A 57,671-nucleotide genomic window follows, 5' to 3' on the forward strand; every position below is an offset into this window, starting at 1 on the left:
GCGTCGCCGCAGACGACTACGGAGTCATCGGGCTGATGGCATCGGATTCATTGCAGCAGCGGCTCCGGGTCGACGCGTTGGCCGTTGTGCAGCATCTCGACGTGGACGTGCGGGCCGGTGACCTTGCCGGTGATGCCGACGCGGCCGATGCGCTCTCCGCTCACGACTTGCTGGCCGACCTGGACGTCGTAAGCCTCGAGATGGGCGTACAGCGACTGCCAGCCGCCGCCGTGATCGAGCACGACCACGGTGCCGTAGTTCGGCGCGTTGTCGTAGCGTTCGGTGGCCGCGACCACGACGCCGGCGGCCGGCGCGTGCACCGGCGTGCCGCGTGCCGCGGTGAAGTCGAGGCCGCGATGCGGGTTGCTGCGCGGCGGGCCGATTTCGCCGAAGTGGCCGCTGATCTTCGGCTTGCGCATCGGCGAGGAGAAGTCGATCTCCACACTGGCCGCGGTCGCGGCTGCGGTCGCGGCGACGGCCGGGCCGGGTGCCGGCTTGGCCACTGCTTTGGCCGCAGCGCTCGTCGGACTGATCGTGGCGGCTGGCGCGGTCGTTGCCGGCGTCGCGGCGATCTGCACCGAGGCGATCGCGGCGCCTGCGACCAGCGCCGTCGCCGCCAGCACCCAGCGCAAAGCCGGGGGCACGCGGCGACGCCGGTCGCCCTCGATCATGTGGGCGATGCGCAGCCGGTGATGGCCAGGGTCCTTGCGCGAGAACGCTGCGGCCGAGGCCGGCAAGGGCACGCCGGCGGACAGGCGCAAGGTCTGCAGATAGGCCTGGGCATAGCTGCGGCGGCAGTCGGCGCGGTCGGCGATGGCCGCGGCGTCGCAGCGCAGCTCGGCGGCGATCTGCACGCGTTGGGCGATCAGGCGCAGGAAGGGATCGAACCACAGCAGCACCTGGACCAGGCGCATCCCGGCGGCCCGCTGCGGGTCGCGGCGGGCGAGATGGGCGGCCTCGTGGCGCAGCACCATGCGCAGTTGTTCATCGCTCATCTGCGCGCTCAACGCGGCCGGGACCAGGATGGTCGGCCGCGGCAGGCGGACCGCGAACGGGCTCGTCGCATCGTCGATGCTGCGCACCTCGATGCCGGCCTCGGCCAGGCGCCGGCATTCGACGGCGATCGAAGTGTCGTTGAGCGCGCCGCCGGGCGTGCCGTCGAAGGGACGCGAAGCTGCGACGATGCGGCGCACCGCACGCAGCCCCGAGCACCAGCGCAGCGCGGCGACGATCGCGCCGCTGAGATACAAGGCGGCCAGCAACGGTTCGAGCCAATCGCGCAGCGCGGTCGTCGCGGCCGCCGTGACCGGCGACGACGCGCCGGCCACGCCCGACCAGGCGCCGCCATCGCTCAACATCGGCAGCGGCAGGGTGGGCGTTATCGGCCAGGACGAGGTCTCCGGCCCGAGCCAACGCAAGGTGAGTGCCGCGGCGGTCGGCAACGCCGCCAGCGTCCATACCCCGAGCCAGTAAGCGCGCGATGCATGCGACAGACGCAGGGCGCGATGCAGGCCGAGCCCCAGGCCCCAGGCCAGTGCGCCGGTCGCCAGACAGGCGCCCAGGTGCAGCGACCAGAATTCGAGGTTGGGCAAGGTCATGCCTGCGACTCCGGTTCGCCGTCGCGCAGCATCGCTTCGAGCTGGTCGATCTCGTCTTCGTTGAGCAGACGGCTGTCGGCGAAGGCCTGGGTCGGCAGCGGCCCGTCGATTTCGAGCACGCGCTTGGCGAAGTCGCTGCTCAGCGCGGCGAGCACCGCGACCTTGCCGACCGCGGCCCGGTAGACGTTGAGCCCGTGCTCGCCGATTTCCTCGACCAGGCCCTTGTCGACCATGCGTTCGAGGGTCTTGCGCGTCGACGAATACGACCAGTCCAGCAGCGGCGCGACGCGCTCGTGCAACTCGCGTGCGCTGCAGGCGTTTTCGCGCCACAGGCACTTCAGCAATTCCAGTTCGGCATTCGACGGGCGGATCATCGCAGGGCTCCCAGCGTCAGATGTCGTAAACATGCGACAAGTGTCGTATGGTGTCAAGCCGAGCGAATCACGGCAGCGATCGAGGGGCTCGGTAGCCAATGCTGGGCTGCTGGCGCGGCGACGCAGCGTTCGCGGGGCCGCCAAGCGTGGCTTCCGTAAACGGCCGGTCGCAACTGTGCCGGCATCGAATCGGCGACGGCATCGGCGCGAGCGAATGCGCCGGCGAGCGACCTCGTTGTGTATCTCGATTCGAAGCCGTCACTGCATCGCGCATCGACGCGGCAGTCGCGATGCGCGTCGTACGCGCAGCGCGTCGCAGATTCGTCGAACGACCGTGTCGAGACGCACGCATGCCTGCGCGCGTTCAGCATCGCGACGTTAGCCTTGCGAACATGCGCGGCAGCGGCGTTGCGACTGGGTTGACGCAGTCGTGACGGATGCTGGCGCATCGTGCATCCCGTCCATATTCCTATCGGTGAGTCCATGAACTCCAAGCTCAAATCCACGATCGCCGTCGCCCTGATGTCCTGCGTCATGGTGACCGGCGCGGCTACCGCGCAGACCAAGTCCAAGTCCAAGGCGCACCAGCCGCGTTGCTACGACGTCGAAGTGCAGCGTCCGAAGCAGATCAAGGATCAACACAAGATCGCCGGCACCGCCATCGGTGCGGTCGCGGGCGGCCTGCTGGGCAACCAGGTCGGCGGCGGCAGCGGCAAGAAGCTGGCGACTGCGGCCGGTGCGGTCGGCGGCGCCTTCGCCGGTCGCAAGATCCAGGAAAACCAGCAGAACAAGATGGAAACCGTGATCGAGCGCCGCTGCGACTGAGCCGCGTCGGCCCCGAACCGATCGGTTTCGACCCGATCGGTCCGTCCTGACCGGTCCGACTCGATCGGTCTCGACCCAAAGCCGCGCAGGGTTCGCCCCGCGCGGTTTTTTCTCGGGCGAGGTTTTGCCGCTCGCGTCGGTTGCGCGGGATCGTTGCGGCGACTCGCATGCGAGCGTTCTGGCGCGCATCGGCGCCCGCTAGAATAGGCGCATGGCACGACCGACTTCCGCAAGCATCCACACCGACGCGCTGCGTCATAACCTCGCCCAGGCGCGCAGCATGGCGCCGCACAGCCGGGTCATGGCGGTGGTCAAGGCCGACGGCTACGGCCATGGTCTGGAGCGCGTGGCGCGGGCGCTCGAAGGCGCCGATGCGTTCGGCGTGGCGGCCTTGTCCGACGCCGACCGCCTGCGCGCGGCCGGTCTGTCGCAGCCGATCGTGTTGCTGTCGGGCTTCGACGAAGCCGACGACCTGCCGCAGCTGCGCCGGCTCGGCGTCGAGACCGTGGTCCATCACATCAGTCAGGTCGAGATGCTCGAACAGGCCGCTGCCGGCGAGCCGATCCGTTGCTGGCTCAAGGTCGACAGCGGCATGCACCGGCTCGGCTTCGCTCCGCAGGACGTGCGCGAGGCGCATGCGCGCCTGGCCGCGGCGTCGAGCGTGGCCGAGGGCATCGTGCTGATGAATCACTTCGCCAGCTCCGACGAATTCGACAAGCCGCAGACGCGCCAGCAATTGCAGGCCTTCGCCGCGGCCACTACCGACCTGCCGGGTTCGCGTTCGCTGGCCAATTCCGCGGCCGTGCTCGGCTGGCCCGATGCCCACGCCGATTGGATCCGGCCGGGCGGCCTGCTGTACGGCATCAGCGCGGTGGAAGGGCGCACCGGCGCCGACTTCGGCCTGCGACCGGCGATGACCCTGTCGACGCGCCTGATCGCGGTCAACCGGGTCGGCAAGGGCGAACGCATCGGCTACGCCGCGACCTGGGAATGCCCCGAAGACATGCTGGTCGGCGTAGCTGCGATCGGCTACGGCGACGGTTACCCGCGTGCGGCGCCCTCGGGCACGCCGGTGCGGGTTGCCGGCCACGACACCCAGGTCATCGGCCGGGTCTCGATGGACCTGATGACGATCGACCTGCGCGGTGTCCCCGAGGCCAAGGTCGGCGACCCGGTGGTGTTGTGGGGGCCGGAACTGCCGGTCGAACGCATCGCCGAGGCCAGCGGCACCATCGGTTATGAGTTGACTTGCTCGATCACCCGGCGGGTACGCTTCGTCGAAGCCTGAGCGCCTCGGCGGCTGCGACCCTGATCCAGGGCAGGGCAGGACCGCCTCGCAGGTGCCCGCTCGCGGGCGCTGGTCGTCCCGGTCTCGGCTGGCGTCGCGAGGCCGCGAATCGGCCGCCGAGCCCTCTCCCGCGGGGGGCTCCGAAAGGCGCAACGCATAAACGGGATGACCTCCCTACAGGCCGCAAAAAGCGGCATTCATCAGCATAAATTTGTGATGTACATCACAAATTTATGATTCATCTGGGCGATTCCTCCCATTCCCAGCCGATCCCCGAGCGCGCTAGCGTCGCTGGAGCGTCGCGGCCAAGACCGCACGCGGCTAACCGGCCCGGACCGCGTCCGGGCCGCAATCTATCTCGGGGAGTCACGAATGAAGCAACGCAATTTGGTGAGCGCACTGGGTCTGGGCCTGGCGATGATGGTCGCTTCGAGCATGGCCAATGCCGAAGGTCCGAACCCGAACCGGGTCTGGGTCAAGTTCAAGTCCGGTGCCGGCGCGGGCGCCGCCAACCGCGGCCTGGTCCAGGCCAACGTGCAGCAGAAGGTGCAGGCGTTGCGTACCCGGCTGGCCGCCGCCCACGGCGGCGACGCCACGGTCAACTTCCAGTTCGACAAGCTCAATGCCGCGGTGCTGACCCTGCCGTCGGCCGATGCGGTCAAGGCCCTGCGCGACAACCCCGACGTCGAATCGGTCGAGATCGACCAGCCGCGCTATCCGATGGCGCAGAGCGTTCCCTACGGTATCGACCAGGTCCAGGCCCGCGACGTATGGGACGCCAATCGCGACGGCGTCATCGACACCGGCGCGGCCACCGGCGAAGGCATCAAGGTTTGCGTGATCGACTCGGGCATCAATTCGGGCCACGAGGATTTCGCCGGCATCGCCATCACGGGTTATCCGACCGGCTGGAACACCGACACCTGCGGGCACGGCACCCACGTCGCCGGCACCATCGCCGCGGCCAACAACAGCACCGGCGTGGTCGGCGTCAGCCCGGGCAAGGTCTCGCTGCACATCGTCAAGATCTTCGGCAGCAACGGCTACAACGGCAGCAGCCACGGCCAGTGCTCGTGGACCTACAGCTCGACCCTGGTCGACGCGGCCAACCGCTGCGCCGCGGCCGGCGCCAAGATCATCAACATGAGCCTGGGCGGCGGCGGCAGCTCCACCACCGAGAGCAACGCCTTCCAGACCTTGGCCAACAACGGCGTGCTGAGCATCGCCGCGGCCGGCAACGACGGCAACGCGACCCTGAGCTACCCGGCTTCGTACCCGAGCGTGGTGTCGGTGGCGGCGATCGACCAGAACAACGCCAAGGCCGATTTCTCGCAGTTCAACAGCGAAGTCGAACTCGCCGCGCCGGGCGTGGACACCTACAGCACCACGCCGCTGGCCAACGACCCGCTGGTGGTCGGCAACAGCCAGTTCGCCGCCAACCCGATCAGCGGTTCGAAGCAGACCACCGCCAGCGCCGGTTGGGTCAACGGCGGCCAGTGCACGGCCTCGTCGAACACCTGGCGCAACAAAGTCGTGCTGTGCCAGCGCGGCACCAACACCTTCACCGACAAGGCGACCAAGGTGAAGACCGGCCGCGGCCTGGCCATGGTGGTCTACAACAACGTCGACGGCCCGCTGCAGGCCGGTCTGTACAGCTCGGCCACGCCGCCGCAGCCGGTGACCAGCACGCTGCCGGCGGTGGGCATCAGCAAGGCCGACGGCGAAACCATCATCGCCACCCTGGCCGGGCAGACCGCCACCGTCGATGCGACCCCGTCGGTCAGCAACGTCGCCTACGAGAACAAGAGCGGTACCTCGATGGCGACCCCGCACGTGTCCGGCGTGGCGGCGGTGGTGTGGAGCGCCAAGCCGACCGCGACCGCGCAACAGGTCCGCGACGCCCTGGCGACCACCGCGGTCGACCTGGACGCGGCCGGCCGCGACAACAACACCGGCTGGGGCCTGGTCCAGACCCAGGCCGCGATCACGGAACTGCAGTCCCAGTAAGCGGGGATCGCACGGACGGGGTTCGAGCATGAACCCCGTCCGTTCCGGACGCCGGGGGACGCGGCATACTGCCGCCTCCTCGACCTTGCGGCTGCCGCAATGCCCGACGCCAACGCGACCGCGCTGATCTGGTTCCGCAACGATTTGCGCCTGGCCGATCATCCTGCGTTGCGTGCCGCGCTGGAGGCCGGTTACACCCCGATCCCGATCTACATCCATGCCCCCGACGAGCACGCCAGTTGGCGTCCCGGTGCGGCGTCGGATGCCTGGCGGCAGCGCTCGCTCGCCGCGCTCGATCGCGACCTGCGTAAACGCGGCTCGCACCTGCGCCATTTCTTCGGTCCCAGCCTGGCCACGCTGCAGTCGCTGATTCTCGCCACCGACGCCCAGGCGGTGTTCTGGAACCGCCGCTACGAACCGCACATCGAACGTCGCGACACCAAGATCAAGCAGACCCTGCGCGGCATGGACCTGGAAGTCGAAAGCTTCAACAGCGCGCTGATGTTCGAGCCGTGGACCTTGCGGACCAAGCAAGGCGGGCCGTTCAAAGTGTTCACCCCGTACTGGCGCTCGGCCCTGGCGAACTGGAAGGAGGAGCCCTCGTGGGAGCCGCCGGCCTCGCTGCCGAGCACCCGCGAAGGGCCGGACGGCGTGCCGCTGGCCGCACTCAAGCTGGCGCCGGAGCGCGACTGGGCCGAACCGTTCTGGAACCATTGGACGCCGGGCGAGGCCGGCGCCCGGGCGGCGCTGGAGACCTTCGTTGACGGCGCTTTGCGCGGCTACACCGAACAACGCGACCGCCCCGACCGGGTCGGCACCTCGCGGCTGTCGCCGCATCTGCATTTCGGCGAGATCGCGCCGTGGCGAGTGGCCAGCGCGCTGCGCGAGCATCGCAACGCCGGCAATGCCCGCGACGTCGACTCGGCGGTGCGCGAGCTGGGTTGGCGCGAGTTCGCCCATCACCTGTTGCATCACTTTCCCGAAACGCCCGAACAGAACTTCAATCCGCGCTTCGCCGATTTCGACTGGGCGCGGGTGGCGCAGCCGCGCCTGGAAGCCTGGCAGCAGGGCCGCACCGGCATCCCGATCGTCGACGCCGGCATGCGCGAGCTGTGGGCCACCGGCTGGATGCACAACCGCGTGCGCATGATCGTGGCGAGCTATCTGACCAAACACCTGCGCTATCACTGGCGCCACGGTGCGCGCTGGTTTTGGGACACCCTGGTCGACGCCGACCTGGCCAACAACAGCCTCGGCTGGCAATGGGTCGCCGGCACCGGCGCCGATGCCGCGCCGTATTTCCGCGTGTTCAATCCCGTGACCCAGTCGGAGAAGTTCGATCCCGACGGCGATTACATCGCACGCTGGGTGCCCGAGCTCGCCGGCCTGCCGGTGCCGCTGCGCTTCGCGCCCTGGCACGATGCGGCCTTGCTGCGCAAACACGCGCCCGACTATCCGCCGCATCCGCTGGTCGACCTGGCGGCGGGCCGCGACGACGCGCTCGAGGCCTACCGCAAGTTGCGCGAGTAGGACGAAGGCGAGGGCGCTGCGGCGTGCGTGGCGTCGCAAGCCGCGCTCGGCGGGCGCGTCGAGCGCCCGCTTCGGCGCGGCTCGCGTTGACGCCGCTCGCGGCAGCGTGATTCACTCGACGCTGACGCTTGGGAGGGCGCATGGCCAAAGCAGAAGCGGGGGCAACATCGCGCAAACGCGCGCGTCGCGAGGCGATGTCGCGGGTCGACACGGCCTGGTTGCGAATGGAACGGCCGACCAATCCGATGATGATCACCGGCGTGCTGATGTTCGCCGAGCCGATGTCGCTGGACGCCCTCAAGCGCGTGGTGAAGCAGCGCTTCCTGGCCTATACGCGTTTCAGCCAGAAGGCCGTGGATACCGCTGCGGGCGCCTATTGGCAGACCGACGAAGACTTCGACCTGGACTGGCACGTCCAGCACACGGCCTTGCCGGGGCGCGGCGGCAAACGCGGCCTGGAGCGTTTCGTCAGCCAGCTGGCGTCGAGCCCGCTCGACGGCAGCCGGCCGCTTTGGCAGTTCCACTTGGTCGAGCGCTACAACGGCGGCTCGGCGCTGATCGCGCGCATCCACCACAGCTATGCCGACGGCATCGCCCTGGTCCAGGTGCTGCTGTCGTTGACCGACACCACCGCCGAGCCGGCCAAGGGCAGCGACCTCGCGCACGCCTGGCTCAAGCAGGACGGCGTTGAAGTCGCGCGCCGCGTCGGCGCGGTCGACCGCTACATGAAGCTCGGCAGCAAGGTGGTCGAGAAGAGCATGGAGATGTACCGCGACCCGACCCTCGCCGCGATGCTGGCGAAGGAGGGCGGCGAGATCGCCCGCGAATTGCTGCATGCCTTGTCGCTGCCGGACGACCCGCCGTCGCTGCTGCGCGGCAAGCTCGGCGTCAGCAAGCGCGTGGCCTGGGCCGAGCCGCTGGACCTGGAAGAGGTCAAGGCAGTCGGACGCGCCTGCGATTGCACGGTCAACGACGTGTTGATGGCGACCGCGGCCGGCGCGCTGCGCAGCTACATGATCGAGCGCGGCGACAACGTCGACGGGCTGACCCTACGCGCGACCGTGCCCGTCAACCTGCGTCCGCTCGAACACGCGCGCAAGCTCGGCAACCATTTCGGCCTGGTCTTCCTCGACCTGCCGGTCGGCGAGGACAACCCGATTCGGCGGGTCGAGCGTGTCGCCGAGTGCATGAATAACCTCAAGAATTCACGCCAAGCCATTGTTGCATTTGGTCTTTTGGCCGCGCTCGGAATGGCGCCGGCGCAAGTGCAGGGCTTGGCGCTGGAGCTTTTCAGCCGTAAGGCCACCGCGGTGGCGACCAATGTGCCGGGCCCGCAGCAACCGCTGTACCTGGCCGGCTGTCGTCTCGACGAGATGATGTTCTGGGTGCCGCAGACCGGCTCGATCGGCATCGGCATCTCGATCCTGAGCTACAACGGCCGCGTGCATTTCGGCCTGATCGCCGACGGCAAGCTGATCCCCGATCCGGATGCGGTGATCCAGCGTTTCGGCAGCGAATTCGACAAGCTGCTGTACCTGTCGCTGATGGGGAATTGGGACGTCACCCTCAATGCCGAGGCCGCCGACGCCCTGATGCCGGCGCTTTGACGGTCTAGCGACCGGCAGCGGTCTGCGGTGTGCGGACCGCTCTCCGACCGCGACCTGAATGTGGATCTCCCTCGTCACTCGTCCGCGACGGCGGCGTGATTAGCTTGTCTGGGTCCAGCAACACAGACGAGGAATTCCCATGAACACCCAAATCAAGCTCGCCCTGGCCGCTGCCAGCATGACCGTGTTGCTCGCCGGTTGCGCCACCGGCGGTGGCGGCTACTACGGCGGTCAGCAGCAACCGTATCCGGGTCAGAACCCGCCGCCGGAACAGCAGGGCGGTATGAACCGCACCCAGAAGGGCGCCCTGATCGGCGCGCTCGCCGGCGTCGCGGCCGGCCTGCTCAGCGGCGACGACGCCACCGAACGCCGCCAGCGCGCCCTGATCGGCGCCGGTGTCGGCGGCCTCGCCGGCGGCGCCATCGGCAACTACCAGGACCGCCAGGAACGCGCGCTGCGCGACCGCATGGCCGGCACCGGCGTCGACGTGGTCCGCCAGGGCGACAACATCACCCTGAACATGCCGAGCAACATCACCTTCGCCTTCAACAGCGCCAGCCTCGACCCGCAGTTCTATTCGGTGCTCGACAACGTCGCCAGCACGCTGACCGAGTACAACCAGACCATCGTCGAGGTGGCCGGCCACACCGACAGCATCGGCAGCGACGCGGTCAATCAGCGTCTGTCCGAGCAGCGTGCCGCGAGCGTCGGCAACTACCTGATGTCGAAGGGCCTGGTGCGCGATCGCTTCATCCTGACCGGCGCCGGCAAGACCCGACCGATCGCCAGCAACGACACCGATGCCGGCCGCGCCCAGAACCGCCGCGTCGAGATCACCCTGGTGCCGGTGCGTTCCTGATGGGCTAGACGAGAGACGGCGGTCGCCGCCTCGGCTTGCACCATCGCATTACCAGAACGGGCCGCATCGCGGCCCGTTTTGTCTGGGGCCGACGAAGGCCTGGCCTCAGCCCGCTCGCTCGAACGAGAACAGCCGCGCCAGCGGATGCGGCCGGCGTTCGATCGCGGCCCGCAACAGCCCGGCGCCGATCATGCTGTAGGTGATGCCGTTGCCGCCGTAGGCCATGGCGAACTGCACGCGCCGGCCGTACTGCGGATGGGCACCGAACCAGGGCAGGCCGTCGGCGGTTTCGGCGAAGGTACCGGCCCAGGCGAAGGCCGGTTGCAGTTGCAGGCCGGGAAAGCGCTCGCCGATCTTGCGCACCAGCTTGCGTGCGCGCGACTCGACCCGGCGGTCGCGCCGCGCCGGCACATCGACGGCATCGTCGCAGCCGCCGACGATCAGGCGGCCGTCGCCGGTGGCGCGCAGATACAGGTAGGGGCGCGCCGATTCCCAGACCAGGGTTTTGTCGAGTCGACCCAATTGCCCGGCTTCGAGCGGATCGGTAACGAAGGCGTAACTGCTGCGATTGCGCGCCAGGCGCCGATCGATCCAGTGCTGTCCGGCGTAACCGGCGGCGATCACAGCGTGCTCGGCGCGGATCCGTATGCCTTCGCCGGTGCGCAGTTCGACCGAACGCGAAGTCGCGCGCAGATGCTCGATGTGGGTGCGGTCGTACACGCCGACGCCGCGTCGTTGCAAGCGCGCCAACAGCCGTAAGGTCAATCGATACGGGTCGACCGTCGCGGCGCAGGCGCTGAGGATCGCGCCCGGCGCTTTCAGCCCGTAGTCGTGCGCCAGTGCTTGCCCGTCGAGCCAACGCAGCTTCAGACCGTGGCGCTGGCGCAGCGCGGCCTCGTTGCGCAGCACCGGCACATGCGCCGGCTTGCTGGCGAAATACAGGCTGGAGCAGCGCTGGAAATCCACGCCGCGCAGTTCGCGCGCGATCGCCTGCAGGGCCGGAATCGCCTCGGCGCAGGTGCGGTAGGCGAGGGCGGCCTGGTCTTCGCCGTATTGCCGGCACAGATCGCTCAGGTGGGTGTCGATTTCGTATTGCAGCAAGGCCGTGCTCGCGGCGGTGCTGCCCCAGCCGATGTCGCGTTGTTCGACGACGGCGACGTCGTGGCCGTGCGCGGCCAGTTCGTCGGCGATCAGAGCGCCGCTGATGCCGCCGCCGATCACCGCCACTTCGCAGCGCAGGTCTTCGCTCAAACGCGGAAACGCATGCATAAGGCCGTTGCGGATCGGCCAGAACGGGTAGCCGCTTTTCAGGTCCATGCGTTGGCGAGCCGGGACGACATGCGCCCAGCAGAACCGTTGCGACGTCGTCGCAGGGTGATCGTGCGGAGCCTCAGGCCCCGCGGCGGGCCGTCAGTGACGGACTTCGCTGGCTTCGTGCAGGCCACCAAGGCCGGGCTGCGGCTCGACCGCGAGCTCTTTTTCCAGTTCGACCCGGAACTCCTCGAAGCTCAAGCCGCGTTCGGCGACTTCGGTCTGCGCCGCGGTGCGCAGCGCGGCCGAACAGCCCAGGCTGACTTCGCGGCCTTCGCCGCGGTGCAGCGATGCGGCGCGTTCGAGCAGGGCGAGGACCCGCGCCGCGCTTTCCGAACCGCCGACGATGCGGCCGCCGAGACCGAGCGTCCACTCGCCTTCGCGGCGCACGATGCCGCCGAGCAGACGCCCCTGGGCGTCGCGCAATTCGGCATGCGGCTCGATGCTCGGACCGGGCAGGGGCGCGTTGCGGGCCTTGGCGATCTTGCGTTTCTTGGCGTCGCGGCGGGCCTTGGAATTGATCGACATATGTTCCTCGGCTCAGCCGGTTCGTCCTGGAAAGATCATAGCCTGTCGAGGTGATGGGGCCATAGCATCGGGCCGGACAGAGGCCCGGCCCGCTTCAGTCCGCAGCCAGATTGCGGACTGTGGCCGGCCCTGCGCGGGCCGGCTTCGGTNCGCACTCGCACGCTCGAAAGCGGTGCATGCTCAAGATCGGCGCGGGTTCAGAACCACAGCCGCACGCCGGCGACCAGACGGGTGTCCTCGACGCTTTCGCCTGCGTCGCGGCGGTAGTCCGCGGTGCCGCCGAACGCGCGTTCCCAAGTCACGCCGACATAGGGCGCGAACCGGCGGGTGATCTCGTAGCGCAGGCGCAGCCCGGCCTCGACGCTGCTCAGGCCCGAGCCGATGCCGCGTTGCGGGTCGTCGCGGCCGGACAGGTCGATCTCGATCAGCGGTTGCAGGATCAGGCGATTGGTCAGCAGCAATTCGTACTCGGCCTCCAGGTTCAATGCCGTGCGTCCCGACTCGCCGATGTAGGCCGTCGCGGCGACCTCGAACTTGTACGGCGACAGGCCTTGCACGCCGATCGCCGCCCAGGTCTGCGAACCCGCCGGTGCGAAGTCGTGCTTGACGCCTGCGACGAGGTCCCACCACGGCGATATCGCGCGGCCGTACAAGACTTCCAGATCGGCCGACTCGGTCCGCCCGTGTTCGCGCTCGCCTTCGCTGCGCAGCCACAGCCGATCGGTATCGGTGCCGACCCAGCCCTGGGCTTCCCAGGCTTGGGCGCTGCCGTGTTCGACCTCGACCGCTTCCAGCCGGTTGATCAGCAGATAGCTGTTGACCGCCGGCGCATGGCGCATGTGATGCGACACCGGCGGGAACGCCGCGGCGCGATCGGCGTCGGTCGGGGTCGGGATCGGCTCACGCGGTTCGCCCGAGGGCGGTGTGCTGCCTGCGTGCTGCCTGCCTGAATGATCCATGCCCGAGTGGCCCATCTGCGAGTGGTCCATTTTGGAATGATCCATTTGCGAGTGATCCATCTTCGAACGATCCTCGGGCGTCGACGCGGCAGGCGTCTGTGTGCGCGGCGGATCCTGCATCGTCGCGTGGTCTATCTGCGAGTGATCCATCGCTGCGTGATCCACCGGCGAATGCTTCGATGCTTTCGCATCGGCCGCAGCCGGTTCGACGGCGGGCTTGCCGGCGGTTTGTCGTGCGGCGTGATCGGTGTGATCCATCGTCTGCGCGGTGACGCCGCCGGCCCAGAGCAAGGCGAGCGTCAGCGCGGAACGATGCAAAGTGCGTGAGGTCTTCATTCTTCGACCCTCACTTCGCGCATCATCCCGGCTTCCATGTGATACAGCAGGTGGCAGTGATAGGCCCAACGCCCGAGCGCGTCGGCGCGTACCCGATAGCTGCGTCGCGTGCCCGGCGGCATGTCGATGGTGTGCTTGCGTACCTGGAACTCGCCTTGCTCGTTCTCCAGGTCGCTCCACAAGCCATGCAGATGGATCGGGTGGGTCATCATGGTGTCGTTGACCAGAACGATGCGCAGGCGTTCGCCGTAGGTCATGCGGATCGGCTCGGCGCCTTCGAATTTCTGGCCGTCGAAGGACCAGGCGAACTTCTCCATGTGGCCGGTGAGGTGCAGCTCGATCTCGCGGCTCGGCTCGCGTCCGTCGGGGTCGTCGAACAGGCTGCGCAGGTCCGCGTAGGCCAGCACCTTGCGGCCGTTGTCGCGCAGACCGATGCCGGGGTCGTCGAGCTTGGCCGAGGTCGACATCGTGCGCATGTCGATCAGGCGTTCGTCGCCCGCGCTCGGCTTGCCCGCCGCGCTGTTGTCCTTCATCGCGGCATGATCCATGCCGGCCATGCCCATGTTCGCGCCGCAGCCGCCTTCCATGCCCTTCATCTGCGACATGTCGTGACCGGCGCCATGCGACATGCCGCCGTGGCCCATGTCGTCCATGGTCAGCAGCGGGCGCGGGTCGTTGCGCGGCACTTCGGCCTGCAGGCCTTCGCGCACCGCGAGGGTGCCGCGGGCATGGCCGGTACGGGCACTGTCCTGGGCGAAGATGGTGTAGGCGTCCTGGCCCGAGGGTTCGACCAACACGTCGTAGGTCTCGGCGACGGCGATGCGGAACTCGTCGACGCTGACCGGGTGTATGTACTGGCCGTCGGCAGCGACCACGGTCATCTTCAGGCCGGGGATGCGCACGTCGAAATAAGTCATCGCCGAGCCGTTGACGAAGCGCAGCAGCACTTTCTCGCCAGGCCGGAACAGGCCGGTCCAGTTGCCCGCGGGCGCGACGCCGTTGAGCAGATAGGTGTAGGTGTGGCCGTTGACGTCGGACAAGTCGGTCGGGGTCATGCGCATGCGCCCCCAGTCGCCGCGGTCGCGCAGGGTCGCGGCGAGGCCGCGCTCGCGCGCATCGCGCATGAAGTCGCCGACCGTGCGCTTGTAGTAGTTGTCGTAGCTCGACATCTTCTTCAAGCGCCGGAACAGTGCGCCCGGGTCGAGGTCGGTCCAGTCCGACAGCAGCACCACGTGCTCGCGGTCGAAATGAAAGGGCGCGGCCTCGCGCGGATCGATCACGATGGCGCCGTACAGGCCGGCCTGTTCCTGGAACAGCGAGTGGCTGTGATACCAGTAAGTGCCCGACTGGCCGACGCGGAAGCGATAGGTGTAGGTCTCGCCGGGATGGATGCCGTCGAAGCTGAAACCGGGCACGCCGTCCATGTTGGACGGCAGGATCAGACCGTGCCAATGGATCGAGGACATGCCCTCGGCCAGGCGATTGGCGACGCGCAAGGTGACGGTGTCGCCCTCGCGCCAGCGCAGGATCGGCGCCGGCAAGGTGCCGTTGACGGTGATCGCCGGGCGCGTGCGGCCGGTGAAATTGACCTGCGCGGCGCCGATCGAGAGGTCGAACTCGGTGCCGCGCAAGGTCTGCGCCGTGCCGGCCAGGCCGGTCGAGGCGAATGCGGAATGCCACAGGCCGGTGCCTGCGGCGAGGCCGCCCACGGCCAGGCCGGTGACGAAGCGGCGGCGGCCGGCATCGATCGGCGCGGCGCCGTCGAAGCGGTTGAATCGATTCATGAGGTTCTTCCTGTTTGCGGAAGAGTCGCAACGGTGTGCGAAGCGCGCAGTCCGCAACGGCCGGTCGAGCCGGCGTACGAAGCTTGCGCGGGCGGGCGGCGCAGGGCGCGGTGTAAGCGCCTGGGCCGCGGGCCGGGCGCGAAGCCCCGGCCTGACGGATCTCAGGCGATAGGAGGCCGGATCGGCAGGCTCGACACGCCGCTGGGGGCGGCGGCTTCGACGGGCAGAGCGAGCAAGGTGTTCGACAACTGCGGCGGCACCGGCAGGGCGATGCGCACGATGGCGACCGCCTGCAGGCAATCGCACTGGCAACGGAACTTGCCGCAGCAATCGTCGGCGGCTTCCTGGTCCGGTTCGGCGGGCGCCTGCGGCTGCGCCGCGTGGGCAGGGGCTGCGCCCATGTCGTGGCAATCGGCGTCCATGGCCGTCTGCGTGCCCGTCGCCATTGCCGGCTCAGCCAACGGCGGCATCGCCATGGGAGTCGAAGAGGCATGCATGGCATGAGCGCCGCCCACCGACATCGTCGCCGCGGCGTAGCCATTGAGGCTGATCGCCACGATCAACAGCACGCGCAGCAGGAGCGGGAAATAGGTCATGGAGCGTCGGATCGGAGACGGCACAGGATGCGGCAGGAGACGGGACAGTTTCAACGGTTTCCGGATTCGCCGCGTTAACCGTTCGTGAGAGGCGCTGTCGACACGATGGGAAGGTTGCTCCGCTTGGCAGCGAGCTCAGCGGGCGAGGTCGCCATATTCGGTGTACAGCGCGCGCTCGACCACGGCGCCGCCGATACGGTCGCCGGGCTTGAGCTCGCCGCTGCTCGTTGCCGCTGCGGTTTCGCCGAAGACGCGCTCGCCTTCGCCATGCGCCGCCGACACCTGCACGACCTGGTCCATGTCGGGCGCGCCTTCGAGGCGGTGGGCGAGGAAATGCTCGCGGCCGCGGCCGAAGGCGATCCATTGCCGCGGCTCGGGCTTGCGCCCGGCTTCGAAGCGGCGGAAGTGCACGATCCCCCCGACCTTCACCTCGATGCCGGTAACGATGGGCGTGCCGCCGCGTTCGAAGTGGCCGCGGTACAGATCGGCCTTGAAGCGGCCGTCGGGCCGGATCGTTTCCGGCAACACCCACTGCTCGCTCGGCGCCAGCGTGTAGTACTCGCGCGGATGCGATTTCGCGTCGGCGCGGTACTGCGCCAAGGCATCGGCGGGCAGGCCGGCTTCGAAGATCAGCTGGTAATCGTGCGGACGATGGAACATCGGCAGATGCGAGAGGTAGACCACGTCGGTGCCGGCGACCAGCATGCCGTGCGTGTTCGGCTTGTCGGCGAACTCGCCGGGCTGGGCGATGCGCGCCAGTACGAACTCGTCGCGCACTTCCTCGTGGAGGAAATCGCCGAGCTCGGCGCAGGTCTTCTGCCATAGCGCCAGACTCGATGCGTCGAGGGCGAGGGCGTGCTCGTCGGGTTGGTAAGCGCTGCCCAGCGGATAAAGCCGGCCGGCGCGCGCACTCATCTCGATGTGCGCACCGAGCACGCGCTCGACCCGGTGGCGTTGCGCGAACGAGGCCAGGCGCGCCGCGCTGGCGCGATAGGCCGGCCAGTCGCGCACGGTCAGCAAGCCGGGATACAGGCTGTCGCCGCTGAACAGGCTTGCCGTCTGCGTATCGTAGATTGCGATATGCGCAGGCTCGTGCCCCGGTAACGGCAGCACCGTGAGCGTGCGACCGCCGAGATCGAAACGCGCCTCGCCTTCGGGCCAGCGGTCGAGGCCGAAGAAGGCGGCGACCTGCTGCGGCTGGGTGCCTACGATCCGGGTGTCGGGACGATCGCGGAACTGGGCATCGCCATGGACGTGGTCGCGATGGCCGTGGCTGTGCGCGACCACCAGCGGCAAGGCGTCGAGCTTGTGCTGGCGCTGCCACTCGCCGAGCAGGCGATCGACCGTCGCACGCAGCGGCAGCTCGCTGCCGGCGGCAGGTTCGGCACCCGAATCGAGCAACAATGCGCCTCGGTCGCCCGCCAACAGGTACAGGAACGGCGCCTCGAAGTTGCTGGCCTTGGACTGGCGCAGGATCCACAACCCGGGCGCGGCTTCGTGCACTTGCAGGCCGGTTTCGCCGGGCGCGCCGTGGACCCAACGGTCCGGCATGGTGACGGCGGGAAAGGCGGGGGCGGGCAGGGTGACAGCGCCGGCCGGGCTGGCGGTGGCGAGGACGAGGAACAGCAGCAGACGGTGCAATGCAGTCATACGCAGGCGGCGGAACGGCGAACGGGCGGGGATTATCCGGTATTGCCGCGCTTCTTGCAGGCACGTCAGGCCGTCATCCCCGCCAAGGCGGAGGTCCGGAGACTTCAGAGTCACGAGACTTCAGCGTCATGTGGCGATAAAGCCCAGGATCCCCGCCTTCGCGGGGATGACGAAACAAGAGCGGGAGATGGTGGCGGTGCGCGCAGGCGCACAGACGTGCAGCCGCCCGATCCCGCCTGCTGTCGTGCAGCATGCCGCCGCCGCGCATCCGCGCTTACTACCAACCAGCCCACATGCATTGTGTGAACCCGTCCAGGCAAAAGGAAAGACGGGAAAAACAGCCGTTGACAGCGCTGTCATGAGATTCGAGCTTGGCCCCGGACCTGCCACCGGCAGGCGCTATGTTCAGCATCGGAGCCGATCATGAACCTCGCACGTGTATTCGCTTTCTCCCCCGCAGCCCTGTTCGCTGCGGGCCTGGCCATGACACCGCAGGCGGCGCGGGCGCAGACCCTGGTCTGGGAAGACAACTTCAATGGCCCGTCCATCGACGGCAACAAATGGATCTACGACGTCGGCGACGGTTGCCAGATCGGCCTGTGCGGCTGGGGCAACAGCGAGTTGCAGTACTACACCAGCCGCCCCGAGAACGCGCGCATCGAGAACGGACGGCTGGTGATCGAAGCGCGGCGCGAGAATTTCGGCAGCCGCGGCTTCACCTCGGCGCGCCTGAAGACCGAAGGCCGCATGCACTTCAAGTACGGCACCTTGGAAGCGCGGATCAAGGTGCCGGACCTGCGCAACGGCCTGTGGCCGGCGTACTGGATGCTCGGCACGGTCGGCAACTGGCCGGCGCGCGGCGAAATCGACCTGATGGAGATGGGCTCGGCCGCGGCCATCGCGGCAGGGCGGACCAACCGCCGCGCCGGCGCCGCGGTGCATTGGGACTACCAGGGCTCGCAGGCCGACTACGGCCGCGACCACGAAAGCGCCAGCGATCTCAACGGCGGCTTCCACGTCTACCGCATGACCTGGGACCCGCAGTTCATCCGCGTCGCCATCGACGGCCAGCAGTTCTTCGAATTCGCCATCTCCAACATCGAAGGCGCTTCGCTGCACGAGTTCCATCATCAATACTTCCTGTTGCTGAATCTCGCGGTCGGCGGCAGCTACACCGGCATCATGTCGGGCAACGGCATCACCGCGCCGTTGCCGGCGAAGATGGAGATCGATTACATCCGCCTGTACCAGAACCCCGGCAGCGAGCTCTATGTCGGCGGGGCGGCGCCGAGCGGCAAGTTCGGCGTGTTCACCGAGCGCAGCGACATGAACGACCGCCTGCGCTATAACGGCGATGCCAATCTGTACCTGTGGAACAACCTCGCGCCGATTTCCGCGCCGGCCTTCGAGGGCAATCAGATGATGGCGTTCCGCGCCAATGCCGGCGCCTGGTACGGCCTCGGCGTAGCCACCGGCTATCGCAACATGAGCCGCTTCGGCAACGGGCGCTTGAAGTTCCATATGCGTACGACCACACCGTCGACGTTCAAGATCGGCATCAATTCCTCGTTCGGCGACAGTTGGATCGACTTCGTCAACGGCGGCCAGCAGTACGGCCTGGTACGCGATGGCCGCTGGCACGAGGTCAGCATTCCGTTCAGCGCCTTCCACGATCTCGACCTGCATGCGGTGAAACAGATGTTCATGCTGGTGTCGGACCCGCCGGCGGCGAACGTCGATGTGCTGATCGATAACGTCTATTACCAGGATCGCTGACGCGCTCTGGATGTGATGCGTGTCGCAGGGCGGCGTTTCCGCCTTGCGACGCGCAACCGCGCCGGTTTTTGCGAAAGCCTGCGCAGTCCGCGGCGTTCGTGTGCCGCTCATATCGAAAGTGAACGATGCGAGCGCGAAGCCCGGCTTGCCAAGGCTGGTGGCTCGGCGTACTTTAATCCGCAGTCGGCGACCCGCCGGCGCATGACGATTCCATGACGGGCACGATGCCCGCCATCACTCAGCCAGCCGGCGTTCCTGCCCGCAAGCTCGATCACACCCAGAGCCTGCAGGTAATCACAGTGAACGCATACCGAGGCGCGGCTTGCGCGTCCCCCCGTGTCCGATCGTCTGCCGCATCGCGACGGCCCGTTTCCGTTCGTCCCCAGTTCGTTTCGACGCGGGCAGGGGGCGGGCGATGATCGGCGAAACGCATGCCCTGACGGCGGTGGAGTCCCCAAACCACGGCGCCCGCTCGCCTGCGACTCCGGCTTTGTTGTCGAGCTATCTGGCGCACGATTCGCTGTTCTCCTCGGCGACCCATCAACTGCATGCGCGCGGCGTGCTGGAAACCCTGGTGCATTCGATCGATGCCGATCTGGCCGGCGAATCCGAGCGATTGCTGGCGCGGGTGGCCGCCGACAGCGGGCGTCTGCCGTTGATGGGCGCGGTGCCGTTCAGTGCCTCGGAAGCCTCGTGCCTGTGGGTGCCGTCGCAGGCCGCATTCGCCGCGGGGCGTGCGCGTCACCGCGGCGCCGCCTTGAGTTCGCTGCCGTCGGATCAGAAGTCCGCACCGCGGGTCGAGTCGGTGCCGGCGCCGGCGCAGTTCAAGCGCAACGTCGAACGCTCGCTCGACCGCATTCACGACGGCGGAATCAGCAAGGTGGTGATGTCGCGCAGCCTGCGCATCGCCGCGCGCGTCGACGTGCCGCAGTTGCTCGCGCAATTGCTGACGCGTGCACCCGGCGCTTACACCTTCGCCATGGATCTGGCCGGCGCGGCCGGGCCGAAGGCCTGCCTGATCGGCTCCAGCCCGGAGCTGCTGTTGTCCAAGCGCGGTGCGCGGGTGGTTTCCAACCCGCTGGCCGGTTCGATTCCACGCGTCGCCGATGCCGAGGAAGACCAGCGCCGGGCGCGCGGACTGCTCGAATCGGCCAAGGACCGCTACGAGCACGCCCTGGTCGTCGATGCGGTCGCCGCGGCCTTGCGTCCCTATTGCCGCGATCTGCGCGTGCCGAAGACGCCGTCGCTGGTGGCGACGCCGACCATGTGGCACTTGTCGAGCGTGGTCGACGGCGAGCTGATCGATCCGAATACCAGCTCGCTGCGCCTGGCGCTGGCCTTGCACCCGACGCCGGCGGTCTGCGGTTATCCGACCGAACCGGCGCGCGGCGTGATCCACGAGTTGGAAGGCTACGACCGCGGTCTGTTCACCGGCCTGGTCGGCTGGTGCGACGCCGAGGGCGACGGCGAGTGGGCGGTGACGATCCGCTGCGCCATGGTCGAGGAAGACAGCGCGACCGTGTTCGCAGGCGCCGGCATCGTCGCCGGTTCCGAACCCGATGCCGAACTCGCCGAGACCACCGCCAAGCTCGGCACCATGCTCAACGCGATGGGCCTGACCCAGGCGGTGGAGGCGACCGGCGCGGAGGGCAGGGCATGAGCGGCACCGATCTGCTCGAGGGTTGCACGCCGTGGCCGGAGGACTTCGCCGAGCGCTATCGCGCACTCGGTTACTGGGCCGGGGTCGGCCTGTATCAGCGTCTGGCCCAGGTCGCCGCCGAACACGGCGAACGCATCGCCGTGGTCTGCGGCGAACGGCGTTGGAGCTATGCGCAGTTCGACGAGAAAATCCGGCGCTTCGCCGCTGGACTGACCCGCCTGGGCATCGGCCCGCGCGATCGGGTCGTGTTGCAGTTGCCAAACCTCGGCGAGTATTACGTCGCCTGCTATGCCTTGTTCCGCATCGGTGCTTTGCCGGTGTTCGCCTTGCCGGCGCATCGGCGTTCGGAGATCGCCTACTTCGTCGAGCATACCCAGGCCCGGGCCTGTGTGATCGCCGACCGCGATGTCGGTTTCGATTACCGCGAATTGATGCGCGAGGTGCGCGCATCGCAGGACTGCCTGCGCGAGGTGATCGTGGTCGGCGAGGCGCAGGAGTTCCACGCTTTCGATTCGCTCTACGATGCGCCGATCGATCAGCCCGGGCCGAAGGCCGGCGAAATCGCCTTCCTGCAGCTGTCCGGCGGCAGCACCGGCGTGCCGAAACTGATCCCGCGCAGCCACGACGATTACCTTTACAGCGTTCGCGCCAGCGCCGAGATCTGCGGGCTGGACCAGGAGTGCGTGTATCTGTGCGTGCTGCCGTGTGCGCACAATTTCCCGATGAGTTCGCCGGGTGCGCTCGGCGTGTTCGAGGTCGGCGGCCGCGTCGTGCTAGCGCGCCAGGCCGAACCCGACTTCTGTTTCGGCCTGATCGCCGGCGAGGGCGTGACCCTGACTTCGCTGGTGCCGTCGCTGGCCTTGGCCTGGCTGGAATCGCGCGCGCGCGAACGCCACGACTTGTCCAGCCTGCGGACCATCCAGATCGGCGGCGCTCATCTCGCCAACGAAGTCGCGCGGCGCGTGCCGGGCGCGTTCGCCTGCCGCTTACAGCAGGTGTTCGGCATGGCCGAAGGCTTGGTCAACTTCACCCGCGACGACGATGCCGAGGAACTGGTGTTGAGCACCCAGGGACGCCCGATCAGCGCCGACGACGAGATCCGCATCGTCGACGACGACGATCGGCCGGTGCCCGAGGGCGAAACCGGTCATTTGCTGACGCGTGGGCCGTACACCATCCGCGGCTATTACCGCGCCGAGGCGCATAACGCCCGAGCCTTCACCGAGGACGGTTTCTACCGCACCGGCGACCGCGTTCGGCGCCTGGCTTCGGGGCATCTGATCGTCGAAGGCCGGGCCAAGGACCAGGTCAACCGCGGCGGCGAGAAGATCGCCGCCGAGGAAGTCGAAAGCCATCTGCTCGCGCATTCGGCGGTGTTCGATGCCGCCCTGGTGGCGATGCCGGACCGCTGGCTCGGCGAAAAATCCTGCGCGTTCGTGGTCCTGCGCGAGCCCGCGCCGAGTCCGCGCGAGCTGCAGCGCTTCCTGCGCGAACGCGGCATCGCCGCGTTCAAGATTCCCGACCGCATCGAGCCGATCGAGCGCCTGCCGCGCACCGCGGTCGGCAAGATCGACAAGAAACTCCTGCGCGCCCGCTTCGTCGCGCCGCCGGCCGACGCCTCGGCCCCTCACTCACTTTTCGCCGAAACGCTGTCATGACGATTCCGACCATCGCTTCCTATCCCATGCCGGGCACCGACCGCCTGCCCGCGAACCGCGTCGACTGGCGCCCGGACCCGTCCCGCGCGGTGCTGCTGATCCACGACATGCAGGATTACTTCCTCGCTTTCTACGACCGTGCCCAGGCGCCGGTGCCGGAACTACTGGCGAACATCCGCGCCTTGCGCGATGCCTGCGACGATGCCGGCGTGCCGGTGGTCTACACGGCGCAGCCGACCGAGCAAAGCGCGGTGCAACGCGGCCTGCTGCAGCCCTGGTGGGGGCCGGGCATCACCGCCAAGCCGGAGCTGGCGCCGGTCGCGCTCGAGATCGCGCCGCGCCCGCAGGATGTGGTGCTGACCAAATGGCGCTACAGCGCTTTCGTTTCCAGCGACCTGCGCGAACGCATGCGCGAGCAGGGCCGCGACCAGCTGATCGTTTGCGGCATCTATGCCCATATCGGCTGCATGATGACCCTCGCCGACGCCTTCATGCACGACATCCAGCCGTTCATGGTCGCCGATGCGGTCGCCGACTTTTCCGCCGAGGAGCATGCGATGGCGCTGGATTACGTGTCGCGTCGCTGCGGCGTCGTCATCGATCGCACCGCCTGCATCGATGCGCTCGGCGCCGGCCTGGGCCTGCCGCGCAGCCTGATCGCCTTGCGCACCGAGCTGGCGCAGATCATGGAGGTGCCGCTCGACGAGATCGCCGCCTCGGACAATCCCTTCGAAGCCGGCCTGGACTCGATCCGGCTGATGACTTTGCTCGAGCGCTGGTCGAGCCGCGGCGAGCGCATCGGCCTGGTCGAACTGGCCGAACGCGGCAGCGTGTCGGAGTGGTGGCAGTTGATCGATTCGCGACGGGCCGCCTGATGCAGCAGAACAGCCAAGCCTTGCCGCTGACCGGCCCGCAGTACGGCATGTGGGCAGGGCAACAACTCGATCCCGACAGCCCATCGTTCTGGACTGCCGAGGCGATCGAACTGACCGGTCCGCTGGATCTCGGCGCGCTGGAAGCCGCGTTGCGCGACACCTTGTCGGCCTGCGATGCCTTGCACATGCGCTATCGTCTGCAGGGCGAAGAGGTCGTGCAAATTCTCGACGCGGCACGGCCCGTGACGATCGCGCACCAGGACTACTCGAACTGCGAGGATCCGTGGCGCAGCGCCCGCGCCTGGATGGACGAGGACCTGCAGCGCAGCGCCGACCTGGCGCAGCGGCCCTTGTTCGCGACCGCACTGATCCGACTCGGCGAGCACCGCCACCTGTGGTATCTGCGGGCCCACCACATCGCCCTCGACGGCTTCGCCTATCTGCTGTTGATCCACCGCGTCGCCGAACTGTATTCGGCCCGTGTCGGCGGACGCGCGGCGGCGCCGACGCGCGACTGGTCCCTGGCGGCGAGCATCGCCGACGAGGCGGCGTATCGCGCCTCGCCACGGTTCCTCGCCGACCGCGATTACTGGACGCAGCGTTTCGCCGACGTCGGCGAGCCGGTGACCCTCGGCCCGAAGCGCGCGCCCGACGACAGCTCGCATTCGCAACGCCGCCTGCTGGCGCCGGCCGAGTACGCGCGGTGGCAGACGGCGGCGCGGGGGCTCGGAGTCGATTGGGCGACCTGGCTGATCGCCTCGATCTTCGCCTGGCTGCATGCGCGCAGCGGCGCGAGCGATCTCAGCCTGGGCTTGCTGGTGATGAACCGGCTCGGTACGCCCGCGCTCGCCGTGCCGTGCATGGCGATGAACGTAGTGCCGCTGCGCCTGCGCATCGGCACGGAGCAGAGCTTCGAGGGCCTGGTGCGAACGGTGGCCGGCGAATTACGCGAACTGCGCAGCCATCAGCTCTATAACTATGAATGGATGCGCCGCGATCTCGGCCTGGCCGACGGCCACGCCCAGCTCTACGGCCCGGTGGTGAACCTGATGCCGTTCGATCGCGGCTTCGTCTTCGAAGGACTGCACAGCCGCGCCCACCCGATCTCGGTCGGTTCGGTCGAGGACCTCGACATCACTGTCTCGCCGATGGCCGAAGGCATCCGTTTCGACATCGAAGCCAATCCGCAGGCTTACGATGCGGCGACCCTGCAGGCGCATCACGCCGCGCTGTGCGAGGTGCTCGAAACGGTGATCGCCGAACCGGCGATCTCGGTCGGTGCCCTGGCCGGGCGGGTCTGTTCGCCTCGCACGGCGGAGGCGGCATGAGCGGCGCACGGCCGCGCCCGCGCTTGCTGCGGGTGCTGCGGGTCGTCGACCTGACCCCGCGTATGCGCCGCTTCACCCTCGGCGGCGACGACTTGATCGGTTTTCCGGGCGGCAGCGAAGGCGCGCATATCAAGCTGTTGTTTCCCCATGCCGCCGGTGAGACGCCGGTGTTGCCGAGCCTCGGCGAGCGCGGCCCGGTCTGGCCCGAGCATGCGGTGCGGCCGCATGTGCGTACCTATACGGTGGTGCGCATCGACCCGGACGCGAACGAGATCGACGTCGACATCGTCTTGCACGGCGACGATGGCCCGGCCTCGCGTTGGGCCATGCGCGCCGGCGCCGGCGACCCGCTCGGCCTGGCCGGGCCGGGCGGGCCCGATCTGTTCCAGGGGCATGCGCAGCGCTTCGTACTGATCGGCGACCCGAGCAGCTATCCCTTGTTGTACGCGGTGATGGCCAAGCTATCGGTTTCGGCGCAGGTCGATGTTCTGATCGAGGTGCCGGATGCGAGCGAAGTGCAGCCGCTGCCGCCGCACCCACGCTTGAACGCGCAATGGCTGTCGCGCCATGGCGGTCCCGCCGGCGCGAGCCGCTTGCTGCTCGATGCGGTGCGCAAGCTGCCGTGGAACGAGGCCGAGACGGTGTCGGTGACCCTGGCCGGCGAAAGCGCGCAGGTAGTCGCGATCCGCGATTTCCTCGCCGAGGTTCGCGGTGTGCCGCGGCGGATGATGTACGCGGTGCCGTACTGGAAAGATCGCTGGGACGAAGACCGTTACCACGACGAACGCCATCGCATCATGGACGCCTTCGACGAGGTCGCGGCTTGAGCGCTGTCGCATTGAAGCCCGGCGAGTTCGTCGGCCGCACTGTGCTGGTGACCGGCGCCGCGCAAGGCATCGGCGCGGCGACCGCGCAGCGCCTGGCGGGGGAGGGCGCGCGACTGGCCCTGGTCGATCGCGACGCCGACTTGCTCCAGGCCGTAGCCGAAGGATTGCGCCGCGCGGGCTCGCAGGTCCATGCGATCGTCCTGGACCTCGCCGATGTCGCCGCGGTCGATGCGGCGGTCGCGGAGGTCGAAGACGGCTTCGGGGCGATCGAACACCTGGCGCATGTCGCCGGCATCTTGCGCGTCGGCGAATCGCTCGATCTCGACCTGGAGGATTGGGAGGCCTGCATGGCGGTCAACGCCCGCGGCGTGTTCGCGACCACGCGGGCGGTGGCGCGGCGCATGGTCGCTCGCGGCCGCGGCAGCATCGTCCTGGTCGGCTCCAACGCCGCCTCGGCGCCGCGCTTCGGCATGTCGGCCTATGCGGCTTCGAAGGCCGCGGCCACGCAGTACCTGCGTTGCCTGGCGCTGGAGCTGGCGCCGAAGGGCGTGCGTTGCAATATCGTCTCGCCGGGCTCGACCGACACCGCGATGCAGCGCGCCTTCGTGCGCGACGAAGCGGCGCGCCGCGACATTCTCCATGGCGCCGCCGATCGCTTCCGCCTGGGGATTCCGCTTGGGCGTATTGCCGACCCTGACGATGTCGCCGAGGCGGTCTGCTTCTTGCTGTCGGACCGGGCGCGGCATATCACCCTGCACGATCTGCGCGTCGACGGCGGCGCCACGCTGGACGCCTGAAGCCCGACGCTGGTTTTTTCGAGCGCTGGTTCGCGGCGAACGCCGCGAGATACGCAACCCCCGGGCGGACACGGCTGAAGACGCTCGGCTTCTTCATCTTGCCGGAATAGGACGCGGCGGAAGATGCTTTGCTTGCGGGCCGGCCCCGATCGAGGGCTGGCCAGGCGNCGCGCGATGCTCCGACCGGCGGAACGGCGTCTGCCGGCAATGGCTCAGGGCACGATGATGCCGCGATCGTCGTCCTCGCCGACCACGCCGCTGTCGGTGGCGCCGTTGTTGTTCCAGACGATGTAGAGATACTTGCGCTCGCCCGGCGCCGGATCGCCGTAGTCGCCGTTGTTGGCGATGAACTTGCGCTGCTTGTTGGCGTACTGTTGGGTGACTTTGCTGGTGACGTCGTTGGTGCTGTTCCAGACGCCGTAACCGGCGAAGCTGATGGTGGCCATGATCCTGTCCTCACTGTGCAGACGACTCTCGCTCGCATCCGATGCCGGCGAGCCGCGCCGGCGTCGTCCTGGCCGGCGGCAGGACGGAGCATCCACGTTTGCGCCCGGATTCACCTGCCGGGAACCTTACGGTTTGCGTTCGTAACTCGATCAATGGCTTAGCGCGGGTTCGCATGCCGGTAACACCGGCGTCATCCGGCGAGCGCCCGGTATCCGCACAGCGCTCGCGCATGCGGCATGGCCATGGAGCCGAGCCGAGTCGAAGCAATCGCCGGAATCTTCGACAGTCCCGTGAAGCCGCAAGTCGAGCGTAAGCGCGGGACACGGCCGAGTTCGGGACCGACCTTCATGTCGGGCCTGTCTCAGCGAAGCCCGGATGAGGTATCGTGCCGCCATGTCCGTTTCCGCCATCGCGCTGCGTTTGCTGCTGAGCCTGGTTCTTATCCTCAACGGGATAGGGACGGCGAACGCATCGATACGCATGTTGGGCGCAATGGCGATGCCGGCCGCTTCGTCATCGGTTACGGCGGCAGCGAAGAACGGCGCTGCGCCCTGTCTGGAGCATCATGCGGTGCCGCCAGGAAAGTCAGGTGCCGCAAGCGATGCCTCCGGGCCGGCTCCCGATGGCTGCGCCGATCCCGCACCGGATTGTTGCGAATCCTCCGCATGCGGTTGCGCATGCACGCAGAGCTGCGCGTTCGCGGTGCCGGCCGTCGCGCAGCCCATGGTGGTCATCGCTCGCGATCCGTCGATCCGAGCGATGAGCTTGGGTCACCCCGCGCCCGCGCTCCCGCATCTGATTCGACCTCCCATCGCCTGAGCGTTCGCCGGCGCCGCAAAGGCGCCTGCCGTCGTGTATTCGGTCTGCCCGAGCACGACGGTCCTACCCACTCCCGCGGGCGTCCCTGGCGCATGCAGAACTCGCCATGCCATTCGATTCCGTCGCTGCTTGCGCCGGCGGATCGCTGATTCGATTGCGCGCCGGCTTGGCCGAGCCACGCGTCGGAGCGGCGATCCTGCGCCTCGCATCGGCGCAGGTTCGAGCAGGGTCGAGGCCGCGCCCAGCTGCGCGACGAGTTCGCCAGCACGCTCGCGCGTTCGCACAAGATTCACGAGAGACTCCATGAAGACCATCCACACCTCCATGCTCGCGGCCATGCTCGCGATCGGCTTAGTCGCCGTCGCCGGCGCCGCCACCGTATATTCCGGCGTCTACAACGTCGCCGCTGACGAGCCGCATACGCCTGCGGTCTACGCATTGCTGGAAACCGCCCGCGCTCGCTCGATCTCCGTACGAGCGAGCGAGTTGCAACTGCCGTCGGGTCTCGACGATGAGGCGCGCATCCGACAGGGCGCGGGCAACTACGCCGCGATGTGCGCGGGCTGTCACCTGGCGCCAGGCAGCGGGCCGACCGAACTGAGCAAGGGCTTGTATCCGGCGCCGCCGGACCTGACTCGAAAAATGGTGTCCGCCGCCGAGGCGTTCTGGGCGATCAAGCACGGCATCAAGGCCAGCGGCATGCCGGCCTGGGGCAAGAGCATGCAAGACGAATACATCTGGAACATGGCCGCGTTCCTGCAAAAATTGCCCAAGCTGGACAAAGCGCAGTACCAGGCCTGGGTCGCCAGCAGCGGCGGGCACTCGCACGGCGGCGGAGAAACCGGTGGGCATGCGCATGCGCCGGGCCAGCGCGACGCGCACCAGGAAAGCGGCGGGCCAGTGCATGAACAAGCGCATCCCCGGCAGAGCGACGAAAGCGATGCCGCAGGAGCGAAGCCGGGTAGGGCGTCGGAAGGCGGAACCCGCCATACCCACGCAAATGGTATGCAGCACCTGCATGCTTCGACGGTAAAACCGTCCGGGCCCAAACCGCCGGCAAAACCCCAGGCCGTCGATCCCCATGCGGGGATGGCCATGCCGGAAGCGAAACCCAATCCCCAAACCCATCCAGCCAGCGACGATGGCCATGACCACCAACATTGACCGTTCACTTACCTGGGAGAATAAATCGATGCCTTTGCGCTTACTGACCTGTTTCTGCGTGGCCGCACTGTTCGCGTTGCCGGCACCGGCCCACGATGGCAAGCACGCATCGCCGGCCAACAGCGATGTCTCGGCGGCCGCGAAGCCTGCGCTCGAAACGGTCGAGCGCTTTTCCTCGGCGCTCCAATCCGGAGACCTGACCCAGGCGGGCTCGTTGTTGGCGGACGAGGCGCTGATTCTGGAAAGCGGCGGCGCCGAGCATTCGCGCGAACAGTACCTGGGCGGGCATGCTGCGCACGATGCCGCATTCCTGAAAACGGCGCGCGTTCGAGTGCTGCGCCGCACCGCCCGCGCCGAAGGCGGTCTGGCCTGGGTGGGCACCGAGAGCGAAGTGCATACCAGCGGGGATGGCAAGCCCACGATCTTGCTGAGCACCGAAACGATGGTGCTCGAGCGAGCGCAGCCAGGCTGGCGAATCGTGCATATTCACTGGTCTTCGCGGCCCAAACGCTAAGGAACGCCGTCATGCGAATGAACAAATATCAAGCCGGACTGTGGCTGGCGCTGGGAGCCGGCCTCGCCTTGAGTGCCTGCGCACGGTCGCCCGATAGCGCGGCGGCCAGCACGCCTGTCGTGTCAGCCCCAGTGAGCCCCGTGGCATTGCCGCAGGTTCTGGTGCACAAAGACCCGGCCTGCGGTTGTTGCCATCTGTGGGTCGAGCATCTGCGCAAGGCCGGCTTCCAGGTCGAGGCGCGCGACGAGGACATTCTCAACCCGATCAAGCAACGGCTCGGGGTTCCGCATGGCAAGGGTTCGTGCCATACCGCCGAAATCGATGGCTACGTGATCGAAGGGCATGTGCCGGCGCAGGACATCCATCGTCTGCTGGCCGAGCGTCCCCGGGCTCGCGGCCTGGTGCTTCCGGGCATGCCCGCGGGCTCGCCGGGAATGGAACTGCCCGATGGCAGCGTGTCGCCCTATACGGTGGAGCTCGTGCTGCTGGATGGCAGCACGCAGGCCTTCAGCCAGCATGGCGGCGAAGCGGCGCCGTAGATCGGTACGCTCCGGTCCGATGCGCGATGACGGCCAGGTTGGCCGTCATCGTCGTATGCGCGAACCTCCGCTTCCCGCGGCCGTGTCAGAGCATCAATTCCAGACTGAGTTCGTCGCTGAAACGCGCCGACCAAGCGCCTGTCGCCTTGGCACGCAAGTCGTACAGCCCGGTCGGCGCGACCAGGGCGGCGCGGGCCAGTTGGCCGTCGCGGTCGAGCGCGATCACTTGCAGTTTGCGAGTGGGCCAGGCTTCGGCCGCGTCGAAGTAGCCGCCGAGCGAATTGGCGGCGCTGAGTTGGCCGATGCAACGGCCGTCGACGAGACGGAAGCTGAGCTCGCCGTCGAAGCGGCGTTCGCCGAGGCTGCCGCGATAGCGCGTCGCCGCGAGCGGGCAGGGCCGGGGCAGCAGGCCCTGCGGCCGAGGCCGGTGCGGTGCCGCCAGCATCATCGCGGTCTTGTCGATCGCCGAAACCCACTGGGCGTTCGACAAGACGCCGGCGGCGAGATCCTGGTGCGGCCACAGCACCAGCGCGCTGCGTGCGCCGTCGGTGGTGCCGGCGTGATGGGCGATGCCTGCGCCGTCCTCGTCTTTGCCGATGCGCCAGCCCAGGCCGAGGCCGTAGTCGCGTTCGCGCACCGGTTGGCCGTTGGCGTAGCGGGTCGGTTGCAACATCGCCTGCCACGTCTTCGGCGAGACGATGCGGCCTTGCAGCAGGCGCCCGCCGAACCGCACCAGCGCCTCGGGCGTGCCGGCCATGCCGCCGCCGGGCCAGGTGTAGCTGAAATCGTTTGGCGGGGCAGGGCGCGGCGCGCCGTCGCCGATCTTGTACAGGCGCGACACGTTCTTGCCGAGCCCGTCGGTATCGGCCTGGATGGCCAGGCCCGGAATGATCTGTTCGGCGAGATAGTCCAGGTAATGTTGGCCGGATCGGGCTTCGATCACCGCACCGATCAAGGTATAGCCCCAGGACGAGTATCGGTAGGTCGTGCCTGGCACCGACAACAGCTTGCGATCGGCGAAGATGCCGACCGCGTCGCGGCCGGTCGCGTAGTGACGCTGGCCGGCGTTTCTGTCTCCGAGCTGGTAATGCGGCATGCCCGAGATATGCGCCGACAGCTGCCGCACGCTGATCGGCGACCAGTCGTTGCGCAGCCACGGCAACATTCCCGAGACCGGTGCATCCAGATCGAGCCGGCCCTGTTCGGCGAGCTTCGCCGCGGCGGTGATCGCCAACGGCTTGGACACGCTGGCCAGACGGAACACGGTATCGCGCTCGACCGGCAACTTCGCGGCGATGTCGCGCAGGCCACTGCAGCCGGTCCACACGACCTCGCCGTCGCGCCACACTGCCGCTCCCATGCCCGGCACGCCGTTGGTGGCGCGCAGCGCATCGAGCATCAGTTGCGAGGTCTTGGCTGCGGGCGAGTTCGATCCGGCGGCGCAGCTGTCGGCCGCGAGCGCGGTATGCCAGGGCGCGATGGCCAGGCTCAGCGCCAGCGAAGCGTGCAGGTGGGAGGCTAAGCGGAGTGTTCGAGTACGCGACATGCGACGGTGCTCCTGGGGCGGTGACGCCACTCTAGTCGCGAGATTCGGGCCCGGATCGGCTACTGCGGTCAGTCGTGCACGGCCTGCGCCGAGTCGGTGGGGAACGGTGCCGCGGCGCATCCCGGTGCGTCTACGAACGAGCGCCTTGCAGCCGCGCCAGCAGCGTGTCGATATACGTGCGGCTGACCCGCAACGGGGTGCCGTCGTGCAGACGCAGCATGGCATCGCGATTGGTCTGAGCCTGCAGTTCGGCGATACGATCCACGCGCACGATGGTCGAACGGTGGATGCGTACGAAGCAGGCTGGGTCGAGGCGGGTGGCGAGATGATGCAAGGACTCGCGCAAGAGGTACATGCGACCGCCGGCATGCAGACTGGCGTAATCGCCATCGGCTTCGATCCAATCGATGTCGGCGGTAGCCACGAACAACGAACGCCGCCCGACCCGTGCCGAAAAACGCGTCGGCCAAGCGGGTTCCGGGACGATGCCGCCCGGCGTTTGCGCCGCGGTGCCGCCGGCATGCCAGGCGAGCAAGCGCCTTGCGCGGTCGAGCGCTTCGGCGAAGCGCAGCTCGTCGATCGGCTTGAGCAGGTAATCCACCGCGTTGAGCGCGAAGGCCTGCACCGCGAAACTGTCGTGTGCGGTCAACAGGATCGCCAACGGCCGGCACGTCGACGGCAGCGCGGCCAACACTTCCAGGCCGGTCATGCCGGGCATCTGCACGTCGATGAACACCAGATCGGGCCTGCGCTGTTCGAGCCCGGCCAGCGCCGAGGGGCCGTCGGCGTATTCGCCCTCCACCACGACATCGGTGCAACTGGCCAGCCGTGCGATCACGCCGCTGCGCGCCAGGGGTTCGTCGTCGACCACCGCCACGCGCATCATGCGGTCGCCCCTGCATGCAGCCGCAACGGAAAGGACAGGTCCACCCGATAACGCCCATCGGCGCCGATGCCCGCGCTCAGTTGGTGATCGCCGGGATAAAGATTGGCCAGCCGTGCGCGGATGTTGCCCAGGCCCACCGGCTCTGCCCGCGCGACGCTGTCGTCGTCGGGGCCACGACTTTGCTCCGCACACAGATCGTTGCTCACCTGCACGCGCAGCCGGCCGGCCTCGTCGCCGATGTGGATGTCGAGTCGGCCCGGCGCGGTGCGTGCGGCGATGCCGTGGCGGATGGCGTTCTCGACCAGAGGCTGCAACAACAGATAGGGCACCTGCGCCGTCAGCAGGCCGGGGCCGAGCTCCCACTTCACCAGCAGGCGCGCACCCAGGCGTGCCTTCTCGATATCCAGATAGGCCTCGGTGATGGCGACTTCATCGGCCAGGCCGACTTCATGCCCGTGCGCACCGTCGAGCGTGGCGCGCAGGAAATCGCCCAGGCAGGCCAACATCTGCTGTGCTTCGCGATTGCGTCCCTCGGCCACGAGAGCGGAGATGGCGTTGAGGGTATTGAAGAGGAAATGCGGCTGCAGTTGATAACGCAGCGCGCGCAGCTCGGCGTCGCGGATCAGGGCCTGCGACTGCAGATGGCGCGCCTGGGCCTGCTGCAACTCCGCGTAATACACCGCCACCGCATGGATGGCGCAGTACGCGATCAATGCCAGCCAAGCGCCTTCCAGACCGCGGAAGATCAACCACCAGTTGAAGCCGTCGAGCGTGGCTCCCTTGCTCCAGGCGATCATCACCACGCTCAGGGCCTTGGTCGCGACCACCATCGCATAGCTCGCCGGCAGCAACACCGCGGCCATGGCCCAGCCGGCCACACCGCGACGCCACAGACCGCGTTGCAGCGCCGTCAGCGGCAGCATCCAAAGCGTCAGCGCGAACAGGTACAGCGTGCGCGATGCCGTCGCCGCGCCATGGTCCAGCAAGGGCACTGCCATCAACAGCAGCCCCAGCCCCAAGGGCAGGCCGGCCAACAACGGCAGCCAGAACGGCGGTTCGGTGCGGGGCAGGGGGCTTGAGTGTGGCTTGGGACGAGCTTCGGTCGACGCGGTCATGGTCCTGGGGCACGAAGGGTCGGCCCGATTGCATCCGATCCGGCCGCGTTTGGCCAGCCCGTCAGCGCGGGCGTGCGCCGAACCGGTGGCTGGATGCGCTATGGCGGTGTCCGGCCTCAGGAATACGAGGACTCGCGCACTGGCTCAGCAGTCGCCGGCCGAGGACCAGGTGTTTCCCTTGCGAACGACCAGTTCGCCGTTGATGCAGCGCAGTGAGCTTTTTTCTTGCGGTTGTGCGCTGCGTTCGGCCAAAAGCTCGGTTTCCAACTGCAGCACCCGGTCGCGCAGGCTGTCGCGCTCGGCAAGGGCTTCTTCCATTCGCAGTTGTATCTGCTGCTGTTGGGCGATGGCCCGGTCGGCCGCTTCGTTGCGTTTCTTGTCGGCCGCGGCGGTCTGTTGCTTGCCGATCTGGAAGGCTGCCGCGCCCGCGGCGGCAACGATCCCGCTGAAGATCAGGATGGCGAGCCCGGGGCTGATCCAGCCCCAGGGGCTTCGATCCTCGTCTTTCCTGACGGTGCGTGTGTTCTCGTCCATGACGCTTCCCCCTGGGTAGGCAGGCAGGATAGCCGGTCGTAAAGGAGAAGGACGCCCATCGAGCCTGCACCTGGAACTGTTATCGCAACGATCGGCGCGAGGACTGCCGAGCGTCCGCCATGCACTGGCGCGACCTGGATACGTGGAACAGGTTTCCGCCGGGCCTGTTCGTTGCGGATTCTTGGTCGTATCGTGGAGCGACCAAACGGCGCAGGGGGCGCTATGCACGCAAGGATCGCGGTTGGGTTATTTCTTGTACTCGTAACGGGCCCGGTGCCCGCCCAGAACATCCATAAGTGCGTTCGCGGCAAGGAGATCAGCTATCAATCCGAGCCGTGCGAGGCTGACCAAGCGCACCTGAAGACTTGGGGCACCTGGGCCACTTCCAGCGACGCCTATGGCCGAGTGCGAAATCCGCCTCAGCCTCGGATAGATCCCGACTATTTGCCGCGCCTGGCCAGGCGTGCGCGACAAGGCGCCGGTCCTGGGACCGTTATAGGCCCCAGTACCGGAAGCTACAGTGCTTGCGCGGAGACGAAGCGTTTACGCGACCAGTACCTCGAGTCGGAGCGAGGTCGGAACACCGGCTACGACGGCCGCAGGGCATGGAACGATCGCGTGTATGACGCCTGCAAATGACGTTGCCAGGGAAGCTGAGCTCAGCCGGCAGCCGGATGCCATCTGTTCTATAACATAATAGGCATTATGCGAAGTAATGGGTCGGGGTGTGGCCGCGGCTGAGCTGTCGGTGAGCTGCGTTCCAATCGCATGCGGATCCGTTCGGCGCTCGGCCGTACAGGCAATCGGATTCAGCCCCTGTCGAGCTCCTGGAATGACCGCGGACGCCACCCGGCCTTCAGGCGCGCGATCCAGCGCTTGCGCTGCGCAACCACGTCGGGGCGGTCGCCCGCCCGCACATAGGCCTCGAAATCACTGATGGCCCCGGCCGTATCGCCGGCGAGCACACGCGCAACCCCGCGACTGTCGCGCGCCATCCAGTTGGCCGCATCGCTCGACACCGCGGCGTTGCAGATGGCCATGACCCGCTTCGCGTAACCGCGCTTCACCGCGGCCCAGCAAAGCCCATTGGCCGAGAACGAATCGACCTTGACGGTCGCATCCAGCGAACGCCCCTTCTCGAACAGCTCGATGGCGCCCGGAAATTCTCCGCTTCTATAGGCCTGCTCCAGCCAATAGGTCGCCACGCGCTTGGCGGCTTCGGCTTCGGGATCGATCCCGCGCTTCTCGTCGAGGACCATCGCCGCGCGGTAGCCAGCAATGGCACCCTGCAGGTCGCCGCCATCAGCCAGCTTGCCGGCTTCGGCGATGAGCACGTCCGCACGCACGCTGCCCGCGGTTTCTTCCGGCGTTCGCCATAATGCCTTCGAATCTAGCTGCTCGGCGCGTTCGAAGCGCGCGATCGCCTCTTCCATGTGCCCCTGCCTCGCAAATTCCTCCCCCTCTTGCACGAGGATGGGGGCATAGATCTTGCTCGCTTGCTTGCCAGGGTCGATGTCGAGGCCGGGATCGAGGACCAGTGCCTCACGATACTTTGCAGTCGCCCCATCGAGCTCGCCTATGGAGGCTTGCGCGTCCGCTTGGACGACGAGCTTACCCGCCTTCTTGACGCGCTCGATTTCCTGCGCCGGATCGAAGCTGGTACCAGGGTCGATTTGGCGAACTCTACCGAGCTCCGCGAGCGCGGTGTCCGATCGTCCGTCGCGTACCAGATCCCGACCGCGCTCGAGCACGCCGGCGATGCCGATACGCCTCGCTTCCGCCGCCGGCTCGAACGGCAGCTCGGGAACCAATGCCTTCGCCCGCGTCAACAGCCGTACTGCATTATCGAGATGGCCGCGCTTCGCATCGCGGCGTGCATGCGCGAGATAACCCGGCCCAAGGCCCCACTCGGGGCATGTAAAGCGATACTCGAGCTCGCCGAGATACTTCTCCCATTCCTCGACATCTAGATTGCGCCCGCTCGCCTCGCAAGCAAGGCGAATCAGCTCCCCGCCGTCGAGACGCCACACTCTGCCCTCTCCCGGGAGGAGCGCGGCAAGCCAGCGATCGTCGGGGGAGAATTTCAGCGCATAGAGCCCGGCGCGATCCTCTTCCCTCCCCGGCCATGCCAACGGAAACTCCTTCCCCACGGCATCGAGCGCCGCCATCCTCAGCAACTGCACGTTGCCGGCGCGATCGGCAAGCGCGAGCCACTGCCCATCGTGACTGACCGTGATGATCGACAGCGGCACGCGTAGCGCTATAGCCTTTTCCGGCTGGTCGCCGGAGGCCAGGTTCCACACGCGAAGCCATCCATCTTCGCTTGCGGTGATAAGGCGCTGCTCGCCAGGCACCAGCGCCAACGTCGTGATGGTGTCGATATGGCCCTGCAGGATGCGCGGCTCGGCCTTGGCATCCCTCATCGACCATACCCGGATGCTGCCGTCCATCCCGGCCGTGACGACAGCTTCGCCGTCGGCAATAAAGGCGCCCCATATGAATCCCGTGTGACCTTTGAGCGCACGCACGGATACGGGCTTGGAGAGCGCCACGACGCTCGCTGCGCCACTGTCGGTCGCGACCAGGAGGCTGCCATCGTCGGGACTGAACTCGAGGGACGTCACCCAGTCTTCCTGTCCTGCCAGCGTCAGCGGCTCGGCCGACAGGTTCGAGACATCCCATACGGCAACCGCGCCGAACGCGCCACCTGCGGCCAATCGCTGACCGGAGTGACTGAACGTCAGCACGGATACGCTTGAGGCGGCTCCCTCCGCGCTCGGTATGCGCAGTGTCGCCATGGGCTTGTCGTGCTCGCCGTTGCGCCAGAGCCGTATCGTGAGGTCCTTGTCGCCCGCCGCGACGAGCTTGCCGTCGGGACTGAAGGCAACCGCGGAAACGCCGTCTTCGTGCACTGGGATCGTTACCGGAGCACGATTCGGCCGCGCTAGCGTCACGATCGCGAGAGCACCGCCCTGGCGCGGCATGGCGACGCGCGCGGCATCGCGGTCGAAGGCCAGCATCTGCTGGAGGCCACCGAAGGGTTGACCCGAACGGCTACTGGAGCTTGAGCCGGACGTCATCCGCTGCTCGAGCTCAGCGTCGTCTTCGACGTCGCTCACTCGCAATGGATCAAGGCTCGGATTCGTCAGCATCCAGAGCCGCGCTTCGCTCGACCAATCGCCGATGACGACGGCGTGACCGTCGGCACTCATCACGAGCTTGTTGCCTTTCGCACCGAGATAGCGGCGCGCGTCCGATGACTCGAAATCGGACGTCAGATCCCACACCCACAGCTCCTGGGCATCCGTCAACGCCGCGAGTCGGCGACCGCGCGCCGAATAACCGACGGCATGAATCGGTGCGTTCACTCGCTCTTCGGCCTTTGCCTCCGCGGATGCTTCAACATCCCATAGCGACATGATGTAGTCCGGCGGTTGTCCGCCCGCCACGCGCGTGGTGACGAAATGGCGTCCATCGCCGCCAAGCGCTGCGAGGCTTTCAGGAATACGCCGCTCGATCTGCGCGCCGGTCAGACTTAGCTTCCAAACCAGCGTCTCGCCGCCGCCGGCCGCGATGAGGTGATCGCCCGTCATGAATGCCGACGAGGGCGCATCGAACGACAACGCGGCTCCGGGAGCAGTTTCGCCCGGCGTGCTGGCCATCGCGACGGCCCGCGGTGCGTCGTCGCCAAGACTCCAGAGCACATGGGGTGCCGACTGCGTGGCGACGACGAGCCAACGGTCGTCCGCGCTGAAGACCGGAGCGGTTGCAATGACGCCCGTCAGCAGCTTATGGGGGGCAGCATCGATGGCCTTCCTGTCCCACAAGAGCACCGTCTCATCCCATCCGGAGGTAACGATCCAGCGACCGGTCGATCCGAACGCCGCGGTTGCAATGCCGCGCATCTCACCGTCGACTGACTTCGCGGCGTGACCACGCAGGAGAGTCGGCGGCGCGGTCAGGTCGGCGACCTCATGCAAGGCGAGATCTGGGCTGTCATCGACTAGCAACAATGCAGTGCCGTCGTGACTGAACTCAAGATGGCGAATACGACCCACGCGAGGCGTCAGCCAGCGTGGCTTTCCCCGTCGAGGCTCCTGCACGTCGACTACCGCAAACCGATCACGATCTTTGGTGATGAGGGCGAGCCGATGCTGCGGTCCGAATATCGCTGCCGACAGCCGGCCTCCCTCCGAACCGGACGCTTTGTCGTTCGGCAGCGCCGGCAGCGTTAGCTCGCGAGACTTGCTTTCAGAAGCCCTGAGATCCCAGACGGTCACTTTGCCGTCGTCGTCGTAACGCGCAAGCCAGCGTCCGTCGGCGCTAAAACTAAGCCCACGCGTGTCGATGCCGAGCCGCGTGCCGCCGGCCTCCGCCAAGACACGCCGCAGCGCAAGCTCCGCATCGTCGGTCAACGTACCGTCAACATCGTGTGTGGCACGCGCCGCTTCCACGGCAAGTAGAAGCGCCGTTTCCTTGTTTACCTCACGCTCGTCCTCGGATTGCATGGCCAGGGAGCGCGCGAAGCCGCGAACCGCGACATCGCGCTGTTCTTCGGCGCGTTTCATCTGGACCCAGGAGAACAGCGCCGCGCCTGCGAGGCTCGCCATGACCACGCCCGTGATGGCGATCGCGATACGCCGTTCACGCCGCTGCCGCAAACGCTCACGCTCCTCAAGCGTGTTGCGGTCGATGCCGTAGATGTTCGCAAGCAGTGTGTGCCATGCGCCAGCGAACGGCGCTTTGGGAGGTTTATTGCTGGCTACGTCGAAGCCGCGATAGTCGGCGGCAAGGGGAATCGCATGCGCCTTGCAGAGTTGCGCAGGAAAGGCGCAACGTGGGTCGACGGCATCGGCTTCGTTGTTCGGTACGCCGTCGAGCAACAGCGAGATCACATCGGCGTTCTCGTGCGTTTCGAGAAACCACTCGATCTCCTGGTCGACGAAAGCGCTCTGGCGCGCGTTGGGCGAGCACACCACAAGGAGCCTCTTCGATCGCCGCAGGTTATCCCGGATAGAAACGCCGTACTCGGGCCCGGTCAGATCCTGGGCATCTCGAAAAACACGCAGGCGACGTCGTTCGAGCGGCAAGGAACTTGGCGGCTTGTAGGCCTCGAGCGCTCGTTCGAGCCGCGCGACGAACTGAATGTCTTTGCGGCTATAGGAGATGAACACGTCGTAGCGTTCGGCGAGCGACTCCTCAAGAGGTGCGGCGTTGGTCGCGCTGGTCGATGTAGGCAAACGTTCCATCTTATCGACATCTAGAAAGGGCGGTCCATCTCACGCGGCAGCTCGCTCAGGTCGATCGGCTGAACGATGACGCCGAAGATGCGCTTGCCGAGCGAATTGGCGAGTAGGAATTCGGTCAGGCACCATCTGGAGGCGGCCGACGTCGGCGAAATCACGAAGATCAAGGCTCCGCAGCGATGCGCGGCCTGGGGCAGCCCCACTTGCCATCGCTCGCCCGCTATCAAGCCGCGGCGCGGGTCGAGATCGAGGAAGACGTCGCTCCAGCTGTTGACGGCGAGCCGGTCGCGCAACGCGCAAGCCTGCGCATTGTCGCTCGAGGAGTGGCTGATGAAGATGGGCGACACTCGCTGTCCTCACATCGGTTCTATTGGCTTGTCGCCGGCGAAGTTACAGATGCCCCACTCCGCACTGCATGAAACGCGATCCCTTCGTTGGCTTCATAACAGCCTTCTCCACGCAGGCGCGGCATCGACGCCGAGCCGCCGTGATGAACGCCGATCACCTCCCACTGCGAGTTGAAAACCGGACTTCCCGAGCTGCCGGGGTCCGTCGGCGTGCGGTAGTGAATGAGGCGACCATCGTCGTCGATATCCAGCAACAAACTGTCATGCAGCGATATCTGCAATCCACTCCCCAGCGGATGGCCCACGACGTAAGTTTTGGCCTTCTGGCTGACCAGTGGCAGCGCCCTCGCCGTTGCGAGCCCGGAAAACCCGGTCGTAGTTTCGGTGAGACGTACGATGGTCACGTCGAGACTATCCTGGCGCGCGCATCGCATGCCGAGGTTGCCGGGCGCCGAGGTGAACAACACCTCCGCTATACGGTGGAACACTGGCTGCGGTGCGGTAGCGCATTCCACTTCAAAAGTGACCAGGGCATCGCTCGGCGGGATCGCGCCGGCGACTTCCTCGCTGATGACGTGCGCGTTGGTAACGAACACCGGCTCGGCTCCCCACGCCGGATTGATCTCGGCGCCCGCCACCAGAAATCCGGTGCCCAGGCGTTCCATGCCACGCTTGGTCACGCAACCGATGGAGCTGCACGCGGAAACCATGCGTTGGAGCAAAGCGAGGCTGAAACCGGACTCGCCTGCGAAGTTCTTCTCCAACTCGGCCGGGCGCTTGGCGATCGCCTCGGTAATCGCCTGCACGCGGCCTGGCGAGATGGAAACCCTCGCTTCGGAGCGCAGCACATATCGCGCGATGATCGTTGCCAGCCTGTTTGCGCATTCCGGCCCCGTGCCGAGCGCGCTGCCCTGCCATATTTCGCGAAGTTGCCGCTCGTAGCTTTCAACATGGAACGGCAGCGTGCGAGGATGGTGGAGGAAACGGTACAACCAGAATTCCGCCGACTCGCATTCGCCGAGAGCAAGGTAGGTTTCCGAAAGCGTGGAGCAAAGCCACGAGTCGCCGGGATCATTGGCATGGAGGGCGAGGAGACGTTCGCAAAGGACTTGCGCCATTTGCGTCGGCGATGCAGGGCGAGGCGGCAGTCCTTCCTTGAGCTCCCGGCTCATCAGCGCAATGGCGTTGATGGCCAGCCAGTAGGGCTTGTCCCGATGCGCATGAAACTGCTCAAGGTAGCGATCGGTGGCCTTGACCAGGCTGCCCTTGTTTGCGCGCGACACGAAGCGTTGCTTGTCGATGCGCCCCAGTAGGCCTTGGTATTCCACTATTTCGGACATGGCGTCCGCGGATGCTCCAGGCGCCTCGGCTGCGGATAGGGCCTCGTGCAAAAGCCGCTCGGCAGCATCGAGCCCGGAAAGATTAATCAGCGCCTGGGCCTGGTGTTTGGCGATGGTCGGATCCAAGCCGACGCACGCGTGCCAAGCCTCACCCAACCGTTGCGCATGATAGAAATGGCGGTGCGCGTTGAGTGCACGCATCGCAAGCCTTACTTCGTCGACAGAACGGCGCTGTTGGCCGTTTCCAAATGAGGCGATAAGCAAGTCCACCGCCGCTGCGAGCTCCCATGGCGGGGCGGAGCCACAGTTTCCCTCCGCGAGGGAATTGGCGAGCTCTAGCATCGCATCGCCGTCCACCGCGCGCATGAGCTATTGGCCCATTGCTGCGATGAGCTGTTCGCGTAGCCGGGAGCCAGCCAGATAGTGCGTAGCGCTGTGTCTCCAACGCCCCCAGTTGGATTCCTTGATATCTTCGACGCCCTTCCCTCCTGCCCCCGCATAGTCATTCGCAAACCGTGGGTCCGCGCCGCAAATCGGATCGAGCGGATCGTAGATGTTGATCCAACGATCGAGGCGAGAGGGTGGGAAGTCGGGCTTGCTGCTTCCTGGTGCGTGTAATTCGTCCTGTACCTCCTTTACCCCCAGGGGCGATCCGAGGGTAAGTAAGGCGTGGACATGGGGGCAGTCATCGCAGTTACGTATAACGTCATACGCCACTATCGTGCCCATGCTGTGCGAAACGACGATGACCCGGTCCGATTCCTCGCGGGCCGCATTGAGCTTATGAAGCAACCGGGTGCGGAGTTCCTCGCGAACCTTGAAGCGACGGCCGTCTTGCCGGACGTATTCCTTGTCGAACAGATAGTAGTAGGCCTCCATCGCCGCGGCACGCACGATGGCTTGTTTGATCGGGGCCGGCAGCCAGCTTGCGATTTCGTACTCCGACGCCTCCTCCAGCGATGAAGCCGGATTCGCGACGGCGACTGGTGACAGGGCAAGTTGCGCGCTGAATTTCGATTCCAGGCTGGTAACGAAGCGTCGCTCTTCGTCGGTCAGCAACTCCATTTTGCCGGGCACATCTTCCATGCCCGCAACTTCCGCCACTATTTCGGCCTCCCCTGCATCCCCTGCGGACTCGTAGTACGAAGAAAGTTCCGTTTCGTAGTCGGTGCCGTAGAAGACGTCGGCGTAGTACCCGAAGTGCCTGGGAATACCGCGGTTGTCCAGATGGACGCCGGAGTTGGGCGGTGCGAAGACGCTGGGCATCGGATTGTCGCGGGACAATGCCCACATCCAAATCTCCTCCAGCTTCTCTGGCGCGGGCTTCTTTGCGAGCCCGTGAACGAACACGACTGCCGCATCCCTTTTCATGCGCACCACTCCCTAGAACCCGACCCTGGCTCTATAGCGAGTACAACGCGGGCGACACGTCATGGCGGCCACTTGGCATAAACCTGAATCGACCAGGCGATGCTGTCTACGCTGTTCGCAAGCCAGTACTGGGGGGCCTTGCAAATCAAGGGCCTGCGTCAATCGCTATTTTCCCAGGCAGACATCGTGGCTCCCGCGTCGGCTACGCGCGCTCCTCAGGTCCCCGTGAACACTCACCGGCCATGCTGGCCCGACTCGTCTCACGAACTGCGGTTCGCGCGAGTCGCACCGGAAACCGATTTATGCACAACGGCGACGAAGTTTCGGTTGGCGCTTGCGGACGAGTATGGAGCGGATGACCGACGGTCAAGGTCGGTCCGCCCCGATCTGCTCGAACGATCGTCGGACCGGGCGGATCGGCTGCAACCGAACGAAGGCCCCCGGTCGGAGGCCTGTCTCAGGCTGACGCTCCACCTGCTTCGGTCGAATCTACTGGCGGAGGTTGACCGACATCACCTTCTGAACGATCTTCCAGCCGCCCTGCACCTTCAGGCACGACAGCAGGTCGGTGAAGTGACGCGGCGGCATCTGCAGCTTCAGCTTCAGCTTTATCAGGGCGAGGTTGTCCGAAACATCGATCGCGACGACCTCGTCCTTGCGCTCGAGGCCGAGCTTTCGTGGAGCGGTCGCATTGCGCACGCCGCCCAGCCAGGTCTCGATCGGCATCACGCTGACTTCGCCGTCGTCGCCGATTCTGGTTACGGCACTGAGGGGGTGAAATATCGACTGGAACTGCTCGGCGTCCATGTCGTACGCGGCATCGAAATAGACTTGAGCCAAGGCTCGCAAGGTGTTTTCAGCGTCTTCCATAGATTTAACTGCCCGATGTCGGAGATTGCTGCGAAAGCGAGGACGGCCGGTCCGCTCTTCCGCTCTGGGGCGTGCTCTCCCGGTCGCCACAGGAATCACTTTAGATCGCGCCTATATATGAGTAAATTGCCAATACCCACATAGAACTCATGAGCCGATTTCATGAAGAGCGAACTCAATGACCTCGCAGCGTTCGCCATCGTCGCCACTGAGCGGAGCTTTACCAGGGCTGCGGCGCGGCTTGGGGTCACACAGTCCGCGTTGAGCCACACGATCCGCGGCCTGGAACGTCGGCTGGAACTGCAGCTCCTCGCGCGCACGACCAAGAGCGTGGCGCCGACCTCCGCGGGTGCAGCGCTGTTGAAGACGCTCTCGCCTGCGCTCGAGCAGATCGATCGGGCGCTCAACGAGGTCCGCACCGCTCGAGACCGGCCGACCGGCCGGCTTCGTCTTGCCGTCTCGAAATCCGCCGCTGTGTCGGTGCTGTTGGCCAAACTTCCGGCGTTCGCCGCGGCCTATCCCGAGGTGGTGCTTGATGTGTCCACCTGCACGGGCCCGGTGGATCTGGTTGCAGGCGGGTTCGACGCCGGCATCCAACTGGAAGAATTCATTCAGAAGGACATGATCGCCGTGCGCGTGACCCAGGAACTATGCCTGGCCGCCGTCGCTTCGCCCGGGTATTTCGCGACGCGCAGCCGCCCCCTGAAACCGCGGGACCTGAGCACCCATAACTGCATCGGGCTGCGCCTTCCGGGCGGCCCGTACCGATGGGAATTCGAGAAAGGCGGCGCGCCCGTGACGATCACCGCCAACGGGTCGCTCGTCGTCGACGACACGAGCCTGGCCATCCACGGCGCCTTGGCCGGTGTGGGCATCGCGCTGGCCTACGAAGACCAGGTGGCGGACTACATCGACGAGGGTAAGCTCATCAGGGTGCTGGAAGATTGGTCGCCCTCTTTTCCCGGCTTCTTCATCTACTACCCGGACCGTCGCCATCAATCGGCGGCGCTTTCCGCCCTGATACGCGCCCTGCGCCTAAGCTAGCGCCGCTGCGCGGCAACGCCACCCGCATCGCCATTGCGCGTGTCTTGCGCGAATTCGTTCCTCAGCCCAACTCTTGCGGATTCGGAACGAACGCCGCAGCCAGCTCAACGCGTTTCGGCCGTCGTCATCGTCATGGCCGCGAACAGCATCCAGGTGGTGTGGGGAATCCACTGCTCCACCCAGCGCCACTGCTCGGAATCCGGGCCAGGTGCGAAGCTGATGCCGGCACCGGTGTCGCTGCCCGGTGCGCCGGTGATGCCGTTGGAGATACCGCCCACGAACATTTCGCCGGCGCTCTCCAGCACGGTCGGCGGATTTTTCTTGCCGAAACCGTAGAGCATGGAGATGCCGTAAGGGTTGCGGCCCAGGGTCCAGTCGAGTTGGCTCTGCGCATAAGCGGCTCGATCGGCGGGCAGTCTATAACCGGCCGCGTCATGGTCTGCGAGCTTGCGGCCGCCGATGACCATGGCCGCGCTGAGCGACGCCAGGCGGGCGCTTTCGCCCTGCCACCAGTAGCCGGTTTCATTGCGGTGCGGGATGAAGAACCCTTCCAGTACCTCGCCTGTGGCCTTGCCGTCCTGGGTCAGTTGGAAGCGCTGGCGGGCGTAGCCATACGGGTTAGCGACCGCATTGGTGATGGTCAACTCGTGCTTGAGCGCCGAGCCGATGGCATCCAGCGCACGCTGGCGGCGCCCCTGCTCCGGTTCGATATCGACATAGGCCGAGAGGCTGATCACCGGCAAGCCGGCCTCGGCCGCATGGTAGTACGGGCGGCTGCCGCCATCGCTGACGAAACCGCCGTCGGCCTGTTGCCGCGCCATCAAGCGGGCGGCGCGCTCGCGCGCATCGTCGAGATAGCGCGACTGGCCGGTGGCGTTGTGCAGTTCCACCAGCGCCATCAACGCGGTGTAGTCGTCGATGATGTTTTCTTTGCCGTCGGCGCCGTATTGCGGGTTGAACCGGCGCAGGTGCGCATAGGCACGCTCTGCATCGGCCAGATACTGGGCACCGTCGAATTCGCCATGGCGGCCGCTTTGCTTGGCCAACATCGAAGCGCGCGCGAGCGCCGCGATGGCCATGCCGCCGCCGGCGCGAAATGCCGAGCGGTACAAGGTAGTAAACGTTCCGGCCGAGCCTTCATAACCGGTGACCATGCGCTCGACGCCGGGCGTACCCCATTGGTCGAACACGGTGGTGTAGAAGTAGCCCTCCGCATCGAGGATGCGGTGCAGATAGTCCGCGCCCCAGAACGCCTCGTCCTCAACCTGTGTCTGCAAGTCGTGGGCGGCGAACAGGGCCTTGCGCGCATGCGCGCCATAGGCGAGCACCCAGGCCGCCATCGAGGCCTGCTGCGGATTGAAATGGTTGGCATAGCCCAGGTGCGACAGGTATTTGCCCTTGTCGCCACCGGCATCCTGCCAGCCGCCCCACACATTCACCTTGCGCGAGGTCTGGAAGATGCGTAGCTCGCGGTCGGCGTTATCGGTGTGGCGGCTGCGCTTGAAGTAGCCCAGCAGCTGCGCGCCGGTGGTGGCGAAGACTGCGTTGTCGCGCACCGAGACCGACGCCGACACCGCACGTTGCTGGCCGATGCGCACTTCCACTTCGTACTTGCCCGCATCCTGCGCATCGGAAAAGTCGACGCTGAAATAGCGTTTGCCCGTGCCCCACTCGGCAAACGGCCGCAGTGGCTGCAGATCGCCTTGCTTGATCGGCTGGCCATCGCGCAGCACGGTGTAAGTGCCCCCCCCGGCCTCGCCCGCATATTCGACGATGGCCTGTTTCGGCCCCAGCCGCTCCAGCGCCACCTGGTTGATCTGCACCAGCAGCGGCTGTTTCGGCAGGCTCACCGACACCGTGGTCTTCGGCTTCGTCGCCGACGCTTCGGTCGATGCCGCGATGGCCATCTGCGGCAGGCTGGACAGCGCAATCGCCAGCGCGGCCATCGCTTGAATTGCGGTCTTGCGGGAATGCGGCGCAGCGGTCATTGGCACGGTTCCGGATAGACTGGCCACCGCAACTTAGCCATGTGGCCGGCCGCCGTCAATAAATACTTCACATGGATGTATGAATAATACGAACTCCCTCTCCCCTACGCTCAAGCGGTTTCAACGCCTATGAATATCGGCCGCGGCGCCACCCAGCAATCCAGCGCTCCCTACAACCGCCGCCTCGTGCTGGATTTCATCCGCCAGCATGGCGCGGCCTCGCGCAAGGACATCCAGGAAAAGGTCTCGCTCAGCCCGCAGACGGTCGCCAACATCACCAATGAGCTGGAATCCATCGGCCTGATCGTCTCGCGCCGGCAAAAGGACCTGAAAACCCGCGGCCAGCCGCCGATCGCCTTCGAGATCAATCCCGACGCCGGCCAATCCATCGGCATCAGCCTGGAACCTGGCCGCGCCTCGGGCGCGCTGGTGAATCTATTGGGCCAGATCGATGCGCGCTGCGAGGTGCAGTTGCAGGGCTGCGATCGATCGCAGTTGTTGGCCGGCTTGCTCGAGCTCGTGGCCAAGCTGCGCCGGCAGGCCAATGCCCGGCTGTGGGGCATCGGCGTGGCCCTGCCCGGCCCGCTCGGCGACACCGAGCTGAGTTTCGTCGGCCCCACCGCGCTGGAAGGCTGGAAGGACCTGTCCATCCTCGACCAGTTGCAGGAAGCCACCGGCCTGCCCCTGTTCCACAGCGTCGATAGCGTGGCGGGCGCGCTGGGCGAGACCTTGTACGGGGTCGCCCGGCACCTCGACAACTTCTTCTACCTGCACCTGAGCATGGGCCTGGGCGGCTCGTTGATCGTCGCTCGCAACACCTACCGCGGCACCGACGGCAACGCCACCGAGATCGGTCACGTGCCGGTGGTCCCGGGCGGCACGCCCTGTTATTGCGGCAACCAGGGCTGCCTGGAGCGCTACCTGTCGCTGCACTCGCTGGCCGAGGCGCTGGGCCTGGACGACGGACAAATCCGCACGTCCGACGTGCTCGACCGCTTGGACGACGCTGCCGACGAACCCCTGCAGCAGTGGTGCCGGCAGGCATCCCAGCGGCTGCGCGATGCCATCTGCATGATCGAGAACATGCTCGACCCGCAGACCATCGTCATCGGCGGGTCGGCGCCGCAGAAACTGGTGCAGCGCCTGGTCGACCTGGCCCAGCCATGGCACCGCTCGGTACGCGGCCGCCCTGCCCCGGAATGGCCGCGGGTGATGATTTCCCAACGCGAGGAGGACTGTTCGCTGTTGGGCGCCGCGGTGCTGCCCATCCACGAGTTGCTCTCGCCGCGCCTGGAAGGCCTGCAGAAAGATGAACTCGGGGAGCTGCAGACGGCCGAGCTGCTGGGTCACCGCCCGGCTGCCGGGGGCCGCCGAATTTAATTATACTTCCACTGGATATTTTTATTGACAGAGCAAAATTGGGGTGACTATAGTCGCCCCATGAAGCTAGAGCATCCCGAACCCAGCCGGCCCCAGCCCAACCGGACCGAGTCAAACCGGTCCGAGTCCAGCCAGTCCCAATCCAGCCAACCTCAATCCCGCCAGCCGGAGCTCGGCCGGTCTCAGTTCAACCCGCCCCAACTCAGCATCGTCGGCGACGTCAGCGTGGACCTGGTCCTGGGCACGCTGGACGGTTGGCCCAAGATCGGTACCGAACAACTGCTGCCGCGCAGCGAACTGCGCGCCGGCGGTTCGGCGGCCAACTCCGCCCTCGCGGCCCGGCACCTGGGCCTGAACCCGCATCTGATCGGCGCCATCGGTGACGACGACCTGGCCCAGTGGCTGCTACTGCAGCTGGCGGGTATCCGAGTCGAACTGCAGACCTGTGCCAGCGACACCACCGTATCGGTCGGGCTGATGCATGCCGATGGCGAACGCACCTTCTTCACCAGTTGCGGGCACCTGCAGCATCTGACTCCGGACTTCGTACTCGAACACCTGCCGCAGGCATCTCCCGGCAGCATCGCCCTGTTCACCGCCCCCTTCCTGCTGCCGGGCCTGCGCGAGCGCTTCAGCCAGCTGCTGGCCGCGGCCTCGAGCAAGGGCTATCAGGTCGCACTGGATACCGGCTGGCCGCCGGAAGGCTGGACGCCGCAGGTGCATCAGGAAGTCGAAGGCTGGCTGGCGCATTGCGACCATCTGCTGGTCAACGAGTTGGAGGCGGTGAGCATCGCCGGCAGCCAGGACGACGGCCAGGATCTGGACGACAGCCGGGTCCTGGAGCTTGCGGTGCAACACGTCGCCCGCCTGCTCAAGCCCGGTGCCCATCTGATCGTCAAATTGGGCGCCGCGGGTGCGCTGGGGCACGTCGATGGCCGGAGCATCCGCTACACCACCGAGATGGTCGGCGACATCTTCGACACCGTGGGCGCCGGCGACAGCTTCAATACCGGTTATCTGGCGGCGCGCCTGAGTCAAACCAGCACGAGCCAGGCCAGCACGAAGCAGGCCAGCCTGCGCGACGCGCTCGCGGCCGGCTGCCGCACCGCCAGCGCGATCCTGCCCCGCTTCCCGCGCAAGCGCATCGGCGCCGGCGAACTCGCCCACTGCCTGCAGCCGCAGTCCTGACCCCGGAGAGACGATCGTGAAGCACCAGCCGATGATCATCAGCTACATCCTCCTGATCTGGTTCGCGATCTCCTTCATCACCAATCTGATCGGGCCGCTGATGCCCATCGCCATCCAGGATTTCAAGCTCAGCCTGACCATGGCCGGCTTCATGCCGTTCTCATTCTTCCTGGCCTACGGCTTGATCTCGATCCCCGGCGGCCTGTTGATCGAAGTCCGCGGCACGCGCTTCACTCTGTTTACCGCCTTCGCGCTGAATTTCATCGGCGCCCTGGCCATTGCCGTGATGCCGGGTTACGTCTCGGTGGTGGCCGGGCTGTTCGTCATCGGCTTAGGCATGGCCCTGCTGCAGGTGGTGATCAACCCGCTGATGCGCACGGCCGGCGGCGAAGAGCACTTCGCCTTCTTTTCGGTGATGGCGCAGTTGGTGTTCGGCCTGGCCTCCTTCCTCAGCCCGCTGGCGTTTCGGCTCTACATGCAACGCCCCGGCGTGGAGGGGCAGCCGCTGGCCTGGCTGACGTTCTACTGGTTCTTCAGCGCCGCCTTCGTACTGCTGGCTCTGCTCAACTACAAGCTGCCGTTGCCGGCGGTGGCGCTGAAGGAAGACGAGCGCGTGGGCAGCCGCGCGGCCTACCGCAGCCTGCTGCGCCGCGTCGATGTGCGTTTGTTCTTCCTGGCCATCGTCGCCTATGTCGGCACCGAGCAGTCCCTCGCCAACTGGATGTCGCAGTTCCTGCACAGCTACCACGGCATGTCGGCCACCGAGCAAGGTGCGATTGCCGTCAGCCGCTTCTGGGGCTTGATGTCGCTGGGCTGCCTGGCCGGCTTGGGCTTGCTGAAACTCATCGACTCGAAGTGGGTGCTGGCGATCTTCTCGACGCTCGCCATCGCCTGCCTGGCCCTCGCTCTGTTCGGCTCCGCGGACATCTCTCTACTGGCCTTCCCCGCCGCGGGCTTTTTCTTGTCGGTGATGTTCTCGGTGATCTTCTCGCTGGGATTGAACTCGGTGCGCCAGCATCACGGCGCGTTCTCGGGAATCCTGTGCAGCGGCATTCTCGGTGGCGCCATCGTGCCGCTGTTGATCGGCTTCATCGCCGACCACTGGGGGCTGCGCGTGGGCCTGTCGCTGGTCTTCATCCCCCTGCTCTACATCCTCAGCGTCGGTGCCTGGGCCAGGCCACTGGTACGCAACCAGACCGTGTATTCCGCGAAAAACACGCCCGCCTCGAACACTCCCGCCTCGCCCTGATCGGGCAACCGCACCAGCCACTGCGCGGGTCCGCCGGCCCGAGTCGCCGTACAACCAGGAGCCCATAATGAAGAAGCATCCCAGCGATGTCCGACCGACCGGCATCGCCGTCGCAATCGCCGCGGTATTGATCGGCTGCGCAAGCGCGCCGGTGATGGCCCAGTCCAGTACGAGCGAGGACAGCAAACAGGTCAGCGCCGGGCAGGTCGACGCCGGACAGGCTGACGCTGGCGAAGCCCGGGCCACTCCCGTTGGCGAAGCCAGAACGACACTGGAAACCGTGCATGTTTCTGCCACCCGCATCGAATCGGACCTGCTGAAGACGCCGGTGACCGTCACCGCCGTCACCCAGGAAGCATTGACCCGCGAGGGCATCCGCGACGTGCGCGGCCTGTCCGGCAGCATGCCCAATCTGCAGATCGCCTCCGGCCCGGATTCCGGCGTGCAGGTCAGCATCCGCGGCATCGGCGCCAACAACTTCACCGAGATCGGCGACCCCGCCGTGGGCCTGCACGTGGCCGGCCTGTACTCGCCGCGTCCGCAAGGCGCGCTGGCGCTGATGTTCGACGTCGACCAGGTCGAAGTGCTGCGCGGCCCGCAGGGCACGCTGTTCGGCCGCAACTCCACCGGCGGCAGCATCAACATCATTCCGGCCAAGCCCCGTTTCGATTCCAGCTTCGGCAGCACCGAGCTCGAAGTCGGCAGCTACAACCTGCGCCAGCTCAACCTGATCCAGAACATCGCGGTGAACGATCGCTTCGCCCTGCGCCTGTCCGCCACCAAGGTCGAGCGCGATGGCTGGATCGACCAACAGCAGGACTTCACCGACGTCGATATTCCCGAGCGCGGGTTCATCGCCGACGGCATTCCCGACGTAGACCAGCGCCGCAACGTCAAGGTCGGGCGCGACGAGTATTACTACAACCGCGACGAATGGGCGGTCCGCCTCGCCGCGCGCTTCGCCATCACCGACGACGTCGAGTGGCTGCTGGCCTACGAGAAGTTCCAGAACTCCGGCGCCGGCCAGGTCGGGCTGAAGGACTGCAAGCAGGCGGCCGGCACCCGCTTCGCCTGCCAAGGCGGCAAGTGGGACGTAAAGATCAACGTGCCGGGCAAGACCGACATGTCGATCGACACGGTGCGCTCCAATCTCAACTGGTTCCTCAGCGACACCAACAGCATCGAATACAGCGTGGCGTTCGCCACACAGAAGCGCTCGCAGATCGCCGACGACGATGGCGGCTACCACGAGATCCCCTCGCAGGTTACCGCCACCTTGCCGGTGCCGGCGGCGGGCGACTGGGGCGTGTGGCCGGTGCGCGACAACACCTCGATCACCCTGGACTCGAAGTACAAGTCGTTCGTGCACGAACTGCAGTTCAAGCATCAGGGCGAACGCCTGAAGCTGGTATCCGGCCTGTTCTGGATGCACGAGAAGAACTCGATCGACTATGCCCAGGAAATGCTGGTCAACGCGCCGTTCGGCTATCCGATCAGCCAGTTCTACCATCAGCCCAACCGCCAGATCGACGCCAAGGCGATCTTCTCCCAGGCCGACTGGCGCTTCGCTCCCACCTGGACCGCAACGCTGGGCGCACGCTACAGCCGCGACGAAAAAACCGATCGCGGCGGCCAGGTGTATGGCGGTTGGGATGCCGAATCGACGGCCTATTACAACGGCCTGTACCACCCGGGCACGCCGGGCGAACCGGGCTTCCGTCCCCACAACGGCCGCGAGCTGACCGAACGGATGGGGCCGTTCGGCGGTATCGATGCCTACAAACTGTGGGGCCCCCCGGCCGAGAACGAACACTCCGAATCCTGGCGCAAGGTCACCTGGCGACTGGGCCTGACCAAGGACCTGTCCGATGACGAGATCCTGTTCACCTCACTCTCCACCGGTTACAAGGCGGGCGGCTTCGGCGACAAGGACGATGCCTGCGGCGGCAAAGTCTGCATCGACGGCCCGCCCGGCCCGCAGTACACCTTCTTCCCGTACGAGCCGGAAACCGTCACCAATTTCGAAATCGGCTACAAGGGCCTGCTGCTGGACAAGCGCCTGAGCCTGTCGGTCACCGCCTTCTACAGCCGCTACAAGGACATGCAGGTGACCGGCGATTTCTTCGCCGCCAAGGTGCACGTCAACGAACCCTGCCCGGATTGGGACCCGACCTGCGATGTGATCAAGAAGTGGCAGACCGTCAACGTCGGAACGGTGAACATCCCGGGCCTGGAAGTGGAAGTGGACTATCTGCCCACACCCAACACCCGTATCGGCGGCTTCTTCTCCTACATCGACAGCAAGATCAAGGACTACCCCAGCTTCAGCGACGAATGGAACTGCGGCGTGCGCGAAGAGTTCGGCGCCGTGCCTTGCCCGGAGCCCTACAGCGGCCCCGACCCGACCCTGGCCGGTCGCCAGATCTACGACATCACCGGCCACCACCTGCCGATGACGCCGAAATTCACCGCCGGTATCAACGTCTCCCACACGTTCAAGTTCGGCAACGGCTATGAACTGGTGCCTTGGCTCAGCGTGAAGTGGCAGGACAAGATGTACTTCACCTTGCGCAATCTCGACAACGCGCACGTCTCCGACGCGCAGGAGGCTTATACGACGGTCGATGCCAGTCTGAGTCTGCAGTCGCCGTCGTTCTGGCGCGCCGAGCTGTACGTGCTCAACGCCACCGACAAGATGACCAAGAACTGGGCCGACGATGCCGGCGGCTTCATCCGCGGTTACTGGAACGACCCCCGCACGGTCGGCCTGCGTGTCCGCTTCGACTATTGATGCCGTCATTGCGGCGCGTAAAGCCCCCCTCCCCTAGCGGGAGAGGGGGCAGATTTGCCAAAGCGAAATCGGCAAGCGACTGATGATCGGCGACGACATGCGGCGCGAGGAATCGGGAGATCTCGAGCCGGCTATGACCGTCCGGCGTACGCATCATGGCGATCTCGACGCGCATGTCGTGCAATCCGGTGACGCCATCCGCCCAATCCCCTTCGATCGGGGCACATCCTTCGAGCTCCAAGCCGAGCTCGGTGAAAAACCCGATGGCGGCATCGATGTTTTCCACCACGATGCCGACGTTATCCATACGCTCGATCGTCATGATGTCTCCTCGGCGTGGACGATGGCGGCCTGGCCGCTAGCGCCTGGGCCTCTCTGTGGCCTTGACGCAGGCCCGCAGTTTGTCCCGCGCAGCAAGCCCTCCGCTCCATTCGAGGATGTAAAGCACGTTTTCGTGCTTGCGATCGAAGACCTCGAATCGATGTTGGTCGAGCATCCCATCGAGCAGCGCGTCCACGTTCTCGACGGCCATCAGCAACATGCCGTCGCCGCCGGTGCCCGCCATCGGCAGGTTGAATACCTCGACGGCCTGGCGCTCTTCCCCGGTCTGGTGCAATTGGACGGTCAACTTCTGCGCCGACTTGGGTTTGGGAACGCCGCGCCCGTAAAGCGCCAGATAGGCGTAGGGAGAGCCGCCGCCCGGGCCTAGAATCATCATGCTGCTGCCCTCGCGATAGAAACGCGCGGCGCAGTACTGTCCTGGCGCGTTATCCGCTGCCGGCCTGAAATTCCAGAATCCGTCAAAGAAGGCCCGGTAGTCAGGGTCGCGCGCCATCCGTTGCTGATGCTTGCGCAGGCTTTCCGCCTCCTCCTGCTTGCTCCTGTGGAGCATCTCCTGCAGATCTTCGGCAGAGAAGTTGGGCTCGTAGCCTTGCCATTGATCTTCGTCGTCTTCCCCGTGGCAACACGGTGGGGTCGCCGCGATGTCGTTCATCGCTCGCGCATGCGCAGCCATTTCCGCCTGATTGGCTTGTGCCGGCCCCATTGCGCACGCAAGCGCCAATGCGCAAACCAGACTCGCGGCGACCTTCTCCATGGATGCTTTCTCTCGGAAGTTGAGATGTCGGCGGACTACGCGCCGTCGCCATCACGATACTTGCCTTTCTCGACCAAGGCGACGGCGAAAGCAAATCCCCCTGCCCCCTTTGGCAAAGGGAAAATGGCAAGAGCGGCCCATCCCAAGCGCAAAACTCCGTGCGCAAAGCCCCCATTGGAGGGCTTCGGCGCTCGATGCTGCAGCCCTCCCCTCCGGCCATTCTGGTAGGCCCAAGGCACTCAGCGCTGGGGCCGGCCCTGGTCGCCCCGTTCGTCCCGGCGAATCCTCTGTCCGAGATCGCCCAGGCACTGCCCCAACCAAGACCGGATGAGCTTGCTCGACCGCTGCGAGGCCATCGAGATTGGATCGCCCGGCTCTCGCTGCTGCGAGCACGCCCGCAATCTGCGCAATTTGTGACTATCGACACGCTTGTCGACGGTCTGCCGCGTCCTGTCGAAACGCCGCCGCACGTATCCCCTAGAGCGTCGATCAGTGGAGCGCCCCGTGCACGAGCCCGAAACCGAAACCGAGCAGGACGTCAGCGCATTGCTCGACAGTGTCAACGATATCGGCGCCGACACCATCGAGTACGCCAATCTAAAACAGCTGTTCGCCGACTCTCCGCATCTGCGAAGTCAGTTGCGCAGGGCCATGGCCGAGGGTGGGCTGACCTCGATCGTCCTGTTGCCGGAGACATCGACATTAGGCGGACTTTATACCTATACGAACGGGGTGATATCGCTAAGTCGCGAGGCCCTGTCGAAGTCTCCTGCCGAGGGCGGCACCGCAGCGGCTTGGATCGTGGGCCATGAACTCGAACATTGCGTCAGGTCCGCCGAGCTTCATGCGCGTGTCGGCCGCGATATCGAAATCGCAAACATATTTGCGACAGACAGTACTTACGACTACACCGACGTGGTCGGGTTCTATGTGCAAGCAATGCGCGAGGACGAAGCGTATTCGGAGATCGCGGGCTGGAATGCGCATTTGGACGTCCTCAAGAAAAACGGCGGCAAGGACGTGCCCGACGCCAACGACATCGTTGTGTCGGTTCCAGGTCGGAAAGACCTTTACTTCCAGCCCAGCGCCGGTAGCCTGGGTTACGATTTCAAGCCGGAGATCGAGGCGGTTCTGAACTCCGACCGGAGCATGCCGGCCAGCACCGAAGCCATCGCCAGGATATCGCAGTGCTACTTCGACGCTCCGCCGGAGCGCTCGCGCCTGGGCCCGTCGGGGAACTGCGACTATCGGCACTACTACGCGGCCATGGCGATCGGGGAAATCCATCAAACCGCCTCCTCGCAAATCCAGGTGCGACTGTCTGCGCTCCATCTCGATACCGCGACCCTTTGGGCCAGCGGGGTAGATCTCAGCCCCACCGGCATTCCGATCTTCAGCGATGCATCCGTGCCGGCACCGGCGAACGACCCGGTAGAAACCGCAACGCTGCCCGCTCCTGGCCAACCCGAGCCCAGACCATTGTTTTACGACTCCTCATGGCTAGGCATGTCCGAGCAGCGTGTGGGCGACGAATATGCCGCCAGCAGCGATGCTGTCGACCTCAGTGGCAGCTCACTGCTCGAGACGAGGATGTCTGCCAAGTGGAATCCGGATGGCGAAGCGCCGGTCCCGTTCACCACGCCTCCCGGATCTCCGCCGCTGCCGCCCGTACCGCGGTCGCCCGAACTCTTGGATCTTTGGATCGCCTCGCTACTCAGCGACGAAGTCGGGCCGAGTACCGGCAGCGCGCTCGGCAAACGCGAGTTCGACGACGAATCGCCAAGGGCAAGCCAGGGCAGTCCGAAAATTCCGCGCATCGACCGAGAATTCAACCTGATGCAGCCGCCCGACCCGCCACAAACTTCTTCCAGTACGCCGCAATCGCAACATCCGCTGTACCTGCAAGCCTTGCACGCGCTGCAAACTCACTCCGACCCGGAGCTTCGCAGCCGCGCGCCGGAAACCTTGCAGTGCCTCGCCGCCGGGCTGGCTTATGAGGCGCAGAAGTCCGATCTGGGACGCATCGATCATGTCGTCGCGTCCGAGCACAACGAGTATCTGTTCGCGATCAGGGGCGGCATACCGAACGATCCCGCCAATCAGTACGTGCAGGTCGATCAACGTGTCGCCAGCACCACGCCATTGGAACGATCGCTGGCGGAACTGGCCGCGATCACACCACCCGACGCGGCGCATGCCATGGGCGCAGCATCGCAAACGCCGCACGAGCGCCATCTGCCCCCGCATTGATCGTCCGATTCACACACGCTTTCGTCACGGACAGAACGGGCCCGACACGGAAACGCACAGCCATGGCTGAGCGTTTCCGTGCGTTGACTCGATCGAACTTCTACTTCTTGCTCTGCGCCTTATGAGTCTTGAGCGCCTCCGTCAGACCAGGCACGCCGTCGGCACCGTGCGGTACGGACAAGCTGGAGCCTTGCAGATCCTGACCGATAGGCTCGACTCGTCCGCCCAAGCACTTGCCGAGAAACCCTTCGGTCAGCGCATTGAAGGCTTTGCGGTTTTCCGGGCGCGCGAAACCGTGTCCCTCATCGGCGAACAACGCATAGCTCACCGGAATCTTGCGCTGATTCATCGCGGCAACCAGGTTGTCGCTCTCGGCCTGGGTGACGCGCGGATCGTTGGCGCCCTGACCGACGAGCAAGGGCTTGCTGATCTTGTCGACACGACCGATCGGCGAGCGCTCGAGCAGGTGCTTGCGCCCGGATTGCGTGCGCGGATCCCCTACCCGCTTGTACCAGGTCGTCTCCAGCATCGGAGCGGCGTATGCCGGGAACGATTCGATCAGCGTGACCAGACTGGAGGGGCCGACGATATCGACGCCGCATTTGAAGGTGTCGGGCGTGAAGCTCAGCCCGACCAGGGTCGCATAGCCGCCGTAGCTGCCACCCATGATCGCGACCTGGTCCTTCGTGGTCACGCCCTGTTTCACCGCCCAGGCCACCGCATCGATCAAGTCGTCGTGCATCTTGCCGGCGAACTCGCCGTCGGCACGGTTGAGGAAATTCTTACCGAAGCCGGTGGAACCGCGATAGTTGACGTTGAGCACCGCATACCCGCGGTTGGCCAGCCACTGCGTAGTGCCGGCATAGCCGTAGGAATCGCGGGCCCAGGGGCCGCCGTGCACGTTCAACACCATCGGCACCGCTCGCTCGGGCTTGCCGTCGCCGTTGGTATCGGCCTGCGGCGGCAGGGTCAGGTAGCTCACCAAGGTCAGGCCGTCGCGCGAGCGGATTTCCCGTGGCCACATCGGCGCCAGCGGCAGGCCTTCCATCTTCGGCCGCGACGAAAACAACTTGGTCAGCTTGCCCGGGCGACCGTGCTCGCCGCGATCGTAGCGGTAATACACACTCGGCGTTTCCGGCGCCGAATACAGGACGATCCAACTGCGATTGTCCAGCGTCTGCGATTGCACCGAGACCTCACCGGGGCCGATTGTCTTCAACGCCGCCAGGTCGGCGGTCACCTGCGGATCGATCGCGGTCCACTCCTCGCGCAGGTAGTTGGCGCTCGCGGCCAATATCCGGCCGCTGCTGGGATCGGTCAGAACCCCGGCGATATCGGCTTTGGGGTTTTCCAGCAGCAGGCGGCGCTTGCCGTCGGGCCCCTGCGCGAACAGCGCGCCGGTATCGCGGCCGCGCGAATCCAGCCAGTACAAGGTTTGGCCGTCGGCGGTATAGCCCAGGGTTCGGGTCGTCAGACCGTCCTCGACAGGGATGCGGTCCCAAGGACTCCATTGCCCGCTCTCGCCGAGAGCCAGTATCTCGCGGCTTCCGTCCGCAGCCGGCTTGTAGCCCAGGCGCACGCGATAGTCCTCGTCGGTGAGAAAGCCGCTGAAGCCGTCGTTTTTCTGCACCAATGTACGCTCGCCGCTGCTCAGCTCGACGCGATAGAGATCGTGGTACTTCGCATCGCGGTCGTTCATGCCGATCATCACCGACTCGGGATGGCGCGGACTGATGTTGCCGATACTGGCACGGGTCTTGGGATAGGGCGACAG

At 66.3% G+C, this 57,671-nt stretch carries 45 protein-coding genes (1 of these 45 running past the window's edge); 23 read left to right on the top strand and 22 right to left on the bottom strand.

Annotation, left to right across the window (positions count from 1 at the left end; translation table 11 throughout):
* Positions 1 to 47 precede the first annotated feature (47 nt).
* Positions 48 to 1,598: a M23/M56 family metallopeptidase gene (locus ACTJJK_RS05790; protein WP_440729730.1), complete on the bottom strand. Its 1,551-nt coding sequence runs from the start codon at positions 1,596 to 1,598 to the stop codon at positions 48 to 50.
* Positions 1,595 to 1,972, bottom strand: coding sequence for a BlaI/MecI/CopY family transcriptional regulator (locus ACTJJK_RS05795; RefSeq protein WP_031372465.1), 378 nt, complete (start codon positions 1,970 to 1,972; stop codon positions 1,595 to 1,597). Before ACTJJK_RS05795 ends, ACTJJK_RS05790 begins: the two co-directional genes overlap by 4 nt.
* Positions 1,973 to 2,455: 483 nt before the next feature.
* Here ACTJJK_RS05795 and ACTJJK_RS05800 point away from each other — a divergent pair, with 483 nt between their 5' ends.
* The 6 genes from ACTJJK_RS05800 to ACTJJK_RS05825 all read left to right on the top strand — a co-directional run bounded on the left by ACTJJK_RS05800 (position 2,456) and on the right by ACTJJK_RS05825 (position 10,088).
* Positions 2,456 to 2,797, top strand: a complete 342-nt coding sequence (locus tag ACTJJK_RS05800) for a glycine zipper 2TM domain-containing protein (protein ID WP_031372464.1) — start codon at positions 2,456 to 2,458, stop codon at positions 2,795 to 2,797.
* 211 nt (positions 2,798 to 3,008) lie between these two features.
* Entirely contained in the window at positions 3,009 to 4,085 is a 1,077-nt protein-coding gene (gene alr / locus ACTJJK_RS05805) for an alanine racemase (RefSeq protein ID WP_031372463.1), read from the top strand.
* Between the two features lie 372 nt (positions 4,086 to 4,457).
* Positions 4,458 to 6,092 carry a S8 family serine peptidase gene (locus ACTJJK_RS05810; RefSeq protein ID WP_036148835.1) on the top strand — a complete coding sequence of 545 codons (1,635 nt, stop codon included), beginning with the start codon at positions 4,458 to 4,460 and terminating at the stop codon, positions 6,090 to 6,092.
* Positions 6,093 to 6,191: 99 nt separating this feature from the next.
* The gene (locus ACTJJK_RS05815) at positions 6,192 to 7,622 is read left to right on the top strand and encodes a cryptochrome/photolyase family protein (protein ID WP_440729731.1); all 1,431 of its coding nucleotides are present in this window, start codon (positions 6,192 to 6,194) and stop codon (positions 7,620 to 7,622) included.
* A 140-nt stretch (positions 7,623 to 7,762) separates the two neighbouring features.
* The gene (locus ACTJJK_RS05820; protein ID WP_223621052.1) at positions 7,763 to 9,229 is read left to right on the top strand and encodes a WS/DGAT/MGAT family O-acyltransferase; all 1,467 of its coding nucleotides are present in this window, start codon (positions 7,763 to 7,765) and stop codon (positions 9,227 to 9,229) included.
* Between the two features lie 139 nt (positions 9,230 to 9,368).
* A complete protein-coding gene (locus ACTJJK_RS05825; protein ID WP_031372459.1) occupies positions 9,369 to 10,088 on the top strand; it encodes an OmpA family protein in 720 nt (239 codons plus the stop codon).
* 105 nt (positions 10,089 to 10,193) lie between these two features.
* Here the strand turns inward: ACTJJK_RS05825 and ACTJJK_RS05830 are convergent, their stop codons facing one another.
* The 6 genes from ACTJJK_RS05830 to ACTJJK_RS05855 all read right to left on the bottom strand — a co-directional run bounded on the left by ACTJJK_RS05830 (position 10,194) and on the right by ACTJJK_RS05855 (position 17,252).
* Positions 10,194 to 11,405, bottom strand: coding sequence for an NAD(P)/FAD-dependent oxidoreductase (locus ACTJJK_RS05830; protein ID WP_440729732.1), 1,212 nt, complete (start codon positions 11,403 to 11,405; stop codon positions 10,194 to 10,196).
* A gap of 93 nt (positions 11,406 to 11,498) precedes the next feature.
* Positions 11,499 to 11,927: a hypothetical protein gene (locus ACTJJK_RS05835; RefSeq protein ID WP_051885082.1), complete on the bottom strand. Its 429-nt coding sequence runs from the start codon at positions 11,925 to 11,927 to the stop codon at positions 11,499 to 11,501.
* A 197-nt stretch (positions 11,928 to 12,124) separates the two neighbouring features.
* Positions 12,125 to 13,222, bottom strand: a complete 1,098-nt coding sequence (locus ACTJJK_RS05840) for a copper resistance protein B (protein WP_440729733.1) — start codon at positions 13,220 to 13,222, stop codon at positions 12,125 to 12,127.
* Complete coding sequence (locus tag ACTJJK_RS05845; RefSeq protein WP_440729734.1) at positions 13,219 to 15,006, bottom strand: copper resistance system multicopper oxidase; 1,788 nt, start codon at positions 15,004 to 15,006, stop codon at positions 13,219 to 13,221. The genes ACTJJK_RS05840 and ACTJJK_RS05845 overlap by 4 nt, the downstream gene beginning before the upstream one ends.
* A gap of 161 nt (positions 15,007 to 15,167) precedes the next feature.
* Positions 15,168 to 15,602, bottom strand: coding sequence for a CopL family metal-binding regulatory protein (locus ACTJJK_RS05850; protein ID WP_031372454.1), 435 nt, complete (start codon positions 15,600 to 15,602; stop codon positions 15,168 to 15,170).
* A 135-nt stretch (positions 15,603 to 15,737) separates the two neighbouring features.
* Complete coding sequence (locus ACTJJK_RS05855; RefSeq protein WP_440729735.1) at positions 15,738 to 17,252, bottom strand: MBL fold metallo-hydrolase; 1,515 nt, start codon at positions 17,250 to 17,252, stop codon at positions 15,738 to 15,740.
* Between the two features lie 423 nt (positions 17,253 to 17,675).
* Between ACTJJK_RS05855 and ACTJJK_RS05860 the strand changes: the two genes are divergently transcribed.
* The 7 genes from ACTJJK_RS05860 (at position 17,676) to ACTJJK_RS05890 (ending at position 26,173) form a co-directional block, all read left to right on the top strand.
* Complete coding sequence (locus tag ACTJJK_RS05860; protein WP_440729736.1) at positions 17,676 to 19,028, top strand: glycoside hydrolase family 16 protein; 1,353 nt, start codon at positions 17,676 to 17,678, stop codon at positions 19,026 to 19,028.
* Between the two features lie 415 nt (positions 19,029 to 19,443).
* Positions 19,444 to 20,688 (top strand): isochorismate synthase, encoded by a 1,245-nt coding sequence (locus ACTJJK_RS05865; RefSeq protein ID WP_440729737.1) that lies wholly within the window; start codon positions 19,444 to 19,446, stop codon positions 20,686 to 20,688.
* Positions 20,685 to 22,346 carry a (2,3-dihydroxybenzoyl)adenylate synthase gene (locus ACTJJK_RS05870; protein WP_440729738.1) on the top strand — a complete coding sequence of 554 codons (1,662 nt, stop codon included), beginning with the start codon at positions 20,685 to 20,687 and terminating at the stop codon, positions 22,344 to 22,346. Before ACTJJK_RS05865 ends, ACTJJK_RS05870 begins: the two co-directional genes overlap by 4 nt.
* Positions 22,343 to 23,221 carry an isochorismatase family protein gene (locus ACTJJK_RS05875; RefSeq protein ID WP_440729739.1) on the top strand — a complete coding sequence of 293 codons (879 nt, stop codon included), beginning with the start codon at positions 22,343 to 22,345 and terminating at the stop codon, positions 23,219 to 23,221. The genes ACTJJK_RS05870 and ACTJJK_RS05875 overlap by 4 nt, the downstream gene beginning before the upstream one ends.
* Positions 23,221 to 24,549 carry a condensation domain-containing protein gene (locus tag ACTJJK_RS05880; protein ID WP_440729740.1) on the top strand — a complete coding sequence of 443 codons (1,329 nt, stop codon included), beginning with the start codon at positions 23,221 to 23,223 and terminating at the stop codon, positions 24,547 to 24,549. Before ACTJJK_RS05875 ends, ACTJJK_RS05880 begins: the two co-directional genes overlap by 1 nt.
* The gene (locus ACTJJK_RS05885; RefSeq protein WP_440729741.1) at positions 24,546 to 25,376 is read left to right on the top strand and encodes a siderophore-interacting protein; all 831 of its coding nucleotides are present in this window, start codon (positions 24,546 to 24,548) and stop codon (positions 25,374 to 25,376) included. The genes ACTJJK_RS05880 and ACTJJK_RS05885 overlap by 4 nt, the downstream gene beginning before the upstream one ends.
* The gene (locus ACTJJK_RS05890) at positions 25,373 to 26,173 is read left to right on the top strand and encodes a 2,3-dihydro-2,3-dihydroxybenzoate dehydrogenase (protein ID WP_223621046.1); all 801 of its coding nucleotides are present in this window, start codon (positions 25,373 to 25,375) and stop codon (positions 26,171 to 26,173) included. The genes ACTJJK_RS05885 and ACTJJK_RS05890 overlap by 4 nt, the downstream gene beginning before the upstream one ends.
* A gap of 212 nt (positions 26,174 to 26,385) precedes the next feature.
* On the opposite strand, the gene ACTJJK_RS05895 is transcribed toward ACTJJK_RS05890, so the two are convergent.
* Positions 26,386 to 26,619, bottom strand: coding sequence for a hypothetical protein (locus ACTJJK_RS05895; protein ID WP_031372445.1), 234 nt, complete (start codon positions 26,617 to 26,619; stop codon positions 26,386 to 26,388).
* Positions 26,620 to 27,013: 394 nt separating this feature from the next.
* On the opposite strand from ACTJJK_RS05895, the gene ACTJJK_RS05900 reads away from it, so the two are divergent.
* The 4 genes from ACTJJK_RS05900 (at position 27,014) to ACTJJK_RS05915 (ending at position 29,656) form a co-directional block, all read left to right on the top strand.
* Positions 27,014 to 27,439: a CopL family metal-binding regulatory protein gene (locus ACTJJK_RS05900; protein ID WP_440729742.1), complete on the top strand. Its 426-nt coding sequence runs from the start codon at positions 27,014 to 27,016 to the stop codon at positions 27,437 to 27,439.
* Positions 27,440 to 27,742: 303 nt separating this feature from the next.
* Positions 27,743 to 28,603 (top strand): c-type cytochrome, encoded by an 861-nt coding sequence (locus ACTJJK_RS05905; protein WP_440729743.1) that lies wholly within the window; start codon positions 27,743 to 27,745, stop codon positions 28,601 to 28,603.
* Entirely contained in the window at positions 28,587 to 29,117 is a 531-nt protein-coding gene (locus ACTJJK_RS05910; RefSeq protein ID WP_440729744.1) for a YybH family protein, read from the top strand. The genes ACTJJK_RS05905 and ACTJJK_RS05910 overlap by 17 nt, the downstream gene beginning before the upstream one ends.
* Positions 29,118 to 29,128: 11 nt before the next feature.
* Positions 29,129 to 29,656, top strand: a complete 528-nt coding sequence (locus tag ACTJJK_RS05915; protein WP_440729745.1) for a DUF411 domain-containing protein — start codon at positions 29,129 to 29,131, stop codon at positions 29,654 to 29,656.
* Between the two features lie 85 nt (positions 29,657 to 29,741).
* Here the strand turns inward: ACTJJK_RS05915 and ACTJJK_RS05920 are convergent, their stop codons facing one another.
* From ACTJJK_RS05920 to ACTJJK_RS05960, 9 genes are all read right to left on the bottom strand, one after another.
* Entirely contained in the window at positions 29,742 to 31,202 is a 1,461-nt protein-coding gene (locus ACTJJK_RS05920) for a serine hydrolase domain-containing protein (RefSeq protein ID WP_440729746.1), read from the bottom strand.
* A gap of 130 nt (positions 31,203 to 31,332) precedes the next feature.
* The gene (locus ACTJJK_RS05925; RefSeq protein ID WP_031372439.1) at positions 31,333 to 32,088 is read right to left on the bottom strand and encodes a LytR/AlgR family response regulator transcription factor; all 756 of its coding nucleotides are present in this window, start codon (positions 32,086 to 32,088) and stop codon (positions 31,333 to 31,335) included.
* Positions 32,085 to 33,203 (bottom strand): sensor histidine kinase, encoded by a 1,119-nt coding sequence (locus ACTJJK_RS05930; RefSeq protein ID WP_440729747.1) that lies wholly within the window; start codon positions 33,201 to 33,203, stop codon positions 32,085 to 32,087. Before ACTJJK_RS05930 ends, ACTJJK_RS05925 begins: the two co-directional genes overlap by 4 nt.
* Positions 33,204 to 33,347: 144 nt before the next feature.
* Positions 33,348 to 33,737 carry a hypothetical protein gene (locus tag ACTJJK_RS05935; RefSeq protein WP_440729748.1) on the bottom strand — a complete coding sequence of 130 codons (390 nt, stop codon included), beginning with the start codon at positions 33,735 to 33,737 and terminating at the stop codon, positions 33,348 to 33,350.
* Between the two features lie 809 nt (positions 33,738 to 34,546).
* Positions 34,547 to 38,986, bottom strand: coding sequence for a TIR domain-containing protein (locus ACTJJK_RS05940; RefSeq protein WP_440729749.1), 4,440 nt, complete (start codon positions 38,984 to 38,986; stop codon positions 34,547 to 34,549).
* Positions 38,987 to 38,997: 11 nt separating this feature from the next.
* Positions 38,998 to 39,330: a toll/interleukin-1 receptor domain-containing protein gene (locus ACTJJK_RS05945; protein WP_440729750.1), complete on the bottom strand. Its 333-nt coding sequence runs from the start codon at positions 39,328 to 39,330 to the stop codon at positions 38,998 to 39,000.
* Between the two features lie 20 nt (positions 39,331 to 39,350).
* Positions 39,351 to 41,036: a serine protease gene (locus tag ACTJJK_RS05950; protein WP_440729751.1), complete on the bottom strand. Its 1,686-nt coding sequence runs from the start codon at positions 41,034 to 41,036 to the stop codon at positions 39,351 to 39,353.
* 3 nt (positions 41,037 to 41,039) lie between these two features.
* Positions 41,040 to 42,041, bottom strand: coding sequence for a PGAP1-like alpha/beta domain-containing protein (locus ACTJJK_RS05955; protein ID WP_031372433.1), 1,002 nt, complete (start codon positions 42,039 to 42,041; stop codon positions 41,040 to 41,042).
* Positions 42,042 to 42,530: 489 nt separating this feature from the next.
* A complete protein-coding gene (locus ACTJJK_RS05960; RefSeq protein ID WP_440729752.1) occupies positions 42,531 to 42,911 on the bottom strand; it encodes a nuclear transport factor 2 family protein in 381 nt (126 codons plus the stop codon).
* 162 nt (positions 42,912 to 43,073) lie between these two features.
* On the opposite strand from ACTJJK_RS05960, the gene ACTJJK_RS05965 reads away from it, so the two are divergent.
* Positions 43,074 to 43,955 carry a LysR family transcriptional regulator gene (locus ACTJJK_RS05965; protein ID WP_440729753.1) on the top strand — a complete coding sequence of 294 codons (882 nt, stop codon included), beginning with the start codon at positions 43,074 to 43,076 and terminating at the stop codon, positions 43,953 to 43,955.
* A 104-nt stretch (positions 43,956 to 44,059) separates the two neighbouring features.
* Here the strand turns inward: ACTJJK_RS05965 and ACTJJK_RS05970 are convergent, their stop codons facing one another.
* Positions 44,060 to 45,943, bottom strand: coding sequence for a glycoside hydrolase family 9 protein (locus ACTJJK_RS05970; RefSeq protein ID WP_440729754.1), 1,884 nt, complete (start codon positions 45,941 to 45,943; stop codon positions 44,060 to 44,062).
* A gap of 129 nt (positions 45,944 to 46,072) precedes the next feature.
* Here ACTJJK_RS05970 and ACTJJK_RS05975 point away from each other — a divergent pair, with 129 nt between their 5' ends.
* The 4 genes from ACTJJK_RS05975 (at position 46,073) to ACTJJK_RS05990 (ending at position 52,551) form a co-directional block, all read left to right on the top strand.
* Positions 46,073 to 47,323 carry an ROK family transcriptional regulator gene (locus tag ACTJJK_RS05975; RefSeq protein WP_223621024.1) on the top strand — a complete coding sequence of 417 codons (1,251 nt, stop codon included), beginning with the start codon at positions 46,073 to 46,075 and terminating at the stop codon, positions 47,321 to 47,323.
* 60 nt (positions 47,324 to 47,383) lie between these two features.
* The gene (locus ACTJJK_RS05980; RefSeq protein WP_440729755.1) at positions 47,384 to 48,511 is read left to right on the top strand and encodes a carbohydrate kinase family protein; all 1,128 of its coding nucleotides are present in this window, start codon (positions 47,384 to 47,386) and stop codon (positions 48,509 to 48,511) included.
* A 16-nt stretch (positions 48,512 to 48,527) separates the two neighbouring features.
* Positions 48,528 to 49,760 (top strand): MFS transporter, encoded by a 1,233-nt coding sequence (locus ACTJJK_RS05985; RefSeq protein ID WP_200875843.1) that lies wholly within the window; start codon positions 48,528 to 48,530, stop codon positions 49,758 to 49,760.
* 67 nt (positions 49,761 to 49,827) lie between these two features.
* Positions 49,828 to 52,551 (top strand): TonB-dependent receptor, encoded by a 2,724-nt coding sequence (locus ACTJJK_RS05990; protein ID WP_440729756.1) that lies wholly within the window; start codon positions 49,828 to 49,830, stop codon positions 52,549 to 52,551.
* Here ACTJJK_RS05990 and ACTJJK_RS05995 read toward each other — a convergent pair.
* Positions 52,490 to 52,873 carry a hypothetical protein gene (locus ACTJJK_RS05995; RefSeq protein WP_440729757.1) on the bottom strand — a complete coding sequence of 128 codons (384 nt, stop codon included), beginning with the start codon at positions 52,871 to 52,873 and terminating at the stop codon, positions 52,490 to 52,492. The two genes, ACTJJK_RS05990 and ACTJJK_RS05995, sit on opposite strands and share 62 nt — an antisense overlap.
* Before the next feature lie 36 nt (positions 52,874 to 52,909).
* Positions 52,910 to 53,647, bottom strand: coding sequence for a hypothetical protein (locus tag ACTJJK_RS06000; RefSeq protein WP_440729758.1), 738 nt, complete (start codon positions 53,645 to 53,647; stop codon positions 52,910 to 52,912).
* 504 nt (positions 53,648 to 54,151) lie between these two features.
* Between ACTJJK_RS06000 and ACTJJK_RS06005 the strand changes: the two genes are divergently transcribed.
* Positions 54,152 to 55,897, top strand: a complete 1,746-nt coding sequence (locus tag ACTJJK_RS06005; RefSeq protein WP_440729759.1) for an XVIPCD domain-containing protein — start codon at positions 54,152 to 54,154, stop codon at positions 55,895 to 55,897.
* Between the two features lie 100 nt (positions 55,898 to 55,997).
* Here the strand turns inward: ACTJJK_RS06005 and ACTJJK_RS06010 are convergent, their stop codons facing one another.
* Positions 55,998 to 57,671, bottom strand: the 3' portion of a protein-coding gene (locus ACTJJK_RS06010; RefSeq protein WP_440729760.1) for a prolyl oligopeptidase family serine peptidase. 393 nt of this gene lie beyond the right edge of the window; 1,674 of the gene's 2,067 nt are visible here — the last part of the coding sequence; the start codon falls outside the window, past its right edge; its stop codon occupies positions 55,998 to 56,000.

It is taken from the genome of Lysobacter sp. 22409 (assembly GCF_052045105.1).
Lineage (GTDB): Bacteria > Pseudomonadota > Gammaproteobacteria > Xanthomonadales > Xanthomonadaceae > Lysobacter > Lysobacter antibioticus_B.

Bases quoted from the DNA above. Each gene is read 5' to 3' on its own strand.
- ACTJJK_RS05795 (WP_031372465.1), bottom strand. From the start codon at position 1,972: ATGATCCGCCCGTCGAATGCCGAACTGGAATTGCTGAAGTGCCTGTGG.
- ACTJJK_RS05840 (WP_440729733.1), bottom strand. From the start codon at position 13,222: ATGAAGACCTCACGCACTTTGCATCGTTCCGCGCTGACGCTCGCCTTG.
- ACTJJK_RS05960 (WP_440729752.1), bottom strand. From the start codon at position 42,911: ATGGAAGACGCTGAAAACACCTTGCGAGCCTTGGCTCAAGTCTATTTC.
- ACTJJK_RS06000 (WP_440729758.1), bottom strand. From the start codon at position 53,647: ATGGAGAAGGTCGCCGCGAGTCTGGTTTGCGCATTGGCGCTTGCGTGC.
- ACTJJK_RS05965 (WP_440729753.1), top strand. From the start codon at position 43,074: ATGAAGAGCGAACTCAATGACCTCGCAGCGTTCGCCATCGTCGCCACT.
- ACTJJK_RS05930 (WP_440729747.1), bottom strand. From the start codon at position 33,203: ATGACCGCGTCGACCGAAGCTCGTCCCAAGCCACACTCAAGCCCCCTG.
- ACTJJK_RS05850 (WP_031372454.1), bottom strand. From the start codon at position 15,602: ATGACCTATTTCCCGCTCCTGCTGCGCGTGCTGTTGATCGTGGCGATC.
- ACTJJK_RS05975 (WP_223621024.1), top strand. From the start codon at position 46,073: ATGAATATCGGCCGCGGCGCCACCCAGCAATCCAGCGCTCCCTACAAC.
- ACTJJK_RS05870 (WP_440729738.1), top strand. From the start codon at position 20,685: ATGAGCGGCACCGATCTGCTCGAGGGTTGCACGCCGTGGCCGGAGGAC.
- ACTJJK_RS05790 (WP_440729730.1), bottom strand. From the start codon at position 1,598: ATGACCTTGCCCAACCTCGAATTCTGGTCGCTGCACCTGGGCGCCTGT.
- ACTJJK_RS05940 (WP_440729749.1), bottom strand. From the start codon at position 38,986: ATGGAACGTTTGCCTACATCGACCAGCGCGACCAACGCCGCACCTCTT.
- ACTJJK_RS05880 (WP_440729740.1), top strand. From the start codon at position 23,221: ATGCAGCAGAACAGCCAAGCCTTGCCGCTGACCGGCCCGCAGTACGGC.
- ACTJJK_RS05915 (WP_440729745.1), top strand. From the start codon at position 29,129: ATGCGAATGAACAAATATCAAGCCGGACTGTGGCTGGCGCTGGGAGCC.
- ACTJJK_RS05925 (WP_031372439.1), bottom strand. From the start codon at position 32,088: ATGATGCGCGTGGCGGTGGTCGACGACGAACCCCTGGCGCGCAGCGGC.
- ACTJJK_RS05820 (WP_223621052.1), top strand. From the start codon at position 7,763: ATGGCCAAAGCAGAAGCGGGGGCAACATCGCGCAAACGCGCGCGTCGC.
- ACTJJK_RS05875 (WP_440729739.1), top strand. From the start codon at position 22,343: ATGACGATTCCGACCATCGCTTCCTATCCCATGCCGGGCACCGACCGC.
- ACTJJK_RS05910 (WP_440729744.1), top strand. From the start codon at position 28,587: ATGACCACCAACATTGACCGTTCACTTACCTGGGAGAATAAATCGATG.
- ACTJJK_RS05990 (WP_440729756.1), top strand. From the start codon at position 49,828: ATGAAGAAGCATCCCAGCGATGTCCGACCGACCGGCATCGCCGTCGCA.
- ACTJJK_RS05900 (WP_440729742.1), top strand. From the start codon at position 27,014: ATGTCCGTTTCCGCCATCGCGCTGCGTTTGCTGCTGAGCCTGGTTCTT.
- ACTJJK_RS05800 (WP_031372464.1), top strand. From the start codon at position 2,456: ATGAACTCCAAGCTCAAATCCACGATCGCCGTCGCCCTGATGTCCTGC.
- ACTJJK_RS05885 (WP_440729741.1), top strand. From the start codon at position 24,546: ATGAGCGGCGCACGGCCGCGCCCGCGCTTGCTGCGGGTGCTGCGGGTC.
- ACTJJK_RS05905 (WP_440729743.1), top strand. From the start codon at position 27,743: ATGAAGACCATCCACACCTCCATGCTCGCGGCCATGCTCGCGATCGGC.
- ACTJJK_RS05980 (WP_440729755.1), top strand. From the start codon at position 47,384: ATGAAGCTAGAGCATCCCGAACCCAGCCGGCCCCAGCCCAACCGGACC.
- ACTJJK_RS05830 (WP_440729732.1), bottom strand. From the start codon at position 11,405: ATGGACCTGAAAAGCGGCTACCCGTTCTGGCCGATCCGCAACGGCCTT.
- alr (WP_031372463.1), top strand. From the start codon at position 3,009: ATGGCACGACCGACTTCCGCAAGCATCCACACCGACGCGCTGCGTCAT.
- ACTJJK_RS05935 (WP_440729748.1), bottom strand. From the start codon at position 33,737: ATGGACGAGAACACACGCACCGTCAGGAAAGACGAGGATCGAAGCCCC.
- ACTJJK_RS05855 (WP_440729735.1), bottom strand. From the start codon at position 17,252: ATGACTGCATTGCACCGTCTGCTGCTGTTCCTCGTCCTCGCCACCGCC.
- ACTJJK_RS05995 (WP_440729757.1), bottom strand. From the start codon at position 52,873: ATGACGATCGAGCGTATGGATAACGTCGGCATCGTGGTGGAAAACATC.
- ACTJJK_RS05955 (WP_031372433.1), bottom strand. From the start codon at position 42,041: ATGAAAAGGGATGCGGCAGTCGTGTTCGTTCACGGGCTCGCAAAGAAG.
- ACTJJK_RS05835 (WP_051885082.1), bottom strand. From the start codon at position 11,927: ATGTCGATCAATTCCAAGGCCCGCCGCGACGCCAAGAAACGCAAGATC.
- ACTJJK_RS05865 (WP_440729737.1), top strand. From the start codon at position 19,444: ATGATCGGCGAAACGCATGCCCTGACGGCGGTGGAGTCCCCAAACCAC.
- ACTJJK_RS05825 (WP_031372459.1), top strand. From the start codon at position 9,369: ATGAACACCCAAATCAAGCTCGCCCTGGCCGCTGCCAGCATGACCGTG.
- ACTJJK_RS05970 (WP_440729754.1), bottom strand. From the start codon at position 45,943: ATGACCGCTGCGCCGCATTCCCGCAAGACCGCAATTCAAGCGATGGCC.
- ACTJJK_RS05810 (WP_036148835.1), top strand. From the start codon at position 4,458: ATGAAGCAACGCAATTTGGTGAGCGCACTGGGTCTGGGCCTGGCGATG.
- ACTJJK_RS05895 (WP_031372445.1), bottom strand. From the start codon at position 26,619: ATGGCCACCATCAGCTTCGCCGGTTACGGCGTCTGGAACAGCACCAAC.
- ACTJJK_RS05860 (WP_440729736.1), top strand. From the start codon at position 17,676: ATGAACCTCGCACGTGTATTCGCTTTCTCCCCCGCAGCCCTGTTCGCT.
- ACTJJK_RS05920 (WP_440729746.1), bottom strand. From the start codon at position 31,202: ATGTCGCGTACTCGAACACTCCGCTTAGCCTCCCACCTGCACGCTTCG.
- ACTJJK_RS05950 (WP_440729751.1), bottom strand. From the start codon at position 41,036: ATGCGCGCGGTGGACGGCGATGCGATGCTAGAGCTCGCCAATTCCCTC.
- ACTJJK_RS05815 (WP_440729731.1), top strand. From the start codon at position 6,192: ATGCCCGACGCCAACGCGACCGCGCTGATCTGGTTCCGCAACGATTTG.
- ACTJJK_RS05845 (WP_440729734.1), bottom strand. From the start codon at position 15,006: ATGAATCGATTCAACCGCTTCGACGGCGCCGCGCCGATCGATGCCGGC.